The 57,671-nt window shown below is 45.6% G+C and carries 51 protein-coding genes (2 of these 51 cut by a window edge); 28 read left to right on the top strand and 23 right to left on the bottom strand.

Annotated elements, in window-relative coordinates:
• Positions 1–1,849, top strand: partial view of an alpha-galactosidase gene (locus AC6R16_RS04280; protein WP_500639394.1) — the 3' portion only. 266 nt of this gene lie to the left of the window's left edge; the window shows 1,849 of its 2,115 coding nt (coding positions 267–2,115); its start codon lies off the left edge, out of view; its stop codon occupies positions 1,847–1,849.
• Between the two features lie 37 nt (positions 1,850–1,886).
• On the opposite strand, the gene ygjK is transcribed toward AC6R16_RS04280, so the two are convergent.
• Entirely contained in the window at positions 1,887–4,268 is a 2,382-nt protein-coding gene (ygjK, locus tag AC6R16_RS04275) for an alpha-glucosidase (protein ID WP_500639395.1), read from the bottom strand.
• 241 nt (positions 4,269–4,509) lie between these two features.
• Here ygjK and AC6R16_RS04270 point away from each other — a divergent pair, with 241 nt between their 5' ends.
• A complete protein-coding gene (locus AC6R16_RS04270) occupies positions 4,510–5,223 on the top strand; it encodes a helix-turn-helix domain-containing protein (protein ID WP_500639396.1) in 714 nt (237 codons plus the stop codon).
• Here AC6R16_RS04270 and AC6R16_RS04265 read toward each other — a convergent pair.
• Complete coding sequence (locus AC6R16_RS04265) at positions 5,174–6,082, bottom strand: DMT family transporter (RefSeq protein WP_500639397.1); 909 nt, start codon at positions 6,080–6,082, stop codon at positions 5,174–5,176. The two genes, AC6R16_RS04270 and AC6R16_RS04265, sit on opposite strands and share 50 nt — an antisense overlap.
• 52 nt (positions 6,083–6,134) lie before the next feature.
• On the opposite strand from AC6R16_RS04265, the gene AC6R16_RS04260 reads away from it, so the two are divergent.
• Positions 6,135–6,290 (top strand): hypothetical protein, encoded by a 156-nt coding sequence (locus AC6R16_RS04260; protein ID WP_500639398.1) that lies wholly within the window; start codon positions 6,135–6,137, stop codon positions 6,288–6,290.
• Here AC6R16_RS04260 and AC6R16_RS04255 read toward each other — a convergent pair.
• Positions 6,268–6,606 carry a DUF5329 family protein gene (locus AC6R16_RS04255; protein WP_500639399.1) on the bottom strand — a complete coding sequence of 113 codons (339 nt, stop codon included), beginning with the start codon at positions 6,604–6,606 and terminating at the stop codon, positions 6,268–6,270. The two genes, AC6R16_RS04260 and AC6R16_RS04255, sit on opposite strands and share 23 nt — an antisense overlap.
• A 49-nt stretch (positions 6,607–6,655) precedes the next feature.
• Positions 6,656–7,672, bottom strand: a complete 1,017-nt coding sequence (locus tag AC6R16_RS04250; protein ID WP_500673696.1) for an MBL fold metallo-hydrolase — start codon at positions 7,670–7,672, stop codon at positions 6,656–6,658.
• A 149-nt stretch (positions 7,673–7,821) separates the two neighbouring features.
• Here AC6R16_RS04250 and AC6R16_RS04245 point away from each other — a divergent pair, with 149 nt between their 5' ends.
• The gene (locus AC6R16_RS04245; protein WP_500639401.1) at positions 7,822–8,433 is read left to right on the top strand and encodes a TetR/AcrR family transcriptional regulator; all 612 of its coding nucleotides are present in this window, start codon (positions 7,822–7,824) and stop codon (positions 8,431–8,433) included.
• 63 nt (positions 8,434–8,496) lie between these two features.
• Here AC6R16_RS04245 and AC6R16_RS04240 read toward each other — a convergent pair whose 3' ends face one another.
• From AC6R16_RS04240 to ebgR, 4 genes are all read right to left on the bottom strand, one after another.
• Positions 8,497–9,924 carry an amino acid permease gene (locus AC6R16_RS04240; RefSeq protein ID WP_500639402.1) on the bottom strand — a complete coding sequence of 476 codons (1,428 nt, stop codon included), beginning with the start codon at positions 9,922–9,924 and terminating at the stop codon, positions 8,497–8,499.
• Between the two features lie 195 nt (positions 9,925–10,119).
• Positions 10,120–10,572 (bottom strand): beta-galactosidase subunit beta, encoded by a 453-nt coding sequence (locus AC6R16_RS04235; RefSeq protein ID WP_500639403.1) that lies wholly within the window; start codon positions 10,570–10,572, stop codon positions 10,120–10,122.
• A 3-nt stretch (positions 10,573–10,575) separates the two neighbouring features.
• A complete protein-coding gene (gene ebgA / locus AC6R16_RS04230; protein ID WP_500639404.1) occupies positions 10,576–13,665 on the bottom strand; it encodes a beta-galactosidase subunit alpha in 3,090 nt (1,029 codons plus the stop codon).
• A gap of 303 nt (positions 13,666–13,968) precedes the next feature.
• A complete protein-coding gene (gene ebgR / locus AC6R16_RS04225; protein WP_500639405.1) occupies positions 13,969–14,955 on the bottom strand; it encodes a transcriptional regulator EbgR in 987 nt (328 codons plus the stop codon).
• Between the two features lie 351 nt (positions 14,956–15,306).
• Here ebgR and galE point away from each other — a divergent pair, with 351 nt between their 5' ends.
• From galE to galM, 4 genes are all read left to right on the top strand, one after another.
• Positions 15,307–16,326, top strand: coding sequence for a UDP-glucose 4-epimerase GalE (gene galE, locus AC6R16_RS04220; RefSeq protein ID WP_500639406.1), 1,020 nt, complete (start codon positions 15,307–15,309; stop codon positions 16,324–16,326).
• Between the two features lie 64 nt (positions 16,327–16,390).
• Positions 16,391–17,443 carry a UDP-glucose--hexose-1-phosphate uridylyltransferase gene (locus tag AC6R16_RS04215; RefSeq protein WP_500673695.1) on the top strand — a complete coding sequence of 351 codons (1,053 nt, stop codon included), beginning with the start codon at positions 16,391–16,393 and terminating at the stop codon, positions 17,441–17,443.
• 97 nt (positions 17,444–17,540) lie between these two features.
• The gene (gene galK, locus AC6R16_RS04210) at positions 17,541–18,695 is read left to right on the top strand and encodes a galactokinase (protein ID WP_500673694.1); all 1,155 of its coding nucleotides are present in this window, start codon (positions 17,541–17,543) and stop codon (positions 18,693–18,695) included.
• 8 nt (positions 18,696–18,703) lie between these two features.
• On the top strand, positions 18,704–19,762 hold the full coding sequence (gene galM / locus AC6R16_RS04205; RefSeq protein ID WP_500673702.1) for a galactose-1-epimerase: 1,059 nt from the start codon (positions 18,704–18,706) through the stop codon (positions 19,760–19,762).
• A 45-nt stretch (positions 19,763–19,807) separates the two neighbouring features.
• Here galM and AC6R16_RS04200 read toward each other — a convergent pair whose 3' ends face one another.
• Positions 19,808–20,152: a ribosome recycling factor family protein gene (locus AC6R16_RS04200; RefSeq protein WP_500639409.1), complete on the bottom strand. Its 345-nt coding sequence runs from the start codon at positions 20,150–20,152 to the stop codon at positions 19,808–19,810.
• A 229-nt stretch (positions 20,153–20,381) separates the two neighbouring features.
• Here AC6R16_RS04200 and ahpC point away from each other — a divergent pair, with 229 nt between their 5' ends.
• Together ahpC and ahpF are read left to right on the top strand one after the other, a co-directional pair.
• Positions 20,382–20,939, top strand: coding sequence for an alkyl hydroperoxide reductase subunit C (gene ahpC / locus AC6R16_RS04195; protein ID WP_004747884.1), 558 nt, complete (start codon positions 20,382–20,384; stop codon positions 20,937–20,939).
• A gap of 271 nt (positions 20,940–21,210) precedes the next feature.
• Positions 21,211–22,803 carry an alkyl hydroperoxide reductase subunit F gene (gene ahpF / locus AC6R16_RS04190; RefSeq protein WP_500639410.1) on the top strand — a complete coding sequence of 531 codons (1,593 nt, stop codon included), beginning with the start codon at positions 21,211–21,213 and terminating at the stop codon, positions 22,801–22,803.
• A 102-nt stretch (positions 22,804–22,905) separates the two neighbouring features.
• Here the strand turns inward: ahpF and AC6R16_RS04185 are convergent, their stop codons facing one another.
• Positions 22,906–23,796: a LysR family transcriptional regulator gene (locus AC6R16_RS04185; RefSeq protein ID WP_500639411.1), complete on the bottom strand. Its 891-nt coding sequence runs from the start codon at positions 23,794–23,796 to the stop codon at positions 22,906–22,908.
• Between the two features lie 206 nt (positions 23,797–24,002).
• Between AC6R16_RS04185 and AC6R16_RS04180 the strand changes: the two genes are divergently transcribed.
• Positions 24,003–24,884 (top strand): aldo/keto reductase, encoded by an 882-nt coding sequence (locus AC6R16_RS04180; protein ID WP_500639412.1) that lies wholly within the window; start codon positions 24,003–24,005, stop codon positions 24,882–24,884.
• Between the two features lie 52 nt (positions 24,885–24,936).
• On the opposite strand, the gene AC6R16_RS04175 is transcribed toward AC6R16_RS04180, so the two are convergent.
• A complete protein-coding gene (locus tag AC6R16_RS04175) occupies positions 24,937–25,938 on the bottom strand; it encodes a substrate-binding domain-containing protein (protein WP_171322159.1) in 1,002 nt (333 codons plus the stop codon).
• Positions 25,939–26,115: 177 nt separating this feature from the next.
• On the opposite strand from AC6R16_RS04175, the gene AC6R16_RS04170 reads away from it, so the two are divergent.
• The gene (locus AC6R16_RS04170; protein ID WP_004747893.1) at positions 26,116–26,448 is read left to right on the top strand and encodes a tRNA-binding protein; all 333 of its coding nucleotides are present in this window, start codon (positions 26,116–26,118) and stop codon (positions 26,446–26,448) included.
• A 28-nt stretch (positions 26,449–26,476) separates the two neighbouring features.
• Here the strand turns inward: AC6R16_RS04170 and AC6R16_RS04165 are convergent, their stop codons facing one another.
• The gene (locus AC6R16_RS04165) at positions 26,477–27,037 is read right to left on the bottom strand and encodes a gamma-glutamylcyclotransferase family protein (protein WP_500639413.1); all 561 of its coding nucleotides are present in this window, start codon (positions 27,035–27,037) and stop codon (positions 26,477–26,479) included.
• A gap of 242 nt (positions 27,038–27,279) precedes the next feature.
• On the opposite strand from AC6R16_RS04165, the gene AC6R16_RS04160 reads away from it, so the two are divergent.
• Positions 27,280–28,464 carry an NnrS family protein gene (locus tag AC6R16_RS04160; RefSeq protein WP_500639414.1) on the top strand — a complete coding sequence of 395 codons (1,185 nt, stop codon included), beginning with the start codon at positions 27,280–27,282 and terminating at the stop codon, positions 28,462–28,464.
• A 69-nt stretch (positions 28,465–28,533) separates the two neighbouring features.
• Here the strand turns inward: AC6R16_RS04160 and glpD are convergent, their stop codons facing one another.
• The 3 genes from glpD to glpK form a co-directional block, all read right to left on the bottom strand.
• Positions 28,534–30,087, bottom strand: a complete 1,554-nt coding sequence (gene glpD, locus AC6R16_RS04155) for a glycerol-3-phosphate dehydrogenase (RefSeq protein ID WP_500673693.1) — start codon at positions 30,085–30,087, stop codon at positions 28,534–28,536.
• Positions 30,088–30,266: 179 nt separating this feature from the next.
• On the bottom strand, positions 30,267–31,040 hold the full coding sequence (locus AC6R16_RS04150) for a DeoR/GlpR family transcriptional regulator (RefSeq protein ID WP_171322168.1): 774 nt from the start codon (positions 31,038–31,040) through the stop codon (positions 30,267–30,269).
• Between the two features lie 329 nt (positions 31,041–31,369).
• Positions 31,370–32,887: a glycerol kinase GlpK gene (gene glpK, locus AC6R16_RS04145; RefSeq protein WP_500673692.1), complete on the bottom strand. Its 1,518-nt coding sequence runs from the start codon at positions 32,885–32,887 to the stop codon at positions 31,370–31,372.
• A 609-nt stretch (positions 32,888–33,496) separates the two neighbouring features.
• Between glpK and glpT the strand changes: the two genes are divergently transcribed.
• Positions 33,497–34,861, top strand: a complete 1,365-nt coding sequence (glpT, locus tag AC6R16_RS04140) for a glycerol-3-phosphate transporter (protein ID WP_171322171.1) — start codon at positions 33,497–33,499, stop codon at positions 34,859–34,861.
• A gap of 152 nt (positions 34,862–35,013) precedes the next feature.
• On the opposite strand, the gene dapD is transcribed toward glpT, so the two are convergent.
• On the bottom strand, positions 35,014–36,045 hold the full coding sequence (gene dapD, locus AC6R16_RS04135) for a 2,3,4,5-tetrahydropyridine-2,6-dicarboxylate N-succinyltransferase (RefSeq protein ID WP_500673691.1): 1,032 nt from the start codon (positions 36,043–36,045) through the stop codon (positions 35,014–35,016).
• Between the two features lie 339 nt (positions 36,046–36,384).
• Positions 36,385–36,993, bottom strand: coding sequence for a peroxiredoxin (locus AC6R16_RS04130; RefSeq protein ID WP_019274128.1), 609 nt, complete (start codon positions 36,991–36,993; stop codon positions 36,385–36,387).
• Positions 36,994–37,192: 199 nt separating this feature from the next.
• Here AC6R16_RS04130 and AC6R16_RS04125 point away from each other — a divergent pair, with 199 nt between their 5' ends.
• The 3 genes from AC6R16_RS04125 to aceA all read left to right on the top strand — a co-directional run bounded on the left by AC6R16_RS04125 (position 37,193) and on the right by aceA (position 41,849).
• The gene (locus tag AC6R16_RS04125) at positions 37,193–38,098 is read left to right on the top strand and encodes a hydrogen peroxide-inducible genes activator (RefSeq protein WP_500673690.1); all 906 of its coding nucleotides are present in this window, start codon (positions 37,193–37,195) and stop codon (positions 38,096–38,098) included.
• 662 nt (positions 38,099–38,760) lie between these two features.
• Positions 38,761–40,407: a malate synthase A gene (gene aceB, locus AC6R16_RS04120; protein WP_500673689.1), complete on the top strand. Its 1,647-nt coding sequence runs from the start codon at positions 38,761–38,763 to the stop codon at positions 40,405–40,407.
• A gap of 128 nt (positions 40,408–40,535) precedes the next feature.
• Positions 40,536–41,849, top strand: a complete 1,314-nt coding sequence (gene aceA / locus AC6R16_RS04115) for an isocitrate lyase (RefSeq protein WP_494505763.1) — start codon at positions 40,536–40,538, stop codon at positions 41,847–41,849.
• A gap of 123 nt (positions 41,850–41,972) precedes the next feature.
• Here aceA and AC6R16_RS04110 read toward each other — a convergent pair whose 3' ends face one another.
• Positions 41,973–42,413, bottom strand: coding sequence for a CBS domain-containing protein (locus AC6R16_RS04110; RefSeq protein ID WP_004747910.1), 441 nt, complete (start codon positions 42,411–42,413; stop codon positions 41,973–41,975).
• Between the two features lie 411 nt (positions 42,414–42,824).
• Here AC6R16_RS04110 and queA point away from each other — a divergent pair, with 411 nt between their 5' ends.
• From queA to AC6R16_RS04080, 6 genes are all read left to right on the top strand, one after another.
• Complete coding sequence (gene queA, locus AC6R16_RS04105) at positions 42,825–43,877, top strand: tRNA preQ1(34) S-adenosylmethionine ribosyltransferase-isomerase QueA (protein WP_500673688.1); 1,053 nt, start codon at positions 42,825–42,827, stop codon at positions 43,875–43,877.
• A 253-nt stretch (positions 43,878–44,130) separates the two neighbouring features.
• Positions 44,131–45,267 (top strand): tRNA guanosine(34) transglycosylase Tgt, encoded by a 1,137-nt coding sequence (gene tgt / locus AC6R16_RS04100; RefSeq protein ID WP_500639419.1) that lies wholly within the window; start codon positions 44,131–44,133, stop codon positions 45,265–45,267.
• Positions 45,268–45,441: 174 nt separating this feature from the next.
• Entirely contained in the window at positions 45,442–45,771 is a 330-nt protein-coding gene (gene yajC, locus AC6R16_RS04095) for a preprotein translocase subunit YajC (protein WP_004747918.1), read from the top strand.
• Positions 45,772–45,792: 21 nt separating this feature from the next.
• Positions 45,793–47,649, top strand: coding sequence for a protein translocase subunit SecD (secD, locus tag AC6R16_RS04090; protein ID WP_004747919.1), 1,857 nt, complete (start codon positions 45,793–45,795; stop codon positions 47,647–47,649).
• 9 nt (positions 47,650–47,658) lie between these two features.
• On the top strand, positions 47,659–48,606 hold the full coding sequence (secF, locus tag AC6R16_RS04085) for a protein translocase subunit SecF (RefSeq protein WP_171322180.1): 948 nt from the start codon (positions 47,659–47,661) through the stop codon (positions 48,604–48,606).
• A 115-nt stretch (positions 48,607–48,721) separates the two neighbouring features.
• Positions 48,722–49,243, top strand: a complete 522-nt coding sequence (locus tag AC6R16_RS04080; RefSeq protein ID WP_500673687.1) for a hypothetical protein — start codon at positions 48,722–48,724, stop codon at positions 49,241–49,243.
• 35 nt (positions 49,244–49,278) lie between these two features.
• Here AC6R16_RS04080 and AC6R16_RS04075 read toward each other — a convergent pair whose 3' ends face one another.
• Positions 49,279–50,223: an ABC transporter substrate-binding protein gene (locus AC6R16_RS04075; RefSeq protein ID WP_500673686.1), complete on the bottom strand. Its 945-nt coding sequence runs from the start codon at positions 50,221–50,223 to the stop codon at positions 49,279–49,281.
• A gap of 195 nt (positions 50,224–50,418) precedes the next feature.
• Here AC6R16_RS04075 and AC6R16_RS04070 point away from each other — a divergent pair, with 195 nt between their 5' ends.
• Positions 50,419–50,751 (top strand): DUF1904 domain-containing protein, encoded by a 333-nt coding sequence (locus AC6R16_RS04070; RefSeq protein ID WP_171382638.1) that lies wholly within the window; start codon positions 50,419–50,421, stop codon positions 50,749–50,751.
• Between the two features lie 25 nt (positions 50,752–50,776).
• Complete coding sequence (mepA, locus tag AC6R16_RS04065) at positions 50,777–51,637, top strand: penicillin-insensitive murein endopeptidase (protein WP_500673685.1); 861 nt, start codon at positions 50,777–50,779, stop codon at positions 51,635–51,637.
• A 13-nt stretch (positions 51,638–51,650) separates the two neighbouring features.
• Here the strand turns inward: mepA and AC6R16_RS04060 are convergent, their stop codons facing one another.
• The 3 genes from AC6R16_RS04060 to rdgC all read right to left on the bottom strand — a co-directional run bounded on the left by AC6R16_RS04060 (position 51,651) and on the right by rdgC (position 54,381).
• Complete coding sequence (locus tag AC6R16_RS04060; RefSeq protein ID WP_004747928.1) at positions 51,651–51,905, bottom strand: YfhL family 4Fe-4S dicluster ferredoxin; 255 nt, start codon at positions 51,903–51,905, stop codon at positions 51,651–51,653.
• Between the two features lie 3 nt (positions 51,906–51,908).
• On the bottom strand, positions 51,909–53,306 hold the full coding sequence (trhP, locus tag AC6R16_RS04055; RefSeq protein ID WP_004747929.1) for a prephenate-dependent tRNA uridine(34) hydroxylase TrhP: 1,398 nt from the start codon (positions 53,304–53,306) through the stop codon (positions 51,909–51,911).
• Between the two features lie 160 nt (positions 53,307–53,466).
• Positions 53,467–54,381 (bottom strand): recombination-associated protein RdgC, encoded by a 915-nt coding sequence (gene rdgC, locus AC6R16_RS04050; RefSeq protein WP_004747930.1) that lies wholly within the window; start codon positions 54,379–54,381, stop codon positions 53,467–53,469.
• A 217-nt stretch (positions 54,382–54,598) separates the two neighbouring features.
• Between rdgC and phoB the strand changes: the two genes are divergently transcribed.
• Genes phoB through AC6R16_RS04035 form a run of 3 tightly spaced genes read left to right on the top strand, consistent with a single transcriptional unit; the run spans position 54,599 to position 57,574 of the window.
• Positions 54,599–55,288: a phosphate regulon transcriptional regulator PhoB gene (gene phoB / locus AC6R16_RS04045; RefSeq protein WP_004747931.1), complete on the top strand. Its 690-nt coding sequence runs from the start codon at positions 54,599–54,601 to the stop codon at positions 55,286–55,288.
• A gap of 25 nt (positions 55,289–55,313) precedes the next feature.
• The gene (gene phoR / locus AC6R16_RS04040) at positions 55,314–56,612 is read left to right on the top strand and encodes a phosphate regulon sensor histidine kinase PhoR (RefSeq protein ID WP_004747932.1); all 1,299 of its coding nucleotides are present in this window, start codon (positions 55,314–55,316) and stop codon (positions 56,610–56,612) included.
• On the top strand, positions 56,612–57,574 hold the full coding sequence (locus AC6R16_RS04035) for a PstS family phosphate ABC transporter substrate-binding protein (RefSeq protein WP_500673684.1): 963 nt from the start codon (positions 56,612–56,614) through the stop codon (positions 57,572–57,574). The genes phoR and AC6R16_RS04035 overlap by 1 nt, the downstream gene beginning before the upstream one ends.
• A 37-nt stretch (positions 57,575–57,611) precedes the next feature.
• Here AC6R16_RS04035 and ppx read toward each other — a convergent pair whose 3' ends face one another.
• Positions 57,612–57,671, bottom strand: partial view of an exopolyphosphatase gene (gene ppx, locus AC6R16_RS04030; protein WP_500673683.1) — the end only. 1,434 nt of this gene lie beyond the right edge of the window; only the last 60 of its 1,494 coding nucleotides appear in the window; the start codon falls outside the window, past its right edge — the gene reads right to left on this strand; its stop codon occupies positions 57,612–57,614.

Below are 57,671 nucleotides of genomic sequence, written 5' to 3'. Positions count from 1 at the left end.
GCTAGATTATGTCTCGCACACACAATCAGGTAGCCAAGTGGATATCGTGTGCCAAGACCAACAAACTCAACTCGCATTAGCGATACACCTTAAACTGGATAAATCCGGCGTCTTGAGTAAGCAATTAACACTCACCAATTTAGCTGCAGAAGATTACACCTTAAATAAACTGGCTTTGACACTTCCAGTTCCATACCGAGCGTCAGAGCTGGAAAGTTATCATGGTCGTTGGAGCCGTGAGTTTCAGGCGCAGCGCCAGTCAATAGCGCATGGTTCATGGGTGATCGAAAACCGTCGGGGCCGTACATCTCATGAGTACTTTCCAGGCTGTTTATTGGGGTCGTCGGGTTTTAGTGATCAAACAGGCGAAGTATGGGGCTTTCATCTTGCGTGGAGCGGAAACCATCAGTGGCGCGCCGATGTGAAAAGTGATGGCCGCCGATTGCTACAGGCAGGAGAGTGGCTAATTCCGGGTGAAGTGATTTTACCGCAAGGGGAGAGCTATACCACACCAGAGCTTTTGGCTACCTATAGTCCAAAAGGTATTAATGGTATTCGTAATGTGAGTCACCGCTATGTACGTGAGCAGGTAATATCGTTTGATCAGGCTAAGGTACGCCCTGTTCATCTCAATACTTGGGAAGGTATCTACTTTGACCATGACCCAGAGTATATTTGTGAAATGGCGACCCAAGCAGCGAGCATTGGTGTCGAACGATTTATTATTGATGATGGTTGGTTTAAAGGCCGCAATGATGATAAGTCGTCTCTGGGTGATTGGACGCTTGATGCGACAAAATACCCTAACGGTTTAACTCCTGTTATTGAACACGTTAACGCGCTTGGGATGGAGTTTGGCATTTGGGTTGAACCTGAAATGGTCAATCCTGATTCAGACCTGTTTCGTGCTCACCCAGAATGGTTGCTAGCCGCTGAGGGCTACGCGCAGCCGACAGGGCGTTATCAATATGTCCTAAACCTGCAAAACCAAGATTGCTTTGATTACCTGTTTAACTGTCTGGATGACTTGCTACGTGAGCACAATATTGGATACGTAAAGTGGGACATGAACCGAGAGCTAGTTCAAGCTACTCATCAAGGCAAAGGCGCGGTACACGGGCAAACTCAGGCTTTATACCGATTGATTGATAAGTTGGTCGCGGTGCATCCCGAGGTCGAAATTGAGTCATGTTCATCAGGTGGTGGGCGAATTGATTATGAGATCCTAAAGCGCACGTGCCGTTTCTGGACTTCAGACTGTAATGATGCGTTAGAGCGTCAAACTATCCAAAAGAACATGGGGATCTTTTTCCCTCCAGAAGTGATGGGCGCTCATATCGGGCCCTATCATAGTCACACGACAAGACGAACCCATGATATCAACCTACGTGGTTTAACGGCGTTGAGTGGTCATATGGGGGTGGAGCTCGACCCAGTTAAAGAAAGTGAACAAGAGAAGCAAGCTTTTGCTAAGTACATTGCTCTGCATAAACACTATCGCGAGTTGCTTCATAGTGGTGAGGCGTTCTATCTAGATAGTGCTGATGATACTCGTTTGGTCTATGGGGTGACAAAAGCTCAACAAACGTTAATCACTGTGTGCCAAAAAGCGATGCCGGACTATGCACTTCCAGAACCACTTATCTTGGAGCACCTTGATCGTGCACGAGATTACAAAGTCACGTTAGTCGACTATCCACAATTAAGCGCGCAATTGATGAAACCAAGTGATGGCTGGTGGGAAGGGGAACCTATAGTCGTGAGTGGCGATTGGTTAGCAACACTTGGACTCAGTTTACCTATCTTAGACCCAGAAGCTTGTTTACTGCTAAGTATTGAAGCCGTTTAGCGAAAGGGGTACCAAGTTGGCTTGGTACCCTTTAAGTTTACTGACTGTCAGTAAAGAAATCGTTGTAGAGCATATACAGGTGCGCTGCACTCCAAGAGAAATTTGGAGCACCCTGCTGAGCACCGGTTAGCGGGCTATAGTTTTCTCTGATTGGGCCATCTTCCACTAAGCCATCAGCGTGGCTAAAGAAGGCTTTCGCCATTTCAACCGCATCGTCGCGGTAGCCATACTTCTCCATCCCCTTAAGGCCAAAGTAGAACTGATCGACCCATACGCGGCCACGCCAATAAATATCTGGACCAAAAGCAGGGTTGGATAACGCTGCTGTTCCTAGTGGAACATAGGTGTTGAACTCATTGTTGTCTTTCATCACTTTGACCACGGCATCTGCGTGCTCTTGGGTTGCCGCGCCATTAAACAGTGGCGACCAGCCTTCTGGGCCTTTGCCACGTTCGACGATAGGTTTGCCCGCACATCCGTTGGTAAGTGGTTTGTTTTCAATGCGAATATCGTAGAAATAGCCAGTGCTTTCATCGAACATACAAGTGTTGATGTAGTTAGCTAGATGATCTGCTTTAGCGCGAAACTGTTTGGCTTCTTCCGCTTTACCAAGTATGTCTGCCATGCCAGCTAGGTATTGGTTATCGCTAAACATATAGCTAGCCTGATCGACGGATTCTTGCAGCAAAGAGTAGCCAAGTAAGGTGCCGTCTTTCGCTCGGTTTTGAGCAAACTGTACATCCCAGTCACCACGCTTACCCCCTTGGGCTACATACTTGTCTAGCTGCTCTTTATCAATAAAGCCAAATACTGCCGCATCGTCTCGGCCAGATTCCCATGAAGCAGCTGTTTGGGCTGGGATTTCAATATGGTCATATTGGCCATTGGCGATGATTGCTTGATATTGATCGAGCCCGGTAAAGGTTTGCTCTTTGTTACCACGAGTGACAGTAAACAGCATCTGACCGTCTGGGGTATTGTGGGCTTTATCACGGGCGGCGCCATATTCAGGTACGCCATTACCATTGTTATCACGATTACGTAGCCACCAATTGTGGTAAGCAACCAGTTTTGGATACATCTCTTCTAGCCAAGCTTTATCACCAGTCGTTTTGTACACTTCCATTACGGCCCATGCGGCTAAACTCGGCTTCGTGTTACGCTCATTCCAGTTACCACCGTCACCGCCGCGCTCTGGGCTTAAGTTGTAAGCTAGCAAATCTGGTACATAGCCTTCATCCCACGGTCGCACCGGATCGTCAGCTTGGATTTGATAAGCGAACATCGCGCGAATATTGTCTTTCGCCACATCTGGATTGAAATGCGCCATCGCATAGGCTTGTTTCCATGTGTCCCAAGGCCAAGTTTGATTACCGGAGAACCATCGGGCGGTAACCGACGGAGTGACAGAGTCAAACTTCATCGCACCAGCGACTCCACGCCAGTTACCATTCAACGTTTCCATTGCTTTGACCGCGACGCGCTCTTGTGCTGGTGTAGCATTTGGGTTGCTCAGACCTTTTTCTAAATAGTCTTCCCAACGTTGAGCCGAAGCCTGTAAATATTGCTGTGGGTGGGCGAATACATCTTGGATCTTGCTCTGTTCAGCCTGATTTTCTTTCTCAGTCAGTACATGTGTGTATGTGGTATAGAGTGTTGTCGACCCAGGAACCTGTGCTTTGGAAACAAACTTATGTCCGTAGATCTTTGTCTCCATTGGGATTGATTTATGGATTTGGTATTCAGATTCACCCGAAGTTAACAATGTCCATGTCTCACGAACTTTGCCAAAGGTTACCTTGAGGCCGTCATCGGTTTTTACGATCTGACGATCATATTCAGGATAAGCTTGATCGATGGTTTTGTCGGATTGCGCGATGCCTTGTTTGGCGTGGTATTTTTCAAGCAACTCTCCATCCCAAACCAGATCGAGTGGGCTGTCTGACGTGATTTTAGTTTCTAGCAACGAAGTGCGATTAGTCGCGAAGCGTAAAGTCATTTCAATTTGCACATCGTCAGATGAAAGCTTTTGGACGAGTGCGCCAGGAAGACTGTAAGCCTCCATGTTGAACTCAACTTTCTGGCCATTTTTGTACACAGTTAAACGGTCAAAATTATTGGCCATGAAATTGATGTATTCTTCGGTCAGCAATGCCGTGCCTGGAAAACCTCCCATCCCCTCTTGATGATCAGGAAGTAGATGACCATGCCAAGCGCCATTGTCAAAGAATGGATTGAATCGTTGGTGGTCGTCAAAGTCATAATCACGCATATACTCTGGAGAACCAGTGCGGTCGATGACATTTTTGAATTGAGCAGCTTGCAGATCTGCGTTGTTTGAATCGGATATAGAGCCGCAGCCAGAGAGAGCGACAGCAGAACCAACAGCAACAGCGATTAAAGTTTTTCGTAGGGTCATGTAATTATCCTCGGTCAGCGACCTGAAGTTTGTTTGAGGTGATTCTATCGACCCTATTGGTTGGGGTTAAATAATCTTTAGTTAATATGTGATCTTTATTTAGTAAAGTTTTACTTTATTTTGCATTTGTCCAGTTAGTTATTGGAATGACAACAGAAGGTAGCTATAGAATTTGCCATCGATTGATTCTTGATGAGTGTGATAGAGTGAGTATTCACTTGTTTAAATTCAGGAAGAAGCTTTGAGTGGTAAGATAACAGTGCGAGCTTATAGCCGCTCCTCGAATGGACATCGTCATAGCCATCATCAGGTGTTGCTGCCTTTACGCGGCTATATTGATTTGACGTTAGATGGGCAGGCGGCGACAGTCTCTTATGGTGATTGTGTGGTGATTTTATCCGGTTGCTACCATGAGTTTCGTGCTCGTGAGGACTTTCGCTTTTTGGTGATTGATGTCAATGAGCTACCAAGTCAATTACTAGGACTAGAGCATCCAATTCTGGCACTCGATGAAGCAACGCATCAGTATATTAGTTTTATTGAGAAGCAGCTTGAGCAAGACATTTCCGGTGAGTTGGAAGAGAACATGTTGTCGCTCCTGTTTGAACTATTAGCTCGCCAGTGTTCCAGTAGCAAAATGGATATGAGGATCAAAAACAGTATCCAGTACCTTCATCAAGACATCGCTAAGAATCACTCAATTGACGAGCTCGCTCAGGTTGCCTGCTTAAGTGCGACTCAGTTTAAACACCTATTTAGCAAAGAAGTACAGCTTTCCCCACTTAAGTATCTAGCTAAGTTACGTATGGAAAAAGCGCGTACTTTGCTGATCAACACCGATATGCCGATCAGCCGGATTGCTGAGGAAGTGGGCTTTAGTAATCCATCTTCCTTTACGCGTAGTTTTAGTGGTTATTTTGGTTTGCCACCGAAAGCTTATCGCGCCCACGATTGAGTCTCGGCTGACAACGATACAAAACAATGCAAATGGCGACGATAGCCATTCCTAGCATAGTCAAAAGCGTTAACACTGTACCGAACAGCAGGTGGTCAAACAGATAGGTCAGCATGGGGATTGCGTAAAACAGTACGCTGACTTTATCTGAGCTGTCCCGTTTTACCATGTACATCAGCAGTAAGAGTGCCCCGACGGAAACCACCAAACTCATCCATAACACTGAGAAAACAAGCTCTGGCTGCCAATCAATATAGCCTTCAGTGCCCATGCTAAGCGCGATAAACACAAGGCTCGATAAAACACATTGATACCACATGGCTTGAAATGAATTCATCGTCACCTTGGTTTGCTTGATAGTGCCTATTGTGAGGGAGAGGAGCGCTAAGACGGAAAACAGTATTCCAGCCCATTGAATGCTATCAAGGCTTTGCGCACCAGCAATCGCGATAGTGAGTCCTGCGAAACCAACACCCAGTAAGATAAATTTACGCGCCCCGATTTTTTGCTTGCCAAGTAAGGGGGTTATCAAAGGTTGGATACCTAAAACCAATGTTACTAAGCCAGGAGACATGCCTGTTGCTATCGCCAGAATATAGAAAGTGAGATAGAACACCTGTAACAACAAACCGACCGACAAGACGGTTTTCAACTCTTCCCTGCTAGGTTTATGAAATTGAGTATTGAACAGTGATTTAGCAAGCAAACAAATGACGCTGACACTGACAAAAGAGATCACCGCACGTATTGCCAGAAAGCTCCATTCGGAAGAGAACTGTAATCCAAGTTTTACAATAACCGCACCACTGCTCCACATCACTAGGAATAGGATTGGAGCGAGGGAATCTAATTTAATCATCAGATTTAACCTTATAAATTCAACTATAGAGAATGATGCGGTGGCCACCTACATGGATAGTTACTATAGCTTGGCTAAATCGGAACAACTGATCCCATCGGACGGTTTTCTGTTCCTAGAGGTCGAAGTTGGTGAGAGCAAGGAAAAGAAAAAGCACCGCATGGGTGCTTTTAGTGCTAATGATATTATTGAGTGGTGTCGCTTTTAGCGAGCTGAAGTAACCATTGCTGACTTGTAATTTGTTGTGTGCCACATTCGACCATATAAGGTTTACCTGTGAACCAGCTTTTAGAGGCAACTTCGTTAATGAAGGTCTCGATATCTTTGACCTCATCTTGGGCATAGTCCCATTTATTTTTAATGTGCTCAGCGGCTTCAGTCGGGGTATAGGCTTTGCCGTTTCGATAAAAAGTACAGGATGATTGCTCAATCTTGCTGATTAAACTGTCTACATCATTTTGAATGCTGGCAGCTGCAGAAGTAGCCGACATCGCTAACACTATGACGAGATACAACCGTTTCATCACTTCCCCTTAATCCGTATTTGGCCTCGATCACTTACCCTGTTCGTCCTTATAGGTTCCACCAAGGTTTGAGTTCTAGTGGCTCGTTGAGTTCAACACGTTGTCCAAATTCAGGACTGACCATGGTGACACCGCGCTTTTCACTAATCTCCATCGCTTGCTGCATTGGTTCGTTCCAATCGTGCATAGCGAGATCAAAGGTACCGTTGTGAATTGGCATCATCACCTTACCTTTAAGATCAATGTGCGCCTGAACACTTTGCTCAGGGAACATATGGATGTCCGCCCATAAGCTATTGTAAGCTCCAGTTTCTATCATGGTGAAATCAAATGGTCCGTATTTATCACCAATCTCTTTAAATCCTGAGAAGTAGCCAGAGTCACCACTAAAGAAGACTTTATTCTGCTGACCGTTAATCACCCAGCTTCCCCATAAAGTGCCGTCGCGATCAGTCAGTCCACGTCCGGAGAAGTGTTGGGTTGGAGTCAGCACATATTCCACGCCATTGTGCACATGGGACTCCCACCAATTAAGCTCAACTATCTTCTCTTCAGGAACATCCCATTCTCTCAAGGTTTGACCAATCTTCAGCGGCACAATAAATACCGTGACTTTTTCGGTCAGTGTTTTGACCGACGTTTTGTCGAGATGATCATAATGGTCATGACTGATCAGAACGGCGTCAATACTTGGTAGCTCTTGTAGCGATATAGGCGGCTGATGGAAGCGCTTTGGCCCAGCCCATTGTACGGGAGATGCTCGGTCACTAAACACAGGATCTGTCAGGATGAGCTGCTGATCGATCTTCATCGCGATACTTGAATGGCCTAAGCGATAGAGAACATCTTGCTGTTCATTGGCAAGTTGCTCCGTTGTCATCGCATGGACGGGCAAATCAAAGCTTGGCGTTGGGTTAAGGCGCTCAGTCGTGAAATAGGCTTTTGCGATCTTCAGGATGTCACCAAAGCCGCTTTTGTATTCAAGCTCAGTGTTGGCAAACTTCTCTGGGTATTGCTTACCCGCTGCTTTATCTGAACTAGAACAAGAGATGATAGAGGTGGTCATAATTATCGCTCCTACAGTAGCTAACAATGTGCGTTTCATAGTGACTATCCTAAAGTAAACTGTACGGTGTAGTTTACATACTTTGCTTTTAAAGTAAACTACTTGGTGTAAAATAGATCTCAGCAGAATGAGGTAGGATCGTTAACTCTATGAAAGTTAGAAAAAAAGGTCGTAGCGAAATCAAACGTGAGGCGATATTGGTTGCGGCAAAGCAGGCTTTTCAGGAATTTGGTGTGCAAAATACCAGTATGGATAAGCTATCTGCGATGGCTGAGGTTTCTAAGCGAACGGTTTACAACCACTTTGAATCTAAAGAAGCGATTGTCATGGAACTGCTGGCGGAGTTATGGCGCACTTCAATGGCTGAACATGAAATAGCGGGGCTTGCTGAACTGACATTAGAGCAGCAGCTTATCGCACTGCTTGAAAGCGAGATTAATGTTGTGACAGAACCTCACTATGTTGATCTAGCTAAAGTGGCTTTGAGCTACTTCTTCCATAAGCCGGATGAGCTTAAAGAGCAAGAAGCGAAGATGGCAAAGCAAGAGACTGCGCTGTTTCGTTGGCTAATTGAGCAGAAGGAGCAGAAGACGCTCATTATTGAGGACGTGGTTGTGGCGAGTACCCAGTTGCACAGCTTAGTTAAAGGCAGTGCCTTCTGGCCTCAGGTTCTGGGAATGAAACCTTCGCTGACCAAGCAAGAGGCGAGGGTATTGGCAGAGCAAAGCACCCGTTTGTTTATGAGTCAGTACCGCGCTTAGCGACATATTAAAAAGCCCTTACCATTATGGTAAGGACTTTAATTTTACAATGTTCAACAGACCCTAGGCTTGTTTAGCTGTGTGTAACTTTACCTCTTTGCTTGCCTGTTTTTTCTCGAATCGAGAGATCCACCACCATGCAAGGCCAGAGAATACCGCGGTCATAAAGACGTTGATGAAGAAGGCACGTACTAAATCAACGCCTGTCGGGAAGGCTGATGCAGTCATACTTACCACAAAGATGGTGATCAATACCGACACCACACCCATACCAAACTTGCGTGAGCCCATACGGAAATCACGTGGCGTATCATCATGTTTTAGGCGGAAGATGAAGTAAGCAGCCATGATAAAGATTGGCGGTAGCATCGCAGTACCAGCGGTCAAGTTGATTGCTTGGTTCATCATGTCTTGCACGGATTCTGAACCAAAGCCATTCACAACCAACATCACGACGACGAAGGCAAACTGCCACCAAGCTGCGCGAACTGGCACACCGTGCTCATTAAGCTCAGTGGTTTTCTCACCGTAGACGCCTTTTGGAATCTCCGAGAAGTGGATTTTCACTGGAGCCGCTGTCCACATCATCATAGAGCCAAACATTGCGATAAAGAGAATGATCCCAACAAAGCGGCCAACCACTAAGGTAGAAACCTCGAAGTACTGAGCCATACCGGTAAAGATTTCGACCATACCACCTGCGTAAGTGAGGTCTTCGCGAGGGACAAAAACGTTAACCAGTAGTGAGCCAAGCGCATACATAGCACCGATCAGAACACCTGCCATGATGATCACCTTGATAAAGGCTTTCTGACCACCTTTGACATCTTTGAGGTAAGCGGCTGCGGTTTCTGCACCACCGGCTGCTTGGAAGATCCAACACATAATGCCTAAGGTTGCCCAGTTAATTGTTGGGCTCATCGCTTCTAAGGTAATCGGTTCAGCTGGTGTGTATTCACCACCGCCTAACGCCATTAACGCGCCAAGGACGTAAATAGCGAACAGAGCAAAGACGCCGTATGCCACAATCTCTGAAATCTTACCCAGCCAGCTCGCACCTTTAGTTGAGATATGAGTCGCCGCAGCAAAGAGAACAATCGAAATAATCGATGTCACCATAGGTGAGAAGGTGTACTCATAGCCGAGCATAGCGTATGAGGCGTAAGCAATAACGTTGGGTAATAGGGAGACAAACCAGAACAGGTTTACAAACCAGTATAAGAAAGAACCTAAGTATGCGGCTTTAGTGCCTAACGGTTGTTTCAGCCAGTCATACATACCGGACTCTGAGTTCTTATTGGCCGAAACAAACTCGGCAATAATGAACACAAAAGGAATGAAGTAAACGATGGTTGCGAGTAAGAAAATAGGCGCTGAACTTAAGCCTAATTCAATGTTGTTGTTTACGATGTTACGGACGTTAAATACCGCCGCAAAGGTCATCGACAGCAGGGCAAACTTGCCAATGGTGCCACGCATAGATTCAGACATAGAGTCCTCCGATGAATCACGTCAATTCCTTTGGTACTAAAAGTCACACTGCTATTGAGCGTTCTATCATCCTGCGCGAATAGTAGGCTATGCCGCGTTAGAGTCCAGCGCTGTCACTGGCTTTTGTGACTTTAGTACCTCAGGGGTTGTAGTCGTTATTGTTTGGGTCAGTTGTGCTGACCCTGTAAGTTGTATTTATTTATTCAGGAAATAGCCGTCTTCGATGGTCACTTTAAGCACCACTTTTCGAACTCGGTTATTTCCGTGGAAACGGTAGGCATTGTTGTTGTCGAAGATGGCAACTTGGCCTTCTGTGAGTTCACGTGTCGCACCTTGACCATAGAAATATTCTCGATCCGTTTCATCACGGTACTTATCGGCGCGCTCAAGCTGAGATTTTTCAGCGAATTCGACGGTTTCTCTTCCTTCTATGTAGTAATGAACATCGAAGTAGCGTCGGTTACCTTCAAAGGTCTCGGTATGACGAGCAACGCCATCTTCAACCATGTAAACCAATGAATCTCCAATTGAATGCATGACGCCATCTTTGATATTGGCTATGTTTTCAATCGCTTCTATACAGCGGTTCCACTTGCGGCCATCGCGGTAAACGACTTTGAATTGCGCTAAGCTCTCTAACACGATCATGGGTTATGCCTCATTTGCTGTAGTTGAAGTAAAGAAACCTTGTTCAAAGCGGTGCTGTGCCATTGTCTGTGCACTGCAATCTCCCGTTTGTAGCGGAACGAGTGTCAGCCCGTAGCGGAACTCATCCATATATACTCGGTAAGAGTCGAGCACTTCGCTACCCCAAGAGTTTGAGCCAAGCCCCATCAATTTATGGTCTAAGTTGAGGGTGATATAACCGCTCTTTTCTAGCTCAATCGTGTGCTGTGCTTGATGTAGGTTTTGATTGGTGTAGAACCAAGCGCTGAAGTTGATCTCTTGCTCAGGTTTCACTAACAAACCGGTACCATTGCGGTTGGTTAACGCCGCCCAGCGAACCTGTTGGCGATTGCCGTTGTTCTGAGGGAATGGGTAGTTCTCAAACATGTCGGCAACTGTGCTGTGGTAAACATCAATCAGGTTTGCCTGCTTGCTATCTTGATAGTTTTCTTCAGGGCCACGACCGTAGTATTTCACTTGGTCAAACTCGCCGTTGATACCAAGATCTAGGCCGATAACTGGAATGACATGAGGGTAGTCGCCGTAACGTTCACCGCTCAGTTCTAGGTTTAATTGGCCGTCAGCACTCACTTGGTAGCGGTATTCGCAGCGCATACCAAAATCAAACACGGGCGGCGCAATGATGCTGGTGGCGGTGATCTCTACTTTTCCATCAAGATGCTCAAGGTGAAGGGTGCGGAAATGCTCTTGCATGATTTGCAGGTGAGCGGGTTCCCACAGACCTTCGTGCTCTTGTTTATGGTTATCGATCATCGGCTTAAAGAAGTTCAGTTTAGGTTCTGATTGAATCAGCTCTTCGCCATTGACAATCCAAGAGGTCAGCTTGCCATTCACTTTCGAGAAGTTAAGCGCAAAGTTATTACCTGAGATCAGGTAGTTAAGGCGGCTCTCTTCAACGTTAAGTGGTGTCGCATTTTGATTAATGAAGCTTGGTTCTATCGCCGTGCTTTGTTTGAGCTGGTATTGGTAAATAGCTATCTCATGGTTTGCGGCGCTGTACAGAGTGCGCGTATCTTTGCGTACCGTGAAGTTAATGAAGACTTCACGTTCATCAAGTTCAGGGATGGCGATATTAATTTCACGCGCTGAGTTCGCGCTAAGCTGTTCCACTTTGAACTGAACGCTGCGTAGTGTTTCACCTTCAGCGCGAATATCTGCGGTGATGGTGTAATCATTGAGGTCGCTAAACCAGAGTTTGTTTTCAACAATGAACTTGCCTGCTTGCTCATCCATAGCGCGGATTTTCACTGGCGCAATCACTTGCTTGTACTCTTTAAGCCCCGGACCAGGCGTTTGATCTGGATAAATCAAACCATCCATACAGAAGTTGTAATTGTTCGGGTAGTCACCGTAATCACCGCCGTATTTGTAGAAGGATTGGCCTTTTTCATCACGAGCTAAAATGCCGTGATCACACCATTCCCAAACGTAGTGGCCTTGAATGTGATCATGTTGGTAGAACACATTTTGGTACTCAGTTAAACCGCCTGGGCCATTCCCCATTGCGTGGGCGTATTCACAGATAATGCGTGGCTTCTCGTGAGGAAACTCACCAAAGTAGTTCATCAGTTGAGCACGGGAATACATGGTTGAAATCACGTCGACCACTTCAGCATCTCGGTCTTCTTCGTAATGCACTAGGCGAGTGTCATCAATCGCTTTGGTCGCCTCATACATCGAACGAATATTGCAGCCATAGCCAGACTCATTGCCTAGCGACCACATAATGATTGAAGGGTGGTTTTTTTGGGCATGAACATGACGTTCTGCTCGATCAACAAATACCGCTTCCCATGCTGCGTCGTTAGTGATTCGGCTGAGATCGCCAACGTTAGCAAAACCGTGGGTTTCTACATCCGTTTCTGCCATCACAAACAGGCCGTAAATATCACACAGTTCGTAGAAGCGTGGGTCGTTCGGGTAGTGAGCAGTACGTACAGAGTTGATGTTGTGCTGTTTCATCAAGACTAAGTCTTTTTCTACACGCTCCATTCCGACAGCGCGACCTTTCAGATGATCGTTGTCATGACGGTTAACGCCATGCAGCATCACATACTGGTTATTGATGTAGAACAGACCATCGCGCACCTTAATGTCACGAAAACCTACTCGTTGCGGAATGACTTCCACGGTTTTGCCTAGGTTGTCTTTTAAGATCAGAATCAGTTGGTAAAGATAAGGATTTTCTGCCGTCCAGTGGATTGGTGCATCCATTTCAATCTCAAAGCGAGCTTGTGTAGTGGTATCGATAGTCAGGTTTCTGCAAGAGCCTTGTGCGACAACCTGATCTTTATCCATTAGTGCATAGTCAAGCGCGTAGCCCGAAGTTTGGAGGGCAGATAAGTTTTCCAGTTCTACTTGGCAAGAAAGGGTTGCTGCGCGGTAATCTTCGGCGAAATCCGTGCGAACGGTGAAGTCCTGTACGTGAACTTGCTCTTTACCGACTAGGTAAACATCACGGAAGATCCCCGCAGTCCACCACATGTCTTGGTCTTCGATATAAGTAGAGTCTGCCCACTGCATAACGCGCACTGACAGTAGGTTTTCACCTTGCTGAACGAACTGAGAAATATCAAATTCAGCGGTTAAGCGGCTGCCTTTACTAAAGCCTGCATACTTACCGTTTACATACACTTCGAAGTAGGTTTCAACGCCGTCAAATTTAATGATCGTTTGCTTGTTATCCCAGCTCTCACCTAGGGTGAAGGTGCGTTGGTAAGCACCGGTTGGGTTATCGGTTGGCACGAACGGCACATCAATTGGGAACGGGAAACCTTCGTCGGTGTACTGAAGGTCGCCGTGGCCTTCCATTTGCCACATGTTCGGAACTGTAATTTGGCCCCATTGGGTCATCTTTTGTGAATAGAACTCTTCAGGAACCAACAGAGGGTTAGTGAAGAAGTTAAAGTTCCATTGACCGCTCAGAAGCATAAAGCGGCTGCTGAGTTCGCGTTGGAAGGTTTGAGCTGTTTTCACTGAGTCATAAGAGAAGAAGTAAGCACGTGGTGCCATACGGTTCTCATGCAGATGTAGGAAGTTTTCCCAGTTGTTCACGTTTACTCTCCCTCGGCTAAAACGATCGAATGATCATGCCGACGTTGTAATGAAATAATTGCTCATTGAGCATCTGGGAAAGATATTAGTAAAAGTTTTACTAAAATAAATTTGTGAAAACGTTTTACTTTAACTTGATCACGATTTATTGACTGAATTGTCTGAAAGCTGTGATCTGTTTAAAAGAGTGAATATTGAACAGTAAATGTGTAGAAGCTAACCACTAAGCGCTGGGGTAGAGAAAGGGAGGTAATAAAAAAGCGCTGAAAATCAGCGCTTTATGTGAGTAATTAGCAGTGGGAACTACTTCTTGGTAGTGTCTCGCAGCTTGAGTTTACTTGGGACGTAAACTTGCAAAGGGAGCGCTCGTCCATCGCGCGCTTTTTCGATCAGCAAGTTAACTCCCTGAATTCCCATCATTTCAGAGTGAATTCTTACTGTTGAAAGAGAGGGGAAGGTGAACTTTGCGGTTGGAATATCGTTAACACTAATCAGTGAAATGTCTTGTGGGATATTAAGGCCGTGTTCATGAATCGCACGCAATACACCAATCGCAATTGAATCAGATGCAATAAAAAGTGCGTTAGGGTAGTCCGGTTTAGCGAGCATTTCCTTAGCTAAATCATATCCTGACGAACTGGTAAAATCGCCGCGGTAGATATCATCTAGAGAGACAACACCTTTTAACTGCCCATATTCTGCAAAGGCAATTTCACGAATATCGGCACTATTCGGTTCGTCTTGACCGCCGATGAAACCGATACGTTGATAGTCTTGAGCGATGAAAAAGTCGGTGATTTCTTTGCTAATGCGCACGAGGTCGATGTCTACCGAATCATATTCACAGTTCGCGTCACTGAAATCGACATAACAGATATTATCGGTGAGTTTTTGGACTTCAGATAAAACATTTGGATGACTGCGACCAACTAAAAGGACACCAGTAACCTTATTGCCTTCAAGATAGATTTCATTGTTATAACAGTTAGTTAGCTCGATGCCTAATTTGTCACATTGGGTCTCAATACCATGGCGAATCGACAGATAATAAGGGTCATTCACTTCTGCTTCTTGCTTGTAGTTGTAGACAGCAAGAAAGTGGTGATTGTGCTTTTTCCCCAGTCCAGCACGTTTTGAGCTACTGGTTTTGTATTCTAACTTTTCTGCAATTTCCAGAATGCGGTGCTTGGTTTCTTCTTTCACACTGAGTGTCGGATCATCGTTTAAGACTCGCGAAACCGTCGCTAAAGAAACGCCTGCCTCAGTTGCAATATCTTTTAGTGTTGCCATGTGTTCTTACATCCCTTTTTGAGCGGGCAATCTAACTATTGGTCTCTATTGTAAACAAACACACTGATGAAGTACTAATTTTTAGTAAAAATTGTTGTCAGCTTTGCCCTGAGTGTAAAGCTGCAGAGATGGTTAGCTAGAAAACCAATAAAAACAGGGGTTAAAAGGGATTTTAAGCCCAGCGTTAAAATCATTTTCTGCCTAATATCTTCCCTCTTCTAATGAATGATTTTGTGGAAACGTTTACACAATGCGAATTTGATCACGGATCTGTATGCGGTTTGATTGGTAGACTTTTTCCAACATCAAGTATTGAGTATTTAGTGCTCAAGATTATCTGGAGAGCAAACAGTGAAAGTTCTAGTCACAGGTGGGATGGGATACATCGGCAGTCATACCTGCGTTCAAATGATTGAAGCAGGGATGGAACCAATTATCGTAGACAATCTAGCTAACTCAAAACAACAAGTGTTGAGCCGCGTTGAAGGGTTAACGGGTAAACAGCCAAAGTTTCATATGGGCGATATCCGAGACGAGGCGTTTCTAGACACTGTGTTTGCGCAGCATGACATCGACGCCGTTATTCATTTCGCTGGACTTAAAGCGGTCGGTGAATCGGTGACAAAACCACTTGAGTACTACGATAACAATGTTAACGGCACCTTGGTCTTGGCGCGTTGTATGCGTAAAGCTGGCGTGAAAAGCATTGTGTTCAGCTCTTCAGCAACCGTGTATGGCGACCCGCAAACTGTGCCAATTACTGAAGACTCTCCAACAGGGGCCACAACCAACCCCTATGGTCGCAGCAAATATATGGTCGAGCAGTGTTTGAGTGATCTCTTCAATGCAGAGAGTGATTGGAGCATCACGCTACTACGCTATTTCAATCCGGTGGGGGCCCATCCATCAGGCACCATGGGTGAAGACCCGCAAGGTATTCCAAACAATTTAATGCCTTTCATTGCTCAAGTTGCAGTGGGACGACGCGAATCTTTAGCGGTATTTGGGGATGACTACCCAACACCAGATGGCACTGGAGTTCGTGACTATATTCATGTGATGGACTTGGCCGATGGTCATATTGCAGCGCTAAAATCTGTTGGGGATAAAGCGGGCTTACATGTTTACAACCTAGGTACGGGTAAAGGTTCCAGTGTGCTTGAGATGGTGAATGCATTTGGTGCAGCTTGTGGTGCGCCTATTCCTTACGAAATCTGTCCACGTCGCCTAGGGGATATTGCTGAATGTTGGGCGAGTACAGATAAAGCGCAGCGAGATTTAGCTTGGAAAGCCACTCGCAGTGTCGATGAAATGACGGCTGATACATGGCGCTGGCAATCAGAAAACCCAAACGGCTATTCCCCTGCGTAACAAGGTTGCACTCCAATTTCATTGGCGAATGCACAAAGGTATTTTTAAAAGTTGAGTAAGTAATATGTCGAGTATTGAGTTTAACCCAGTTGATCATCCACACCGCCGCTACAACCCGCTGACAGGGCAGTGGATTTTAGTTTCACCGCATCGCGCTAAACGTCCATGGAGTGGGGCGGATGAAACTCCTGCTACTGCTGATTTGCCAAGCTATGACGGTAAGTGTTTTTTATGCCCGACGAATGAGCGTATTTCTGGTGATGTGAACCCTGATTACCAAGGCACTTATGTATTTAACAATGATTTTGCTGCTTTGATGACTGACTCACCAGAGGCGCCCGAATCAGAAAATCCATTGTTTAAAACTCAGGGTGTAACAGGGTTGAGCCGGGTTATCTGTTTCTCTCCAGATCACAGCAAAACTTTACCTGAGCTTGCCGTTGAAAAAATTCGTGGCGTGATCGATACCTGGAACGAACAAATTGAAGAACTAGGTAAAGACTATGTATGGGTGCAAGCGTTTGAGAACAAGGGCGAAGCCATGGGCTGCTCTCAGCCGCATCCGCATGGTCAGATTTGGGTGAACAGTTTTCTACCCAATGAAATTGAGCGCAAAGAGCAAAATCTAAAAGCTTACTATCAAGAAAAGGGCACCAATTTACTGGTCGATTATGTTCAAGCTGAATTGAAAGATGGCGAGCGTATTGTAGTGGAGACCGAACACTGGGTAGCACTAGTCCCCTACTGGGCGGCTTGGCCATTTGAGACCATGCTACTACCGAAAACGCATATTCGCCGTATGAGTGAGCTGACAGAAAACCAGCGTGATGATTTGGCTGTGGCAATCAAAAAACTCACCAGTCGTTATGACAACTTATTCCAATGCTCTTTCCCTTACTCAATGGGTTGGCACTACGCACCTTTCTTTGAACAGGGTACGGATATTGAACATTGGCAACTACACGCACTCTTCTATCCGCCACTGCTGCGCAGCGCAACGGTTCGTAAATTTATGGTGGGATACGAAATGCTGGCAGAAAGTCAGCGTGATTTAACCGCAGAGCAAGCCGCGCAGCGTCTGCGTGATTTGAGCGATATTCACTACAAAGAACAGTAGCCTCTGTCTTATTTAAGTTGCAGGTATTTAAGAGGCGTCATAATCGTGGTTTTAGATTGAGCCGCTATTAGAGAATTAAACAGTTTGAGAATTTACTATGTCTGATCTAATCCAAAACGTAAAAACTTCTTTTCAACAAGCGCTAGGCTATGCACCAAGCCACATTGTCCAAGCACCGGGGCGCGTTAATTTGATCGGTGAGCATACCGACTACAATGATGGTTTTGTTCTGCCATGTGCCATTGATTACCAAACTGTCGTTGCAGCAGCTAAGCGTGACGACAACATAGTCCGTGTCGTCTCGGTTGATTATGGCAATGAGCTTGATGAGTTTGATATCAGCCAAGAGATCACCTTTCAGCAAGACAAAATGTGGTCGAACTACATCCGTGGTGTAGTGAAGTACCTTATCGCACGCGGTTATGAGTTTAGTGGCGCGGATATTTCTGTCAGCGGTAACGTTCCTCAAGGCGCAGGGCTAAGCTCATCAGCAGCGCTTGAAGTGGTGATTGGTCAGACATTTAAGGTGCTTTATAACCTAGAAATATCTCAGGCTGAGATCGCTCTTAATGGTCAGCAAGCTGAGAACGAATTTGTCGGATGTAACTGCGGCATTATGGACCAGATGATTTCTGCTGAAGGTAAAGAGAACCACGCAATGCTGCTTGATTGTCGTAGCCTAGAAACGCAGGCGGTTTCAATGCCTGAAAACATGTCAGTGGTGATCATTAACTCGAACAAAAAGCGTGGATTGGTCGATAGCGAATACAACACTCGCCGTGAGCAATGTGAAGAAGCGGCTCGCATCTTTGGTGTAAAAGCGTTGCGTGATGTCACTATTGAGCAGTTCATTGCTAAGGCGTCTGAATTAGATGAGTTAGTAGCAAAGCGAGCGCGCCATGTGATCAGCGAGAACGACAGAACGGTCGAAGCGGCTGATGCGTTGCGTAATCACGACATGAAGCGCATCGGAGAGTTGATGGCACAGTCCCATGCCTCTATGCGTGACGACTTTGAAATCACAGTCAAAGAGATCGACACCTTAGTTGAGATCGTTAAACAAGTGATCGGTGAGCAAGGTGGCGTTCGTATGACAGGAGGCGGTTTTGGTGGTTGTATTGTTGCGGTTATGCCACCTGAACTTGTCGAGCCAGTAAAAGCGGCGGTTGCAGCACAATATCAAGCTGCGACTGGACTTAAAGAGTCTATCTACGTGTGCCAAGCTAAACATGGCGCGGGTGTGGTGGAGTAACTTAAATGATGACTCATCCTCTTTTTGAGAGTATGACTAAGCAGTCTGCCTATGATGGGCATCCTGCTCAGTTAATTGAATTGACCAATGCTAGAGGGGTTAGCATTGTGTTGATGGACATCGGAGCTACGTGGCTCAGTTGTCGTTTACCTTTGGCGTGCGGGGAGCAGCGCGAAGTCTTGCTTGGTGTAGGGGCTATGGCTGACTTTGAGTGCCAACAAAGTTACATGGGGGTAACGGTTGGTCGCTATGCAAACCGCATTGCCAATGGTCTTTTTGATCTCGAAGGTCAGCAAGTTCAATTGGTGACGAATCAAGCGGGCAATTGCTTACATGGTGGCGTCACTGGCTTTGATAAGCTGCGCTGGGAAATTGTCGAGCAAAGCGCTCAAAGGTTGACTTTTAGTCTCCAATCTCCAGATGGTGACCAAGGCTTCCCCGGTAATCTAAGTGTCTCTGTCACTTATCAGCTCGATAACGACGGCAGCGTCTCGATTGAATACTTTGCTCACACCGACAAAGCAACGCCAGTCAATCTGACGAATCATGCCTACTTTAATCTCAATGGAGCGGGCAGCGAGTTAGACGCGCGCCATCATACTTTGAATGTTTGTTCGGATTACTATTTGCCAACCAGCGATGTGGGGATTCCACTCGGTGAGCTGGAAAGTGTGAGTGGCACTGGATTCGACTTTCGCGTGGCAAAAAGCATCACGCAAGACTTGCTGCAAGACAAACAACAGCAAGCGGCGAAAGGCTATGATCACAGCTATTGGTTTGAGCCAAATCGCGACCTAACATTACCTGTTGCCAGCCTAGTTAGTGAAGACAGCTTAGTGACTATGCGAGTGTTAACCGATAAGCCCGCAATGCAGCTTTATACTGGTAATTGGTTAGCAGGAACCCCAGCGCGCGATGGGGAAGAATATGCAGACTACGCAGGCGTAGCATTGGAAACCCAATTTTTACCTGATTCGCCTAACCACCCAGAATGGCAGCAACCAAGTTGTATTCTCTACCCAGAACAGGAATACAGGTATAAAACCACCTATCAATTTGCTTTCTAATTTAGCTTCGAACAGACCCTAGTAACGCCAGTCTGACAACTGGCGTTAAAACCCTTCAAATTCGTCAATCGCGGCTCTTGCTTCAGAGAGAGAACACCCCGACTGAGTAACGAGCTGATTGATTGTGATATTTGGTGACTCAGCAATGATGGCTGACAGATCAACAACGGGAGTGGGCAAAGCTTTATCGATCGCTTTCACAATCCACAATGTATCTTCCGTAACCAAGTATTGTTTGAGTTCTCTTAACGCTTGTTCCTCTCCACTCAGCAACCAATGTCGAGAGCGTCGGATACGCTTTACTTGGCAGCCATAAGCAACAATCGCGCTGATAACCTGCGCTTTATCGTTAACGCGGTGAACAAAACTGTTTAACGGAACGGAAATCATGGTGAGTCAATTAAGGGGGTTAATAGATGTCACTTTATCGCAACACACCTCAATTCGCCACGCTCTCTATTTCCATGTGGAGTTGATAGATTTTCTCTATCTCGATTGATAGCGATTCCCTATCAGAGCAATAGAAACGTTCAAATTTACCTATCAACCTGGTCAGGGCAATATAACTCCATCGACGCAAGGCAGCGTTCAAACACTAGATTAGAAAGAGAGTAAAATCATGATCAACACACAAATCAAACCATTCTCAGCAACAGCATTTAAAAACGGCGAGTTCGTAGATATCACAGAGCAAGACGTGAAAGGCAAATGGGCAGTATTCTTCTTCTACCCAGCTGATTTTACTTTCGTATGTCCAACTGAGCTTGTAGACCTACAAGAGAAGTACGCTGAACTTCAATCACGTGGTGTAGAAGTTTACTCAGTATCAACGGATACTCACTTCTCACACAAAGCGTGGCACGATACTTCTGACAAGATCGGTACTATCGAATACTTCATGGTAGGTGACCAAACTGGCACTATTACTAACAACTTCAACGTGATGCGTGAAGGTCAAGGTCTTGCTGACCGTGCTACTTTCCTAATCGACCCAGAAGGTACTATCCAAGCAATGGAAATCACTGCTGAAGGTATCGGTCGTGACGCAGAAGACTTACTACGTAAAGTTAAAGCAGCACAGTACGTTGCAGCAAACCCAGGTGAAGTTTGCCCAGCGAAATGGAAAGAAGGTGAAGAGACTCTAGCGCCATCTCTAGACCTAGTAGGTAAAATCTAACCTCATTACCAGGTTTGTACAGGTATGCCTTGCTCTGCTCCTATTGAGCTTGGCATACCGCCCTTACTGATAAAGCCATACCCGAATAGGGTGTGGCTTTTTGCGTTTGATTTTTTGCAGAAAAGAATTCTGATGGCGTGGAGTTTTCGATAGGTTTTACCTACCAAACTAATAGAAACGTTCAAATTTACCTATCTACGACCGCAGGGCAATATAGCTTCATCAGCGCAGTAGAGCGCATCTGAATCACAAATGAATAGTAGGTAATATCATGTTAGACCAAGCGATGAAGCAGCAGCTTAAAGCATACCTAGAAAACTTAAAAACAGACGTTCAGCTTGTATTGAGCCTTGATGAAAGCGAAACAGCAAGCAAGCTCCAAGCACTGGCGGATGATATCGCTTCACTGACAGACAAAATCCAAGTAACGCGTGACGACAACGCAAGCTCACGCAAACCAATTATGCAGGTTGTGAACCGAGCACAAGGTACAGCAATTGGTTTTGCAGGCTTGCCAATGGGTCACGAGTTTACTTCTCTGGTTCTCGCTCTTCTTCACAGCGGTGGCCACCCAATCAAGCTAGAAGCGGAAGTGATTGAGCAGATCAAGCAGCTAGACCAAGCATTAAACGTGGAAATCTTTATTTCACTATCATGCCAAAACTGTCCTGAAGTAGTTCAGGCGTTCAACATGATGTCTGCGATTAACCCTCTAATCAAAACAACCATGATTGATGGTGCTGCATTCCAAGATGAAGTGAAATCACGCGATATCATGGCGGTGCCTAGTGTCTTCATCAACGGTGAGCTGTTTGGTCAAGGCCGTATGTCATTGGCTGAGATTCTTAACAAAGTTGATTCCGGTGCAGCAGCGAAAAAAGCAGCCAGCCTAAACGAACAAGCACCATTTGATGTTTTGGTTGTTGGTGGTGGTCCTGCGGGTTCTTCAGCGGCAATCTACGCAGCACGTAAAGGTATTCGCACAGGTGTCGTCGCTGAGCGCTTCGGTGGTCAGGTGATGGATACGATGGCGATTGAGAACTTTATCTCAGTCAAAGCGACAACCGGTCCTAAGTTAGTTGCGAGTCTAGAAGAGCACGTTAAAGAATACGGCGTGGAAGTAATGACTGAGCAACGCGCAGCCAACATTATCGATGCAGAGCAGACTGAAGATGGTTACATCCATGTTGAGCTTGAAAGCGGCGCAGTACTAAAAGCTCGTACAGTGATTACCAGTACAGGTGCACGCTGGCGTGAAATGAATGTTCCTGGTGAGCAAGAGTACCGTAACAAAGGGGTTGCTTACTGCCCACACTGTGATGGTCCATTATTTAAAGGCAAGAAAACAGCGGTAATCGGTGGTGGTAACTCAGGTATTGAAGCGGCGATTGACCTAGCCGGTATTGTTGAACATGTTACCGTTCTAGAGTTTGCAGACACCCTACGTGCTGACCAAGTTCTGATCGATAAAGCCAATGCGACAGCTAATATTGAAATCATCAAGATGGCGCAAACCACACAAGTGCTAGGCGACGGCAACCGTGTTACTGGCTTGGAATATCAAGATCGCAACACAGGTGAGATTAAGAAAATCGAATTAGCCGGTATCTTTGTTCAAATTGGTCTTATGCCAAACAGCGAATGGTTGAAAGGTACTAAGGTTGAGCTTTCACCACGCGGTGAAATTGAAATCGATGCGCACGGTGCAACTACGATGAGCGGTGTCTTTGCTGCGGGTGATGTAACTACGGTTCCGTACAAGCAAATCATCATCGCTATGGGTGAGGGGGCAAAAGCAAGCTTAGGCGCGTTCGACTACCTAATTCGCACACCTGCTCCAGCAGAGGTTGCTGAAACGGCGTAAAGCGCTTATCCCTGTCCATATTCATTTGCAAACATTTTGTCGGTAATTTCGACGCCACTTCCAAGCGATTGGAAGTGGCTTTTTTTTGTATGTGTGCTGCGACTACTTACCCTCAAACCATTTCTGAGTGAAGTCGATAAAAGCGGCAAGCTTGCTGCTGCTGCGCAGTTGCGGTGGGTAGATGAGATAAATATTGCTTCTGGCAATAAAGTAATTCGGTAGTAGTTGTATTAACTGCCCACTATCTAATGAAGGCTGCACCAAGTAGCTTGGCATTTTTATGATCCCCTTGCCTTGTTGCGCGGCCGTCAGAAGCAGTAAGTTGTCGTTGATCAGCATATCGCCATTAGTTTCTACCTCAATGCTCTTAGTATTATCGATAAACTGCCAGCGACGTAAGTTGGGATCGGACAAACAGTTGTGATGGACCAGTTCGTCTGGGTGACTGGGTACGCCATGTTTCTCTAGATATTCTGGAGACGCACAGCAGATGTGTTGATAAGGAATTAGCTTCTTTGCCACCATGTTGTCGGGTGGATTGTTGGTGGCTCTAATTGCTAAGTCGAAATGACTTTTGGTCAGATCTTCGCGGTTATAACCGACATCGAGATCAAACTCGATTTCAGGGTATTGCTGCTGAAATTGATGACAAATATCGATCAAGAAGCGATGGCTAAAAATGGTGGGTGCAGTAATTCGAAGTAGGCCACTGACATCGCTTTTGGTGTGGTCGAGCTCTTTTTCTAACTCGACGATCGATGTATTAATAAACTGCATCTTAGCGAGAATTTTTTCTCCCGCTGCAGTTAGGCGCACATTGCGTGTCGAACGAATCAGTAGACTTGTATCTAATTCTTGCTCTAGCTGATTGATTTGTGAAGAAAGGTAGCTGCGTGAAATGCCTAAATTTTCCGCGGCCTTAGAAAAGCTGAGCTGCTTTGCGACTTCACTAAACAACGCATATCGTTCAAAGCGTTTGTGCATCTTCTGCATATCTGACTCACCTGAGTTCTTGAATCTGTCGTTAATTATATCGTTCTATATAGGAAATTAAATCTCATCTATTGTGCTGTATATCGAATTATCTTTTCTTGTTAGCTAGTTTAATCCCTAGCTTTAGTACCAGTATACTGAGTACAGAACAGATTAAACTCACTGCAATATTGCAATGGTGAGGTCTATAAATCAGGGGGATAGAGATGAATAAGACACATCCGGTGTTTTCACCAATGATCCAAGGTTACTGGCGTATGGCTGAGTGGGGAATGAATACCCAACAGCAGCTGTCGTTTGTTAAGCAGCACCTAGAGCTAGGCATTACGACGGTAGACCACGCGCCTGTTTACGGCCCAGACTCTGCATGTGAGCGTATGTTTGGAGAAGTCTTAGCGCTAGATAGCAGTTTGCGTGATCAAATTGAGATTGTTTCAAAATGCGGAATTTATCGCGGTGAAGATCCTCAGGTTAATCACTATAACAGTGGTAAAGCCGCCATTGTTGAATCCGTTGATCAATCGTTAACTCGTTTGAATACCGATCATTTAGACGTGTTACTCCTACATCGTCCTGACTTACTCATGGATGCAGATGAAGCGGCTGAAGCGTTCGCTCAGTTAAAAGCTGCGGGGAAAGTAAAGCATTTTGGTGTGTCTAACTTCACGCCTGCTCAGTTTGCTTTATTGCAATCAAGAGTTGAACAGCCGTTGATCACTAACCAAGTCGAGATCAATCCAGTGAACTTGCAAGTGACGGAAGATGGCACGCTTGAACAGCTTCAGCAGCATCGCGTACAGCCAATGGCTTGGTCTTGTCTTGCTGGTGGTCGTATTTTCGGCGAAGAGAGCGAACAGATGTGCCGTTTACGTCATACCTTGGCAGAAGTGGCGCAAGAAGTCGGTGCAAGCTCGATCGACCAAGTCATCTTTGCATGGGTATTGCGTCTACCGTCTAACCCAATCCCAATCTTGGGCAGTGGTAACATTGAGCGTGTTCACTCTGCGGTCGGCGCGCTTGAACTGTCATTGACCAATGAACAGTGGTACCGAATTTGGGTTGCATCGAAAGGTCATGGTGTGGCTTAGAAGCCTAAAACAACAAAGGCGTTACTCAGGTAACGCCTTTGTTTTATTACGTTTAGGTCACTTTCTCAACTGAGTTGCGGCGTACTAAGGTCGGCGTGAACATTAGTGCCTCATCGTTTGAGCTTTGTTCTTTGGCTAGATTCAGCGCTAAACGCGCCGCTCGTTCTGCCATCATCGCGATTGGATAACGAATCGTTGTCAGGCGAGGGCTGACATAGCGAGCGATCAGGCCATCATCAAAGCCAAGCATTGAAATTTGATCCGGCACCTTGATACCATTTTCGTCTAGCACCGACAGCGCACCCGCGGCCATGTAGTCGTTGTAGGCTACAACGCCAGTGATGTCTAAAGATTTAGTCAGCAGATTCGTCATGGCAACTTCACCGCCATCGTTGTTCGGCTCACCATATTCAATATAGCTTTGAGGAAGTTCGATATTGTTGTCTCGTAGTGCTTGCAAGTAACCATCAACACGTTGATCCGAGTCTTCAATACGATGCGCTGAAGCGACGCAAGCTATCTTAGTATGACCATGGCGAATAAGGTATTCCGTGGCGAGGTAGGCGCCTCGGCGGTTATCCAGTGCAATGCAGCGCTCGGCCATTTCTGGAATGTGGCGATTGATAAAAACCAGGCCTTTGACTTCTTTGGCATAGCCGATCAATTCTTCATCTGATAAACCTTTCGAGTGAATAACCAAGGCATCGCAACGGTTGTTGATCAATAGTTCAATCGCCTTTCGCTCTTCTTCCGGGCTGTGGTAGCCGTTACCGATCAAGATATGTTTACCGTGTTCATGGGCAACATTGTCGACTGCTTTGACCAAAGTGCCAAAAAAAGGATCAGATACATCGCCAACTAATACTCCAACCGTATTGCTGCTTTGGCTTACCAAAGCTTTCGCGGCGGCATTTGGTCGATAACCGAGTTTGGCCATCGCCTGTGTCACTGAAGCAATCGATGCTTTGCTCGCTTTTGGTGATTTGTTAATGACCCGAGAAACAGTCGCGATGGATACGCCCGCTTCTTTGGCGACATCTTTAATAGTTGCCATGTGTGACCTCGAAAAATACTCCTAGGGTTATTTAACCCTTTGAATGTAAATAAGGCAAATTGTATAGCATTCAGTTTCTTGAAATGCGATCTTTACCACTTGCAATATAAGCGGTTGCTGATAGTGTAAACGTTGTCTTTTAGTAAAATTTTACCAGCTTTAAGTTCGAGGTTAATCATGGAAACGATCGCATACACCGACTTCGCAAAATTAGAAATGCGTACAGGAAAAATCATCGAAGTCGCTCGCCACGAAAATGCAGACAAACTCTACATCGTTCAAATTGATGTTGGAGAAAAGACGCTGCAAACCGTCACTAGCTTAGTGCCTTATTACACCGAGCAGGAGTTGATGGGAAAAGAAGTAGTGGTGTTGTGTAACTTGGCGAAAGCCAAAATGCGTGGAGAAACCTCGGAATGTATGTTGCTTTGCGCTGAGACTGACGATGAATCACAAAGTGTTCTGTTAACCCCAGAGCGTTCTATGCCTGCTGGGGTTCGTATTGTATAGAGTTCTCTTTTCGGCTGAGGGTTTTTAGTTAGGCTCTTGCTTCAGCCACCAGGGCATCAATTGTGTTGTGGTGCTCTGGTTTTACTCCTGCCAAATTGCCATATTTGGGCTGATGGCGATCATTCTCCAATGGAAAATTCCAGCCAATGGTATGTTCTACAAACTGCTGGGCAAACTGCTCGGAGATTTCTAGGCACCCCGCGAGTACAGTATCAACGTAAGTCTGCATGATAGGGCTTAATGAACAAGGTGGTTCAGGGTTGTCTTTGATGTAGACCCACACGTGATCATTGGTCGATAATGCTAGTTCAGCATCAAGTTTATCCGCTGAGATTAAAACTCGCTGATACCCTCGTTCGCGAATGTCGAATTCTTGCAGTCCGTCACCGCTCACTTCCAACAAAACCCCATTGACTTGTCCCTGTCCTTTGTCTACCACCAATGGTGATAGAATATAGCTATCATCGACTTTGCCCCAGTAACGCCTGAAGCCATGTGCGGTAGCGGGAATCGCTGCGGAAGTTTGGCCAGTCAGTTGTCGTGAGGCAGAGTTCATCAGACTGCCGTAGCCAAAGATATAGTTTGCCATTCTGCTCTCCTTATTGATTGGCATGATCAGCAAAGTTCTAAACTAGCGACTTTTCGAGACAAAAGGAAGTGATACAAATTGTTTTAGTAGGGTCATAATGACATGTATTTACTGTGTCATTATGACTTTAAATGGAGTGGTTAGAGCGCTGAAAGCAAGAGTCTATAACGCTTTAACAAACTGGAACACTTCTTGCGATAGTGCAAAAAGTTAGAGATTTAAATTTGTTTAGGAGTATTTCAGTGCTCAATATTACCGACAAAAAGGTCGAAGAAGCCATTCCACCCGTTTTGCGTCTTGGGTTTCGACCTTTCTTTCTTCTTGGTTCTATTTATGCCGTTATTGCGATAGCGGTTTGGGTATGGATGTTTCAATCCGGCCAGCCAACAACATTGCAAGTGCCTGCGCTGTGGTGGCACGTACATGAAATGATATTTGGCTTTGCGATGGCGATTGTTGTCGGCTTTGTGTTAACTGCAGTGCAAAACTGGACGGGCATTAACGGCACTAAACATCACCGTTTAGCCATCTTGGTTGGGTTGTGGTTGGCGCCTCGCGTACTGTTATGGACGCCAACGCCGTTGTGGCTCATCTCTTCTATTGAAGCTCTGTTTTTAGCTATGACAGCATTTGAAGTCGGGACGCGCGTGGTCAAAGCAAAAGGGTGGCGTAACCTGTTTTTCGTTCCCTTGTTTGTTCTGGCAATCGTGGCTAACTTTGCCAGTTACGCAACGGTGAAGGGGATGCCACCGTTTCCTTCATCGGCGGTGTGGCAAGCTATGCTGTGGTGGTTCACCTTGTTGCTTTCTGTTATGGGGAGCAGAGTGATCCCATTCTTTACGGCTCGTCGGTTTAATTTCGAAAAGCCTCAACCTATCGTCTGGTTAGATTGGGTGGCGAACTTGCCATTGGTAGGGCTGTTTATTCTCAGCTTCTTCCCGATGACGTTTGCACAGTTAGGTCAACCGCTAATGGTAATTTCAGGGTTAGCGCATTTGATTAGAGTGATGAGGTGGCAGCCGTGGCGAACTCTCAGTGAGCCTCTAGTCTGGTCGTTGCACGCAACCTACTTATGTATTCCAATGAGTTTGTTGCTGCGTGGTTTACTCGACAACCCATTTGCCAGCCACAATATGCTGCACATGTTTGCTATTGGCGCCATTGGTGGTGTGATCTTAGCGATGATCGCACGTGTGACTATGGGGCACACCGGGCGCGCGATTTACCAAGGTCCAAACATGAGTGTTGCTTTCGCAGCGATTATATTGGCTGCTTTGGTTCGTAGCTTGGGCGTTGCGTTTTTCCCTCAATACCTGATTGAATCGGTCAACATCAGCGCCGCATTGTGGATACTCGCATTCGCTATGTATGTGGGAATGTTTGGCAAGATGCTGATCACGCCAAGAGTCGATGGGCACCCTGGTTAAAGTGAATTAAATCAAAAGAAAAGGCTTGGCGAGTGCCAAGCCTTTTGCATTGCGATAGGAAAGTGGGGGCTAACCTACCTCAGAAAACGGGACCACTGTGGCAGGTTGCTTACTCTTTAGATAGTCACTTAGCGCCTGTTGCTCTTGGCTGTCTAGGTACAAGCCAAGTTTGGTACGACGCCACAATATATCCTCTTCGGTGACTGACATTTCATGTTCAATGAGATAGTCGATTTCACGTTGGAAAACACCTTGGGCTGCGTCCGAGAACTTAATCCCCAGCGCATCGATGTTTTCCATTCCTTCCAGTAGCTTCCATGTATAGGTGCCAAATTGCGTTACGTAGCGCAGCAATAATGCTTCGGGTAACCAAGGGTAAGCGTTGTGAAGCGTTGCGGCTAGCTGTTCACGTGAGCAACTGAAGTTACCGCCAGGAAGCGCATGGTTTGCTGTCCAAGGTGTACCCATATTAGGTAGGTAAGGCTTGAGTTTTTCTAACGCCGCTTCACCTAACTTACGGTAGGTAGTTAGCTTGCCACCAAATACGGAAAGCAGTGGTGCTTGGTCGTATTCCGCTTCCAGTTCAAGAGTATAGTCGCGCGTTATCGCTTGTGGTGAGTCTGATTCGTCATCACATAAAGGTCGCACGCCGCTGTATGTCCAAACCACGTCCTCACGTTTAAGTTGCTGGACGAAGTGTTGGTTGACGATGTCGATGAGGTAATCGACTTCATCATCAGAGATGGCAACTTCACGCGGGTCACCTTTGTATTCCACATCGGTGGTACCAATGATCGAGAACTTATCTAAATAAGGAATCATGAACACGATTCGGTGATCTTGGTTTTGAAGAATGTAAGCTTGAGGCTCATCATGAATACGAGGAACGACAATATGCGATCCTTTGATCAAGCGAATATTGCGAGGAGAAGCTTGCTCTAAACCATCATCAAAGAACTGTTTGACCCACGGCCCTGCCGCGTTGACTAAGGCTTTCGCCTTGCGTTCTATTGCTTGGCCTGTAAGTTCATCACGAATAGTCACGCTCCACAGTTCACCTTCACGTCGAGCGCTTTCTACACGGCTGTAGTTACGGATCTCTGCATTGTTCTCCTGAGCAGCAAGGACATTGAGCAGCACTAAGCGCGCGTCGTCTACCCAGCAGTCTGAATACTCAAAGCCTTTTTTCATTTCAGGCTTAAGTATGCCGGACTTGGCTAAATCAATCCCTTTACTTGCAGGTAGTGTGGTGCGTTTACCTAGGTTGTCGTAAAGGAATAGTCCACAACGGATCATCCAAGCTGGGCGGAGAAATGGTCGATGAGGTAAGCGAAAACGCATAGGTTGAGCAACATGGGGCGCTTTCTGGAGTAATACTTCACGTTCAGCGAGCGCTTCCGAAACTAAACGAAACTCATAATGCTCTAGATAGCGTAAGCCACCGTGGATCAGTTTAGAACTGGCCGACGAAGTGGCTGACGCGAAATCTTGTGCTTCGTATAGACCGACTGATAGTCCACGACCTGCCGCATCTGCAGCAATACCTGCGCCATTGATACCACCACCAATAACGATCAAATCTAAAACTTTTTGCGAATTAGCCGAATTCTGGTTGTTACTCATGAATATGACCTTGTGTTGAGCGAACGAGCATTTTTGAACATAATTGAATCCTAGCTCAGCTTTCGTTTTTGATCACTATTTATTTTCGTTTACGCTCGTTTGTGTGATTTATGCACAAAAAAACCTTTATCTCGCGATAAAGGTTTCAATAAGGTTAAATTCAAATGAAGAAATGTTGATTATTCTTCTTTGTTTACCACTTCTAAAGGAATGGAGTGTTCTTTAAGGATTGAAAGAATTTCTTTTGGTGGCTGCTTATCGGTAAACAGCATGTGGAGTTGAGAGATATTGCCTAGTTTGACCATTGCATTACGACCAAACTTGGAGTGATCAACGGCTAAGAACACACTACGGCTGTTCTCAATAATCGCTTGTTTCACTCTGACTTCATGGTAGTCAAAGTCGAGTAGAGAGCCATCAAAATCAATGCCACTAATCCCCAGAATACCGAAGTCTAGTCTGAACTGTTTGACGAAATCGAGTGTCGCTTCGCCGACAATACCGCCGTCTCGATTGCGCACCTCTCCGCCTGCGAGAATCACTTTAAATTCTGGATTCGGAAGCAAGATAGTCGCGACATTGATGTTATTGGTGACAACACGTAATTGCTTGTGATTTTTACTCAGTGCACGAGCGATGGCCTCTGGGGTGGTACCGATGTCGATAAATAGCGTCGCGCCATCTGGAATGTGTTTGACCACTTCGTCAGCGATCACATCCTTTTCATTGAAGTTCATGCTCTTACGATCGGTATAAGAGGTGTTTTCTGAACTTAATGGGATCGTAGCACCGCCGTGATATCGGCGAATTTTGTTTTCGTCCGCTAACTCATTCAGATCTCGTCTGATGGTTTGTGGACTGACATTAAACTTTTCAACTAACTCATCAGTACTCACATAGCCCTGCTTTTGTACAAGAGCAATGATTTGCTGATGTCTTGGTATTTGCTTCACTCGCCGCTCCCTGTGTTCGAGCTTAATTCGAAAATAATAACTCGCGCTATTGTGCGCGAATTCTTTCGTTCTGAGAAGAGAAGCGTGTACGGAATAGGGGACAAGGCGCAAAAAAGGGCGCCTCAATACCAAGCGGCACAAATATCTGGTCATTCTTGCTGGTTAAAATCGCTTATAGCGTCGTTATAGATTTTGTAGTTAGGTCAACTAGCTAGCTGCAATCTATGCCTTGCTCTAAGCGATTTTTCCTGCGCAACTTTCTGAACATCTATTTATCCCGATTGGTATAAGACGCCCCACTTTCGTTAATCGAATGCCAGGTTTAGGTACTAGTCTTCTTCATTATGCATTTCAGCCCATACCTGAGCACACTTCACGGCGCGCTTCCATCCTTTGTAGCGGCGATTGCGTTTCTCTTCGTCATGATGAGGCTCAAAGGTGCGATCGAGTTCGGCTTTGTTTTGCAGCTCATCAATGCTATTCCAATATCCAACAGCAAGGCCTGCAAGGTAAGCCGCTCCCAATGCGGTGACTTCGGTTACTTTAGGGCGGTGAACTTCAGTATCTAAAACATCTGATTGGAACTGCATAAGGAAATTATTGGCAACTGCACCGCCATCAACACGTAAGTTGGCCAGTTTAATGCCCGAGTCCGCCTGCATCGCATCAAGAACATCTCTGGTTTGATAGGCGATACCTTCTAGCGTCGCTCTTATGATGTGGTTAGAGCTGACACCACGAGTTAGACCAACAATAGTGCCACGCGCCCAAGCATCCCAATACGGAGCACCAAGGCCGGTAAAAGCAGGGACGACATACACCCCATTGGATGAGTCGACTTTGGTGGCGAAGTATTCAGAATCTTTTGCGTCAGCAAGCAGTTTCATCTCATCACGTAACCATTGGATAGAAGCGCCACCCATGAATACCGCGCCTTCTAGTGCATAAGCAGGCTCCCCTGAAGGTCCACAAGCCAATGTAGTGAGCAAACCATGGGTAGAGTTGACCTTCTCTTGTCCGGTGTTCATCAGTAGGAAACAACCTGTTCCATAGGTGTTTTTAGCTTGACCAGCTTCGACACACATTTGGCCGTAGAGTGCGGCTTGCTGGTCTCCAGCGATACCGGCAATAGGAATCCTTGTACCGCCTTTACCACCAATATTGGTTTGTCCATATATCTCAGAAGAGCGTTTAACCTCTGGCATCATTGAAGCCGGAATTCCTAGCTCATCAAGTAGCTTTTGATCCCAGCACAGGTCGTTGATGTTAAACAGCATTGTGCGAGATGCGTTGGTATAGTCAGTGACATGAACACGGCCTTGAGTCATTTTCCAAACTAACCAAGTATCAACGGTGCCGAACAAGAGCTTGCCCGCTTCGGCATCTTCTCTTGCTCCTTCAACGTTGTCGAGTATCCATTTTACTTTAGTTCCCGAGAAATAAGGATCGAGAACTAACCCCGTATTCTCTCTGACGTACTCTTCCAATCCTCGTTCTTTGAGCTGCTCACAAATTTCTGCAGTTCGGCGGCATTGCCATACGATCGCATTGTAAACAGGTTTTCCCGTCTCTTTATTCCAAACGATGGTGGTTTCACGTTGGTTAGTGATGCCAATACCTGCGAGCTGATCACTGCTTATGCCAGACTTAGCCAGAGTTTCAATCAAGGTTGAACTTTGGGTCGCCCAGATTTCGAGAGGGTCATGTTCCACCCATCCTGACTGAGGATAGATTTGTGTGAATTCACGTTGCGAGATACTAACGATGTTTGCATCGTGATCCAAAATCACCGCGCGTGAGCTTGTTGTGCCTTGGTCTAGGGCAACAATGTACTTTTGCTCAGTCATGGTAAGAGTCCTTTTGTTTCGTTATTACTATTTTAGCTAATCTTGGTCTGCTTATCTTTGCCGTGCGAGTCGAGACAGAGCGGTTTGAGCAGTAAAGATTGGTGTAGTTTCCCTGTTTATGCACATTAATTTTGCACATATCACGGCAATCGAAAACAAACGAGCATAAAAAATGAGCGTTTAAGCATGTAAATGTTAAGTAAACGCGCTTTGTTTGTTAATCATCTCTGTCTGTTTGCTATCTATGGGTAGTTGTCGAAAGCCCTAAAAAATCGATGTTAGCCCCTTAATGAGCGTGCCTTTCAGTCACTCTGTTATCGAGAGTATCACCGTTGTGAATAGCTTTATTTGAGATTTTGTACGGTAGGGGAGTTGGTGTTTTGTTAAATATGGTCATTCGAACAGTAACTAAATATGTGAAAAGTGGAAGCGCGCGCTAATTATTCTCTCTTAATACACTGTATTTACTCAGTTTTAATTCTTATGCAACATTTGTCACAGAAATAAATTGAATTTCTAATAGAATGCGCAGGCTTTCGAACGAAACTTTATTTTGCTCGTTCGAGTTTTTGAAGACCCTACTATCGCTCAAATTATAATGAGGCCCCTATGTTTGGAATATTTAAACCTAAGGCGCACATCGATCGCTTACCCACAGATAAGATTGATGGCGCTTATTCCCGTTTACGTTGGCAGCTCTTTATCGGCATCTTTGTCGGTTATGCAGGCTACTATCTAGTACGTAAAAACTTCAGTCTGGCTATGCCATACCTAATTGAACAAGGCTTTAGTCGTGGTGATCTTGGCGTTGCGCTTGCCGCGGTCTCTATTGCTTATGGTCTGTCCAAATTCTTAATGGGCAGTGTGTCGGATCGCTCTAACCCACGTTATTTCCTAAGTGGCGGTTTGTTGATGTCCGCCTTAGTGATGTTCTGTTTTGGCTTTATGCCTTGGGCTACTGGAAGCATCGCAGCCATGTTCATTCTGTTGTTCTTGAACGGCTGGTTTCAAGGAATGGGTTGGCCTGCCTGTGGACGAACTATGGTTCACTGGTGGTCGCGTAAGGAACGGGGTGAAATTGTTTCGGTTTGGAACGTGGCACACAACGTTGGCGGCGGCTTAATTGGTCCTCTGTTTATTCTCGGATTATGGGCATTCAACGATGATTGGCGAACTGCTTTCTATGTTCCCGCTTTCTTTGCCACTCTCGTTGCGATTTTTATCTGGTTTACTGTTCGAGATACACCTCAGTCTTGTGGCTTGCCTCCGATTGAAGAGTACAAAGAAGATTACCCAGATGACTACGACAAGTCACATGAGAAAGAGATGACCGCAAAAGAGATCTTCTTTAAATATGTTTTCTCTAACAAGCTGTTGTGGTCGATTGCGATTGCGAATGCGTTTGTCTACCTGATTCGTTACGGAGTATTGGACTGGGCACCTGTGTACCTCAAAGAAGCGAAAGATTTTTCAGTCGACAAATCCTCATGGGCTTACTTCTTATATGAGTGGGCGGGGATCCCTGGCACTCTGCTTTGTGGTTGGATTTCCGATAAGTTGTTTAAAGGTCGTCGAGCGCCTGCAGGTATCTTGTTTATGGTTCTCGTTACCGTCGCAGTTCTGGTTTACTGGTTTAACCCAGCCGGTAACCCTACGGTTGATATGATGGCTCTAGTAGCGATCGGCTTCTTAATTTACGGTCCAGTAATGTTAATCGGTCTCTATGCATTAGAACTGGCACCGAAGAAGGCGGCGGGAACAGCAGCAGGACTGACGGGCTTGTTTGGTTACTTAGGTGGCGCTGTGGCAGCGAATGCGATTCTCGGCTATACGGTTGACCACTTTGGCTGGGATGGCGGATTCATCATCTTGGTTGGTTCTTGTATTACATCTATCGTTTGTTTGACCTATGCCTTCTTAGGTGAACGCGCACACCACGAACAAAAAGCACGCGAGAAAGAAGCGCTAGCCTGATCGCAGGTTGTTGCTTCTTAAGTAAAAACTATAAAAACAACGTCAGTGACTATAAAGCTTACTATTACTAATAGATAGGCGAAAAAATCCCCCAGCAGGCATCTGCTGGGGGATTTTATTATTAACAAGCGCTAACTTTGTCTACAGTGCTATTAGTTGTTGCTGTGAAGCTCAGAGTTCAGTTCTACAGCCGTCTTGTTAGCAAGACATTCAATTTGGCCTGTTACTGAGTTACGACGGAAGAGTAGGTCAGATACGCCAGCAAGATCACGAGCTTTAACCACTTCTACTTCATTGCCATCTGAATCAAGCATACGCACTTTAGAGCCCGCAGTTACATAAAGGCCAGATTCAACAGTACAACGATCGCCTAGTGGGAAACCAAGACCTGCGTTAGCACCAAGCAGTGAATTTTCACCGATAGATACGACAACAGTACCACCGCCAGATAGCGTACCCATGATAGATGCACCGCCACCGATATCTGAACCGTCACCAACAACCACGCCAGCAGAAATACGGCCTTCAACCATGCTTACACCTGTTGTGCCCGCATTAAAGTTAATGAAGCCTTCGTGCATAACCGTAGTGCCTTCGCCCACGTGCGCACCAAGACGTACGCGAGATGTGTCAGCGATACGAACGCCTGCAGGAACCACGTAATCAACCATCTTAGGAAACTTATCGACACAATCTACAGATAGTGCGCGACCTGCTAGACGAGCTTCAATTTGACGCTCAGCCAGTTCTGGTAGATCGATAGGACCTTCGTTAGTCCAAGCAATGTTGTGCAATAGACCGAAGATACCATCAAGCACAGTACCGTGAGGTTGAACTAGGCGGTTAGAGATCAGTTGTAGCTTAAGGAAGCCTTCTGCTACTGACGCTGGTTTCTCGTCCGATGCTAGAACAACCAGTACTAGTGGCTGAGAAGATTCCGCTGCTTTTGCCGCGAATGATGCGTTTGCTGCGTCGCCATTTGCTTCAAATGCGCCAACAAGCTCAGCACTTTGAGCCGCAGAGATTTCGATAGCTTGGTTACCTTGCTCATAACCTGCCACTTTTGCTACCGCTTCAACTAGAGCATCAGCTGGGTTAAGAACTGGGTTTGGGAAAAATGCTTCGATGATTTTTCCATCACGGTTTTTGGTTGCCGTACCAAAGGCTAGAGAAAAGTAAGCCATGTTTCATCTCCATGTAGATATCGTTTCGACAGGGCGTTGTTGCTCTGTCTTAAATTAAGTTAGATTCATCATAAAGAGACGATTTAAGAGTTTAAAGACCTGAAATGGAGAAAGTCTGTAAGCCGATATTTTTTGTCTCTTTAGCGATATGTTGTCTTTTTGCCTATATTGGCGATTTTGCTACCCGCAATAAAAAGAGCCCGAAGCAGTGCTTCGGGCTCTTTAGTAAGACTTTACTTATAACTGATTGGCGCTGCGCTTTTTGCGCTTATTACTGTTTATATAGCTTTATACTACCAACCGTTCATACCCGTGAGCTTGGGTATGTGAAGCAAGTAATTACTTGCTTAGGTCTTCTGCGTGCTCAGATAGGAACGCTGCAACACCTTTTGGAGATGCGTCCATACCTGCTTTACCTTCTTCCCACTGTGCAGGACATACTTCACCGTTCTTCTGGTGGAAGTTTAGAGCGTCAACCATGCGTAGCATTTCGTCGATGTTACGGCCTAGTGGTAGGTCGTTAACTACTTGGTGACGTACAACGCCTTCTTCGTCGATTAGGAAAGAACCACGGAAAGCTACGCCTGCTTCTGGGTGCTCAACGTCGTATGCTTTACAGATTTCGTGCTTAACGTCAGCAACTAGTGGGTACTTAACTTGACCGATACCGCCATCTTCGATAGCAGTGTTACGCCATGCGTTGTGAGAGAACTGAGAATCGATAGAAACACCGATTACTTCAACACCTTTAGCTTGGAAATCAGCTAGGCGGTTGTCGAAAGCGATTAGCTCAGATGGGCAAACGAAAGTGAAATCTAGTGGGTAGAAGAAAACAACGGCTTTCTTACCTTTAGTGAACTCTGCAAAGTTGAAGTTATCAACGATTTCACCGTTACCTAGAACAGCTGCAGCAGTAAAATCTGGGGCTTGACGACCTACTAGTACCATTTTTTTGCTCCTAAAATATATGGTTAGTTCCAAACCAAGATAAGTGTTTTTGGTTTGGTCCGTGTTTGTACGCGACAAACTATAGTACACATTGTAGTATGTAAAAAAGCGAATTAAATAGATTAAGTTAATCGAAAAAAGCGATAAATTAGTTTTTATTAACTTGGTCAATATCTAGTCAGAAGTAATAAACAAATCTATGAATAAGTGGCCTAGCCTCAAGCAGTTACACTATCTAATCACTTTGTATGAAACACGTCATTTTAGCGATGCTGCTGAAAAGTGTTTTGTTAGCCAGTCAACCTTAAGTAAAGGTATCCAAAATCTCGAAGAGCTGATTGGTTGTCCTCTCTATGAAAAGAAAGATAAGAAGAGCCCACTGGTTTTTACTCAGGCAGGAGAACTCGTTGTCCAGCAAGGGCGAGAGCTACTGGCTAAAGGGCAAGACTTAGTTGAACTCGGGCGTCTGTGCCAAGGGGATGAAATGGAAGGTCAACTTCGAGTTGGCTGTATTCCAACGATTGCTCCTTTCTTATTGTGCGATTTAGTTCAGGAAGTGAACCAGCGCTTCCCGCAACTCAACCTTCTATTAAGAGAAGACACCACCACTAATTTATTAGATGCGCTTCGTCACGGTGAGCTTGATGTGCTGATTTTGGCCTTACCGGTCGAGATTGCCGGAATGGACAGCCGAATTGTCGGAAATGACCCTTTCCGGATGATCATCAGTCAAAACCAAGCCGATGCGATCCAGACACCGATTAAATATGCTGACTTGCCAAATGAGTTCGTCTTTCTATTAGAGAAAGAGCACTGTTTAACCGAGCATGCGGTATCGGCTTGTCAGTTAACCGATAAAGAAAAGATCAATCCGTTTTCTGCCACTAGCTTGCACACGCTAGTTCAAATGGTGGCAAACGGCATGGGCACGACGTTTATTCCGCAAATGGCGATTGATCATGGCTTGATTGAAAACCAGAATTTGGTCGTCGTCGACGCGCCTGGGCAACAGGCTCATCGCCATATCGGGCTCGTATGGCGACCAAGTTCGTCACGTGTGAATACTTTTAATCAATTAGCAGATGTCGTGTCAGAGCTACTTTAGCGATAAGTAGTAGCCATTAACTCTCAATATTCCGTAAAAAGCGCACTAGTTTTAGTGCGCTTTTTAGCATTTTATTCTGTTGGTGAACTTTAACTTGTAAAATTTCACAAAGAAATCTTGATGAAGCTTTCATTAAATTGTGAAATTTCACACTGTGAATTTTACAACTGGTCAAATTTCCTCTGTTTGATCTCTTCGTTGCATATCCTCTAAAAGCCCAGTTATCGCTAGGTTTCCTTTCTATTACTAATAATCAAACGTCCGTTTGAAACGGTTTTACAGGTGTAATTTTACTGTAATTAAATTACGTAACTACTTACATTTTGGTGATCGAAATCAATAGCTTGGAGCTGACCGAATAAAACTTTGAATTTAACGATTTGTTTACTTTAGGACTTTTACTCTAACGGATGTTGGTATAGTTTAAATGCAGGTCTTGTAAGACTTATGTCTAGATTGAAAAGCAAGTTAGGCTCAGTCAATCTAACAACCAACGAAACAAAAAAATCAATCAAGTGATGGTCAATGTGGATGTTTGATTGTTGTTTGATAGTTACAAATGTAACTTTATATAGACCAAGCAATACCCGAGTGACAGAAACAGATTAAAGGTGAGTGAACAGCACCCAGTTTCAACACTCTGGATAGTTAAGGAAGAAATTATGCTTGCCAACACACCAGATAGAGAAAAAACAACAGTAGAAGCCCAAGAAACCCTACTAACCGAAGGCATGCTTGATGTCACTGGTACCCTTTCACCAGAGCATCAGGCGATTTTCCCTGTTGAAGCCCAAACCTTTTTGTCTCTGCTGTGTGACAAGTTTGCTGGCCGAGTTGATGAGCTACTGGCTACTCGTGAAGAGAAGCAAGCGCGCATTGACGCTGGCGAATTGCCGGATTTCCTTGAAGATACGCTAGATATCAGAGAAGGAAGCTGGAAGATCCAAGGGATTCCAAAAGATCTGCAAGATCGCCGTGTTGAAATCACAGGTCCAACTGACCGCAAAATGGTGATTAATGCACTGAATGCTAACGTAAAAGTGTTCATGGCAGATTTTGAAGACTCTTTGGCTCCCGCTTGGGATAAGGTACTTGATGGTCAAATTAACCTGCGCGATGCGGTAAATGGCGACATCAGTTACACCAATCCGGTTAATGGTAAGCACTATGAGCTGGAACAAGATCCAGCCGTTTTAATCTGCCGTGTACGTGGTCTACATCTAAAAGAAAAACACGTGACATTTAACGGTCAGATTATCCCGGGGGCGCTGTTTGACTTTGCGCTTTACTTTTACAACAACTACACCAGCTTGTTGAAAAAAGGCAGCGGCCCATATTTTTATCTTCCTAAGTTGCAGTCTCATCACGAAGCGAAATGGTGGAGCGACGTATTCCACTTTACTGAGGACTACTTTGGTTTAGACACTGGCACTATCAAAGCAACGGTATTGATAGAAACGCTCCCTGCGGTATTTGAGATGGATGAAATTTTGTTCTCTCTTAAAGAGCATATCGTAGGTCTAAACTGTGGCCGCTGGGACTACATCTTTAGCTACATTAAAACCCTAAAAAGACACCCCGATCGCGTGCTGCCGGATCGTCAGGTGGTGACCATGGACAAGCCGTTCCTAAATGCATACTCGCGTTTACTTGTTCGAACGTGTCACAAGCGTGGTGCTTTCGCTATGGGAGGGATGGCCGCCTTTATCCCAGCGAAAGACCCACAAACCAATCAGCAAGTGCTCGATAAGGTTTATAACGATAAGTCACTGGAAGCGAGCAATGGCCATGATGGCACTTGGGTTGCGCACCCGGGCCTTGCCGACACAGCGCTGGTGGTGTTTGACCAAGCTCTAGGAGAGCGTACTAACCAGCTCAATGTCTCTCGAAACCAAGATGCCCCCGTTACGGCAGAAGATCTGCTGGCACCGTGTGACGGAGCGATTACTGAGCAAGGCATGCGTCACAATATCCGTGTTGCGCTGCAATACATTGAAGCTTGGATATCTGGTAACGGCTGTGTGCCTATCTATGGCTTGATGGAAGATGCCGCGACAGCAGAAATCTCTCGCGCTTCTATCTGGCAATGGATTCAACACGGTAAATCACTTGATAACGGGCAAACCGTGACCAAACCACTATTCGAGCAGTACCTAACAGAAGAGATAGAAGTGGTGAAAAGTGAGATTGGCCAAGAGCGTTATGACTCAGGTCGATTTGAACAAGCCGCCGAGCTAATGGCTAAGCTTACCACCAGTGATGAACTGACCAATTTCTTAACCGTCCCAGGATATGACTTCTTGGACTAAGTAAACCAATAACAACTCAACAATAACGTGAATGTTCTAAGGCAGAGATGGATGTACTGCCAAGGATAAAAGAAACATAGCGCCCATTTACCCATATAAGAAGCGCTCATCAAAAGAGGGATAGACCGATGACTAACTTAACTCGCCGCCAACAAATCGAAGCTTTGGAAAAAGACTGGGCTACTAATCCACGCTGGAAAAATGTTAAACGCCCTTACACAGCTGAAGAAGTCGTAGAACTACGTGGTTCAATGGTGCCTGCCAACACTATCGCTCAACGTGGTGCAGACAAGCTATGGTCACTGGTCAACGGTGACGCGAAAAAAGGTTACGTAAACTGTTTAGGTGCTCTAACCGGTGGTCAAGCGGTGCAGCAAGCAAAAGCGGGTATCGAGGCAATTTATCTATCAGGTTGGCAGGTAGCGGCAGATAACAACACTGCATCTACCATGTACCCTGACCAATCTCTATACCCAGTGGATTCTGTCCCTTCAGTGGTTAAGCGTATTAACAACTCATTCCGTCGCGCTGACCAAATCCAATGGTCTAACGGTAAATCGCCAGCGGATGAAGGGGGTATTGACTACTTCCTACCAATCGTAGCGGATGCAGAAGCAGGCTTTGGTGGTGTACTTAACGCATACGAGCTGATGAAGTCGATGATCGATGCGGGCGCGGCAGGCGTACACTTTGAAGATCAGCTAGCATCAGTGAAAAAATGTGGCCATATGGGTGGTAAAGTTCTTGTACCAACTCAAGAAGCGGTACAAAAACTAGTAGCAGCGCGTCTAGCGGCAGACGTATCAGGCACAACAACACTCGTGATTGCGCGTACAGATGCGAACGCTGCAGACCTAATCACTTCAGACTGCGATCCATACGATGCAGATTTCATTCAAGGTGAGCGTACTCAAGAAGGTTTCTACCGAGTTCGTGCAGGTATTGACCAAGCAATCGCTCGCGGCCTAGCTTACGCACCATACGCAGACCTTATCTGGTGTGAAACGGCAACACCTTGTCTGGAAGAAGCACGTAAGTTTGCCGAAGCGATTCATGCTGAATACCCTGATCAGCTATTGGCATACAACTGTTCTCCTTCATTTAACTGGGAGAAGAACCTAGATGCTGAAACCATCGCGAAGTTCCAACAAGAGCTGTCAGATATGGGCTACAAGTACCAGTTCATTACGCTAGCGGGTATCCACAACATGTGGTTCAACATGTTTGAACTAGCGCACGACTACGCGCAAGGTGAAGGTATGCGCCACTACGTTGAGAAAGTACAGCGTCCTGAGTTCCAAGCGGCTGAAAAAGGTTACACCTTCGTAGCTCACCAACAAGAAGTAGGTACAGGTTACTTTGATAAGATGACCAACACCATTCAAGGTGGTAACTCTTCAGTGACGGCTCTGACAGGTTCTACCGAAGAAGACCAATTTTAATCCCTAGCCACTATTCCTAACTAGCGAGTTAAAAATGCAGGCTTTAACTCGCTAAATTTGGGAATTGGTATTCTGTTAAGCATAAACTTTGACATGCTTTGAGCGGTGCAGACCGCTCTTTTTTTATTCTACTTCTTCTGGTTCAACTTCTTCTTGAAGCTCAAGTAAGTTGATAGCGATAGCAACAAAATCGCTGTCAGTGATAATTCCGACTAAGTGGCCTTTTTCTACTACGGGTAAGCAGCCTACCTTATGTTTCTGCATGTAGATCGCACTCTCTTTTAATCCTGCTTGTGGAGAAACGGTCATGACACCCGTTTTCATGACTTCATATAGCGGTGTATCGAGAGTGAAAGATTGATTTTCTGGAATTTTTTGCAAGCTCGATTCTTGAGCGGCCAATACGTCACGTTGAGAAACCACGCCAAGCAAACACTTGTTCGCGTCGACGATAGGAACATGGCGAATATCTAGTGCTTCCATGGTGTGTTTTGCATCGGCAAGGTTATGTGAGCGTAGCAAGGTATGCGGATTACGCGTCATCATGTCTTCGATTTTAATCATGGCTGCCTCCTGAGTTATTGTTGTTTATAACTAAGTAACCTTTGCTTTGGCAGTACCTCTAATCTTTGTCATCTACCCACTGTCGATATCGACGAAAGCTACTTAGGTATACCTTTAATATAGTAACTTTTGCGACTGGATATTGAGAGCTAGTTGGGTTTTTATTCCGATTTTTAGAAAAAGCTGTAGCGAAATATGAACAGCTTCCAGCAACGGCTCAGAAGCATTGCCTACAAAGCGTTTTCATTCGCACGAAATTCGAATCTGATTACAATAATTCACATCTCTTTCCTTGCTATTGCGCGTGCGCAGAATATACTAGTCGGCTGCGAAAAACTCGTCGTCTGTTTGTGACAGAATCAGTTCGACTTCCATCACGACAAGATAAACCACGACAAAAGATTTAGTAACATGCAAGTATCTGATTTCCACTTTGACTTACCTGATGAGCTGATTGCTCGTTACCCTCAGCCTGAACGTACTGCTAGCCGTCTGCTTCAACTTGATGGAAATAGCGGTGAGCTTAATGATGGCACCTTCACCGACGTACTGGATCAAGTACAAGCGGGTGACCTAGTGGTTTTCAATAACACGCGCGTGATTCCAGCACGACTGTTTGGTCGTAAAGAATCCGGCGGTAAGCTTGAGGTGCTTGTTGAGCGAGTGCTGGATGAAAAGAGCATTCTGGCCCACGTGCGCTGTTCTAAATCTCCTAAGCCGGGTTCAACCATTTTTATTGGTGAGAACGACGAGTATTCGGCACAAATGGTGGCACGCCATGATGCACTGTTTGAACTGAAATTTAATTCTGACCAGAACGTGTTGACGGTATTGGAAGAGATTGGTCATATGCCTCTTCCACCATATATTGACCGCCCTGACGAAGATTCAGATAAAGAGCGTTACCAAACGGTTTACAATGAAAAACCGGGTGCTGTTGCGGCGCCAACAGCAGGTTTGCACTTTGATGAGCCTTTAATCGAAAAAATCAAAGCAAAAGGTGCAGAGCTCGCTTACGTGACACTTCACGTTGGCGCGGGTACGTTCCAGCCAGTAAAAGTCGATAACATCAACGATCACCATATGCATGCGGAATATGTTGAAGTACCGCAACAGGTGGTAGAGGCGATCAACGCTGCCAAAGCGCGTGGCGGTCGCATCATCGCGGTAGGCACCACATCCGTTCGCTCGCTAGAAAGTGCTGCGCAAGATGCAATCAAGAAAGGCACTGAGCTCGTTCCTTTCTTTGATGACACTGAAATCTTTATCTATCCAGGTTATGAGTACCAGTTAGTCGATTGTTTAATCACTAACTTCCACTTGCCAGAGTCGACACTGATTATGTTGGTGAGTGCATTTGCTGGTTATGAAAATACGATGAACGCTTATAAACATGCTGTAGAGAATAACTACCGTTTCTTCTCATATGGCGATTCAATGTTCATCAAGAAAAAAACTGACTAGCTGTATCTTACGCTTCAATAGCAGCGTCAAAAGTGCTCACTTACATCCGTAAGCTCCGCGCTTTTTTCTTGCTCTTAAAGCGTAATATTTTGCTAGTAAGCTTTTTTATAATTTATTGTTTACGAGTGCTAGCAGTAGGCTAGGACGCATACCAAAAAATTGGTTTGTATCTCGCATGGAAAGCGACCGCTCCTCATAGAGCTTAAAGCTCTGAACTTAATGTCAGACTGTTTCTCTGACAACCGGAGGCTTCGTGAAGTTAAAATTCGATCTTAAGAAAAAAGACGGTGTTGCACGTCGTGGTCAACTGACCTTCGAACGTGGCACAGTTCAAACCCCTGCATTTATGCCAGTAGGTACGTACGGTACTGTGAAAGGCATGACGCCAGAAGAAGTAAAAGGCACGGGTGCTGAAATTCTTCTTGGTAACACTTTCCACCTATGGTTACGCCCGGGTCAAGAAGTGATGAAAATGCACGGTGACCTGCACGATTTTATGAACTGGCACGGTCCTATTCTTACCGATTCAGGCGGTTTCCAGGTATTCAGTCTAGGTAAAATGCGTACCATCACAGAGCAAGGCGTACATTTCCGTAACCCTGTAAACGGTGACAAGATTTTCATGGACGCTGAAAAGTCGATGGAAATCCAAAAAGACCTAGGTTCAGACATCGTGATGATTTTCGACGAGTGTACGCCATACCCAGCGACACACGAAGAAGCGAAAAAATCGATGGAGATGTCACTGCGTTGGGCACAACGTTCACGCGACCACTTCGATAAGCTAGAAAACCCGAACAACCTATTTGGTATCGTTCAGGGCGGTGTTTATGAAGACTTGCGTGATGTATCGGTTAAAGGTCTAACGGATATCGGTTTTGACGGTTATGCGGTTGGCGGCCTTGCAGTCGGTGAGCCTAAAGAAGACATGCACCGCATTCTTGAGCACACTTGTCCACAACTTCCGGAAGACAAACCTCGTTACCTAATGGGTGTTGGCAAACCAGAAGATTTAGTAGAAGGTGTACGTCGCGGTATCGACATGTTTGACTGTGTAATGCCAACGCGTAACGCACGTAACGGCCACCTATTTGTGACTGGTGGTGTGATCAAGATCCGTAATGCGAAACATAAAACAGATACAACGCCATTAGATCCACACTGTGACTGTTACACTTGTCAGAACTACAGCAAGTCGTACCTTCACCACTTAGAGCGTTGTAACGAAATTTTAGGTGCTCGCCTAAACACGATTCACAACCTGCGCTACTACCAGCGTCTAATGGAAAGTATTCGTAAAGCGATTGATGAAGATCGTTTCGATGAGTTTGTTACTGAGTTCTATGAGCGTCGTGGTCGTGAAGTACCACCACTAGCAAAAGAGCAGTAATTGACCGATTTAAAAAATTAAAGCCTTTGGCATTGTGCCAGAGGCTTTTGCTAATAAAGTAGGCGAACGCAGGTTATTTTTGAGAGAGCGATCTCTATTAGTCACTCTCAGACTTGAAACTAAAATGCGAAAGCCCAACTTGGATATTAATAAAAAATAATAGAGGACTTTTTAATGTTTATTTCTCAAGCTCACGCAGCAGCAGAAGGCGCTCCAGCAGGCGGCGGTTTTGAAATGCTAATCATGCTAGGTATGTTCGCGGTGATCTTCTACTTCATGATCTACCGTCCACAAGCTAAGCGTGTAAAAGAGCACAAGAGCCTAATGTCTTCGATGGGCAAAGGTGATGAAGTTCTAACAAGCGGTGGTCTAGTAGGTAAAATTACTAAAATCGCAGAAGACAACGACTACATCTCTATCGAGCTGAACACAAATAACGAAGTTGTGATCAAGAAAGATTTCGTTACTGCAGTGCTACCAAAAGGTACGCTTAAGTCTCTATAAAACAGCTAGAGGATCCTCGCTGTGCTAAACCGCTATCCTATGTGGAAGTACCTAATGGTGGTGTTTGCCATCGCCATTGCTGCATTGTATGCACTTCCAAATATCTACGGTGAAGATCCGGCTATTCAAGTTACAGGGGCGCGTGGCGCCTCTGTAGATATGTCAACGCTGGATTCTGTCACTAAAGCTCTTGATGAACAGGGCTTATCTCATAAATCCATTGCTCTCGAAAATGGATCTATTCTCGTACGTTTTAACGACACTGACACGCAAATCAGTGCTCGCGATATTATCAACGAAGCGCTTGGCAGCGATAAAATTGTTGCTCTTAACCTTGCTCCTGCAACACCAGACTGGCTAGAGTCTATTGGTGCTGCACCAATGAAGCTTGGTCTTGACCTGCGTGGTGGTGTTCACTTCTTGATGGAAGTGGATATGGACGCTGCAATGGAAAAGCTAGTTGGTCAGCAAGAAGAAGCTTTCCGCAGCGAACTTCGTGAAGAGAAAATTCGTTACCGTGCTATTCGCCCTTCAGGTAAAGATGCCGTTGAAGTACTGCTTCGTAACGAAGAACAGTTAGCGGATGCTGAGCGCATTCTAAAGCAAAACCACCCAGATATGATCTTCACTGAATCAGACTCTGATGGCCGCTACGCGTTAACCGCAACCTTTACTGAGCAACGCCTAACTGAAATTCGTAACTACGCTGTTGAGCAGAACATCACCATCCTACGTAATCGTGTAAACGAACTAGGTGTTGCTGAGCCGCTTGTACAACGCCAAGGCGCAAGCCGCATTGTTGTTGAGCTTCCGGGTGTGCAAGACACTGCGCGCGCTAAAGAAATTCTTGGTGCGACAGCGACGCTTGAGTTCCGTGAAGTGGATTCGAAAGCGGATCTAGCAGCTGCAGCAAATGGCCGTGCGCCAGCAGGCAGTGAGATCAAGCAAGACCGTGATGGTCGCCCAGTTGTGCTTAAAAAGCGCGTCATTCTAGGTGGTTCAAGCATTACGGATGCAAGCTCAAGTGTTGATGAATATGGTCGTCCGCAAGTTAACATCTCGCTAGATAGCGAAGGTGGTAACAAGATGTCTGCGTTCTCGAAAAAGAACATTGGTAAGCTAATGGCTACCGTGTTTGCAGAGTACAAAGATAGCGGCCGTAAAACGCCTGATGGTCGAGTGATTCTGACTAAGCATGAAGAAGTGATCAACCAAGCAACGATTCAATCTGCTCTTGGTCGTAACTTCCGTATCACAGGTATTGATTCAGCTTCAGAAGCACATAACCTCGCGCTTCTACTACGCGCAGGTGCTCTGATTGCACCTATCTCTATCGTTGAAGAGCGTACTATTGGTCCTTCTATGGGTCAGCAGAACATCGATATGGGTATTCAAGCGTGTATCTTTGGTCTGGTTGCGGTGATGCTTTTCTGTCTAGTTTACTACCGTAAGTTTGGTATTTTTGCTAACTGTGCCTTGATTGCCAACATCGTACTTATCATCGGTATCATGTCGATGATCCCTGGTGCGACGATGACGCTACCCGGTATTGCCGGTATCGTTCTAACGGTGGGTATGGCGGTTGATGCCAACGTACTTATCTTTGAGCGTATTCGTGAAGAGCTGCGTGAAGGTCGTAATCCTCAACAAGCGATTCACCAAGGTTACGCGAATGCGTTTAGTACCATTGCTGATGCGAACATCACTACGCTTATCACTGCGATTATTCTATTTGCAGTGGGTACAGGTGCGATTAAAGGCTTCGCAGTGACGCTATCTATCGGTATCTTGACCTCAATGTTTACAGCCATTATTGGTACACGTTGTATCGTGAACCTATTGTACGGCGGTAAACGAATCAACAAATTGTCGATCTAGGGAAGTATTATGTTTCAGTTATTGAAAACAGACAAAACGATCGACTTTATGCGTTGGTCAAAGCTGGCATTTGTTTTCTCAATCCTAATGATTGGTGCGTCAATCTTTACTCTATCGACTAAATGGTTGAACTGGGGTCTAGACTTTACTGGCGGTACCTTGATCGAAGTCGGTTTTGAGCAACCAGCTAACCTTGAAGATATTCGTAGTGCTTTAGAAGCGAAAGGCTTCGGTGATGCGACAGTACAGAACTTTGGTAGTGCTCGTGACGTTATGGTGCGTCTGCGTCCACGTGAAGATGTTGCCGGTGAAACACTGGGCAACCAGATCCTAGATGCTATCAAAGATGGTACAGGTGAAAGCGTTGAGATGCGTCGTATTGAGTTCGTTGGTCCGAACGTCGGTGATGAGCTAACAGAAGCGGGTGGTCTTGCGATCCTTGTTTCTCTTATCTGTATCTTGATCTACGTATCGGTGCGATTTGAGTGGCGTTTGGCAGCGGGTGCGGTAATGGCTCTGACTCATGACGTTATCATTACGCTAGGAATCTTCTCACTGCTACAAATCGAAGTTGACCTGACGATCGTCGCGGCGCTATTAACCGTTGTTGGTTACTCGCTCAACGATACCATCGTTGTATTCGACCGCATCCGTGAAAACTTCCGTAAGATGCGTAAAGGCGAGCCTGCTGAGATCATGAACAACTCAATTACACAAACATTGAGTCGTACATTGATTACTTCGGGTACAACCTTGTTCGTAGTTATCGCTCTGTTTACCCAGGGTGGTGCTATGATTCACGGCTTCGCGACCGCACTTCTATTGGGTATTACGGTAGGTACTTACTCATCAATCTACGTGGCTTCGGCGCTAGCATTGAAACTGGGTATTACCAAAGAACACCTAATGCCACCTCAAGTAGAAAAAGAAGGTGCAGAGTTCGACGAGATGCCATAAGGCACATCAAACTCGCTATACGAAAGCCGCTGAATCTCAGCGGCTTTATTGTTTTAATACAAACCAGAATAACTATCTGATCACCTCTTTCATCCGATTGGTATAAGGAAAACCAATGAACCGTTGTTTTGCTTTTTTAATCTCTGCGCTGCTGAGTTCAACACTATGGGCGAACACCTTAGTCATATCAGAGGATACGGGCGATGAGTTGAAAGCGACGATTCAATCATCGTGGATGCACTGTGAGGAGCAACGTTGGTGTGCTGATGAGGTGTATTACTATCGAGAGAGCTTTATTGCCGAAGCGCAAGTTACCGAGCAGAGCTTTACTGTGGAGTTGTTTGCTGAATACTCACCTCACTTACTTTCTCAATTACAACTGCACCTGCGCCAAGATGGCTTTGAACTGCTTAGAGTAAAGATTGAAGGCGTAGAGTTTGATGTTGCCTCAGCGGTAAAAGAGTCGTCGCTTGCTGAAGCGGACAAGGCTCTAATTCTGTTTCTTAATCGCTACCCCTCTAGCGCTGAACGAACACTTGATTGGCAAAGTCGAGTTTGGCATACCCAGCTAAAAAGTGACGGTGAGTTAGTCTCGTTGACACTTACTCAGCGTCGCATTCAACCAAGTGAAAACTGATTTGCAAAGCTGGAGTTGTCTTAACAACCGTTTTCTTATCGGTACTTCATTAACAGTGCTTTACGTACCTTAGGTTGGTCCATATTCGCTTGAGTGGCGAAGATACTATCTGTCGGAATGTTTTTAGGAAAAGGATTACCGAGAAAAGTCTGATACAAAGCGTAAACACCTCGATAGCCCATCTCATAGGGTTGTTGTATTACGAGTCCATAAATTCGACCATCCGATAGGGCCTCTACAAGAATTTTGTTTGAGTCGAAGCCAATGTGAACTAAATCTGTCGGTGTTTTGAGTGATCCTAAAGCGATTAATACAGCGACAGTTGTAGATTCATTCGGTGTGAAGATACCATCAAGTTGTTGGATTTTGCCGGCAAGGATTTCTTTGGCATTTTTGCGCGCGTCACCAATCTTTAGTCCTAAGTAACGGTCTTCAACAATCATTAACCCAGACGATGTCGCGCCATCTTCAAAGCCTTGCTCACGGTCGTCTGTTGATACCACGCCTTTTTCCATTCTTAACAGAGCGACCTTGCCTTGATTGCCAAGTCTTTTTGCCATTTTTTTCCCGGCTAGAAAACCGGCGTGGTAGTTATCCGTTGCTATAACACTAATGACATCTGAAACCCCTGCATCTCTGTCTATATAGACGGTTGGAATGTTGAGTTGTTTGAGCCGTGCAACGTCGTCGGCTCTGTCTGCAGAGTTGGGAGCGAGCAATAGACCGATACATCTATTTTTTACCACTTGGTCAATGATCATACGCTGAGCATCAATGTCGGACTCGTCCTTTGGACCGCGAAAATAAATGGCTAACCCTAGCTCTTGCGCTGCTTTTTCACTGCCTGCTTTGACTGACATCCAAAAGTCATGAACTGAGCCAGCAGGAACCACACCAATACAATCTTGAGATGAGCTATGAGAACTGAAACTGAAACTGATCAAGCACAGTACCATTAATCGACGTAATCCTCTGACCATCAAGAAATTCTCCCTTAAAAACTGAAGACACGGTGTTTTCTATCTTCTATCAGTAAGCATAGTGCTAATGGACAACTAAGTAGTAATTGCACTATTGAAGAGAAATACGAGACTGAAACATAGGGTGATCATTTAGAGAGACATTAATGAATAACTTGTTATGATGAATAAAAATAAAATAATAGGAAGCAAGTAATGCCACATTTACGTTTTAGAGCAGTAGAGCCGCAAACGGTCCAGACACTATCAAAATCGCTGATCGATGAGCTACAGCCACATATGGACTGTCCGCGTGAGGATTTTACTTTTGAGTACATCTACAGCACTTTTTATCATGAAGGTGAAGTCAACCAAGCGTATCCGTTTGTCGAAGTATTGTGGTTCAACCGTGGGCAAGAGACACAAGATGAAGTGGCTAAGATCATTACGCATCAAGTACGTGGCATGATCGGTGAAGATGTCGATGTCGCGGTAATCTTCACAGCACTGGATGCAAGTGGCTACTATGATAATGGTCAGCACTATTAAAAGAGCATAAATGAGTGAGGTAAGGATGAGAAACACAATCGCGATGACGATAGCGGCGTTCTTATCCTTACTAGGCTTGATCCCAGCGACCGCTCATGCGACTCCCTGGGAGCAGATTCAAACCCCTTCACAGCAAGCTCCTCAAGCCATTGGCAGCTATGCTAACGGCTGTTTAGCGGGTGCTGCGGCTTTACCGCTCGAAGGGAAGGGCTACCAAGTTATCCGCAGCCAAAGAGCGCGCTACTATGGTCACCCTAATGCAGTGAGTTTCATTCAGAGACTGGCTAGCCTGACCAAAGATAAGCTCAATACCAGGCTACTGATTGGTGATATGTCTTTGCCACAAGGTGGGCGTTTTTCTAGCGGTCATTCTAGTCATCAAACTGGCCTTGATATTGATATTTGGCTGCGCTTGGCTGACTCTCCGCTGTCGCCAACAGATCTAGAACAGCCAACGCCTGTTAGTGTGGTGAATCTAAAACAGTATCAATTGTTAAAGAAAAGCTGGGACAGTCGCCATTTTCAGCTGATCAAAATGGCGGCCAGTGATGAACAGGTAGCACGGATATTTGTTCACCCTGTGATTAAAGAAAAGTTGTGTTCTAGTGAAGGTGAAAGTGATAGAGAGTGGCTGCGTAAGGTTCGCCCTTGGTGGGGGCATCACTATCATATGCACGTACGATTGCAGTGCCCCGAAGGAAGTGCCAATTGTAAGCCTCAAGCTTCGCCGCCCTTTGGGGATGGGTGTGGTGCTGAGTTAGCGAGTTGGAAACCTCAACCTAAACCCGCCGTTCCCAAAGTTTCGAATAGCAAACCGAAAAAGAAACCAGCTAAAGTGATGCACCAACAATGTCAGCAACTACTCAACAAAAACGCCGCTCGATGAGCGGCGTTTTCAATTAAGCTAAACCTTGAATAATGACGAACTTTTCGAGCAGTTCTTCATCGGTTTCAACGTGGTTTGGATCTGTGATGATGCATTTAGTTATTGGACACACAGACTGACATGTTGGCTTTTCATAGTGACCTTTACACTCAGTGCAGAGATCTGGATCGATCTCAAAGATAGTATCACCCATAGTAATTGCGCCGTTTGGGCACTCTGGGTCACACATATCGCAGTTGATGCACTTGTCGGTAATCAGTAACGCCATTGCTTATTTACCAGTTGGGTTACGGGTATCCTGACCTGAGTTTAGGTTACGCATTAATAGGCCGTATTCTAGGTCCATATCTTCTGGAACTGGAATGAATACGAAGTGGCCGTTTCCTTTTGCGTCCTCAATCTTCTCTGACTTGCGGTTTTCCATCGCTTCAAGTGTGAAGATCACGTTGCCTTTTGGTGTCATTAGCTCAAGGCTATCACCAACAACGAATTTGTTTTTCACTTCAACTTCAGCAAGGTCACCACGGCGTTTGCCTGTGAATTCACCGACAAATTGCTGAGCGTCAGAAACTGAGTAACCGTAGTCGTAGTTTTGGTAAGCGTCATGAGTGTGACGGCGTAGGAAGCCTTCTGTGTAGCCACGGTGAGCTAGGCTTTCTAGAGTGGTCATCAGGCTCTCATCAAATGGCTTGCCTGCTACCGCATCATCGATCGCTTTACGGTAAACTTGCGCTGTACGAGCACAGTAGTAGAAAGACTTAGTACGGCCTTCAATCTTGAGTGAGTGAACACCCATCTTAGTCAAGCGCTCAACGTGTTGGATTGCACGCAAGTCTTTTGAGTTCATGATGTAAGTGCCGTGCTCATCTTCGTAAGCTGCCATCTTCTCTTCTGGACGGTGTGCTTCAGAAAGCAGAACTACTTCATCAGTTGGCTTACCACGACCAATCGTTGTTTCAGGACGCTCGTCTTGAACTTCAACTGCTTGCGCTTGTGCTGGGTCGAACTTCTCAACGATGTCGCCAGTGTCGTTTTCTTTGCCTTCTTCAACCTTGTATTCCCAACGACATGCATTGGTACATGTACCTTGGTTAGGGTCACGTTTGTTGATGTAGCCAGAAAGTAGGCAACGACCAGAGTAAGCCATACATAGAGCACCGTGAACGAACACTTCGAGTTCAGTTTCAGGACAGTGCTCGCGAATTTCTTCGATCTCTTCCAGAGAAAGCTCACGAGAAACAATCACGCGCTCAACGCCGTTTGCCGCCCAGAATTTCACTGTTGCCCAGTTTACCGCGTTCGCCTGTACCGACAGGTGAATTGGCATTTCAGGGAAGGCTTCACGAACCATCATGATTAAACCAGGATCAGACATGATTAGTGCGTCTGGGCCCATTTCAACCACAGGTTTAAGGTCGCGGATGAAGGTTTTTAGCTTAGAGTTGTGCGGTTGGATGTTACAAACCACGTAAAGCTTCTTGCCAAGGGCATGAGCTTCGTCGATACCAATCTTTAGGTTTTCGTGGTTGAACTCGTTGTTACGTACGCGAAGGCTGTAACGAGGTTGGCCTGCGTATACCGCGTCTGCGCCGTAGGCAAATGCGTAACGCATGTTTTTCAGGCTACCTGCTGGTGACAGTAGCTCAGGTACGAATGCTTTCTCAGTCATGTGTAATTCTCTTAATCTGATCTCAAGTCAGGCCGATTCCACCAGATGGGATCGGGGGCGCAAATTTTACGCCAAAATGTGACCTGTGACTAGGAAAAAGTCCATAACTAAGTTGGGGAAATGCAAAAGGTGCCCGAATAGGTCGAGCACCTAGGAGGTATTAAGCGTTAGGGTGAGGTAAACCACCTAAGCATTCGTACAGGTTAGGTAGGAATGCGCTTAGCTCGCCACACAGTAGAGAGAAATCAGCGTCAAAGCGCGCTGCTTGATCTTCACGTGGAATATCATCATTTTGGTCTTTAAGCTCATCAGAGAACTTCAAGCGTTTGATGCTACCATCTTCAGCTAAGATGAACTCAATACGCTCTTGCCACCATAAGGCCAGTTTTGTCACGACTTTATCAGCATCAATATGGCTGCGGATCTCGTCTGCTGTCAGCTCTTGCTTCTTACAGCGAATCACACCGCCTTCTTCAAGCACTGATTTTAGCTCGGCTTCATCAAGCATTTGAATGCCAACTGGCGTCTCACCCGTTTTCACCCACTCAGTAAGGGTTGTTTCTACCGCTTTCTCTGGGATAGCAGGAACCACAGGTAAGCTGCCCATCGTCTTACGTAGTAGGGCTAAAACATCTTCCGCTTTTTTGAAGCTGCTCGCATCGACTAAGATAAAACCTTCTTTAGGCAGGATAAGCACATAAGTGTGGTTGCTACGGCTAAAGGCGCGCGGAAGCAAATCCATCACAATATCTTCTTTGAGGTTATCTTTTTCTTTCTTTTTAAGAGGGCGACCTTCTTGCGCTTCAAGAGCCTCTACCTTGGCATTCAAAGAATCTTTAATGACTGACGCAGGTAGCATTTTTTCTTCTTTCTTAGCGCAGATAAGGATGCGGTTTTCAGAGACGTGAGTCATCATGTCACCATGCTTGCCCATGGCGGTAACCCAGCCAAATTTCTGCTTATCTTGGCTGCCACACGGGGTAAAACGAAACTCAGCTAATTGTTTCTCAAGCTGATCTGCGTTGAACTCGATTTCACGGTTAAAACGATATACCAGACAGTTTTTAAACCACATACTCTTTCTCTATACCTTTAAATTAGCAGCCAATCATAAAGACTTTTGTCGCGCTTGTCTTACTGCAAACACACAATAGTGGGATGAAAGTTATATGAAAATTTGTTTTCAAAGGTCACAAAAGTGTCATAATTGCTAGTAATAATGCCTATGCATCAAGAGGCGGCAGAACTGCCTTAATCATGAGAAAACTCAATTAACATAAGGTTATGCGATTATGTCTAGAAGGATTCTGGTTGTTGAAGACGAAGCACCAATTCGCGAAATGCTTTGCTTTGTTCTTGAACAGAAAGGTTACCAAGCGGTGGAAGCGGAAGATTACGACAGTGCGGTAACTAAACTGGCTGAACCCTTCCCAGATCTAGTGCTACTAGATTGGATGCTACCTGGTGGCAGCGGTATCAATTTTATTAAACATATGAAGCGTGAAGAGCTGACACGCAACATTCCTGTTGTGATGTTAACAGCGCGTGGTGAAGAAGAAGACAAAGTCCGTGGACTTGAAGTCGGCGCTGACGACTACATTACCAAGCCATTCTCACCTAAAGAGCTTGTGGCTCGCTTAAAAGCTGTGATTCGTCGTGTGACACCAACCGCGCTAGAAGACGTGATTGACGTTCAAGGCCTTAAACTAGACCCAGTTTCACACCGTGTTACGGCTAACGATGAAGCGTTAGATATGGGCCCAACTGAGTTCAAAATGCTGCACTTCTTTATGACGCATCAAGAGCGCGTATATAGCCGTGAGCAACTGCTGAACAATGTTTGGGGAACCAACGTTTATGTTGAAGACCGCACAGTGGATGTACATATTCGTCGCTTGCGTAAAGCGCTAGAGGCAGCAGGGCATGACAAACTGATTCAGACAGTTCGTGGTGCAGGCTACCGATTCTCGACGAAAGCGTAACAAGCAATACCATTTGGAGAGGTAAGTGGTAGAACGGTTAACTTGGAAAAAGCTAGCCTGGGAGCTAGCTTTTTTTTACACCCCTTGGGTGATTGTAGGCTGGATTTTCGGATATATGCCGTGGTTGCTATTAGCTGCCACGGTTTTGCAGCTTGTATGGCATTTACATAACCAGATGCGCTTATCTGCATGGTTGTGGGATGAAAAGCGTCTTACGCCACCTTCGGGTAGTGGTAACTGGGAATCGTTGTTTAATGGTATTTACCGTTTGCAGCAACGCCAACGTAAAAAACGCAAAGAGTTAACCAACCTAATTCGCCGATTCCGTAATGGTGCGGAATCCTTACCTGATGCCGTGGTCGTGTTTCGCGGTGAGGGCAATATTGTCTGGTGTAACAAACTTGCCCAGCACCTGCTTGGTTTCAAATGGCCCGATGATTCTGGTCAGCCAATTTCGAATCTGATTCGTACGCCGGATTTTATTAAGTACCTCAACAAGCAAGACTTTTCTGAACCCCTTGAGATGCGCTCTCCGCTGAATGTTGAACGTATGCTTGAGCTGCGTATCGTACCCTACACAGAAGGTGAGCACTTGATGGTAGTGCGTGACGTATCTCAGCTCAAACAGCTGGAAGGGATGCGTCGTAACTTCTTCGCCAATGTCTCTCATGAGCTAAGAACGCCAATGACGGTGCTGCAAGGTTATCTTGAAATGACTGAAGACCCAGATATGGTGGTTGGCCCAATGTGGACTAAAGCTCATGGCGTAATGACTGAGCAGCTCAATCGCATGAATAGCTTGGTTAATCAGTTGCTGACGCTATCTAAGATTGAAGCGGCGCCGATGCATGAGCTTGAAGAGGTCGTCAATGTTCCCGCGATGCTTGAAGTGCTAGAGAAAGAAGCGGCAAGTCTAAGCGGTGAGCTCGAACATAAATTGTCATTCGATGTCGATAGCAGCCTGCGTGTATTAGGCGATGACGACCAGCTACGCAGTGCAATATCGAACTTGGTATACAACGCAGTGAAATATACTCCGGCAGGGGCAGATATTCGAGTTCGTTGGTATCAGTCTGCACAAGGTGCGCACTTAGAAGTGGAAGACAGTGGTGACGGTATTGAGCCGCAACACTTACATCGACTGACTGAAAGATTCTATCGCGTTGATAAAGCTCGCTCTCGCGATACAGGCGGCAGTGGCTTAGGTTTAGCTATTGTAAAACATGCGCTTAGTCATCATGACTCACACCTTGAAATTCAAAGTGAGGTCAATGTTGGCAGTAAGTTCTCGTTTATTCTGCCACCGCGATTAGTGGTGAGTTAATGAGAATAGCCATAACGTCAACGTTACTTAGCGTCTGCATTTCTGCTTCTGTTTTTGCGGTAGATGAACTGCCAAGCTACAAAAAAAAGTCTGGGATTACAGGCAGCTTAACCAGTGTCGGCTCTGATACTTTGGCAGGTATGACGACCTTGTGGGTTGAGGAATTTAAAGAGCTATACCCGAGCGTTAATGGTCAGGTACAGGCTTCAGGTTCTTCGACTGCGCCACCTGCGCTGACTGAACGCACCGCTCAGTTTGGACCGATGAGTCGCCCAATGCGAAATCGTGAGATTGAGGCATTTGAAAGAGAGCATGGTTACAAGCCGACTGAACTGAGAATTGCCATTGATGCTATTGGGATTTTTGTTCATCGAGATAATCCAATCAAGGGGCTGAACTTTTCTCAGCTCGACAGCATTTTCTCGGCAACACTACGTTGCGGCTCTACGCAGCATATCAATACTTGGTCAGAGCTGGGGTTAGACTATCAGTGGGCTAAAAGAGGTATGCAGTTGTTCGGCCGAAATTCCGTTTCTGGTACCTACGGCTATTTTAAGAAAAATGCACTTTGTGGCGGTGATTTTAAAAATAGTGTCAATGAGCAGCCAGGTTCGGCGTCTGTTGTTCAATCCGTCAGCTCTGCAATCAACACCATTGGCTACTCCGGTGTTGGCTATCAGGTTTCTGGAGTGAAGCTGTTACCGATAGCGAAACAAGGTGAGGATTACGTACAAGCGAGTCAGGAAAATATTCTGTCAGGTAAGTACCCACTATCGCGTTACTTGTACGTCTATGTGAATAAGAACCCTGTTAAACCGCTAAGTCCAATTGAGCAAGAGTTCATTCGCTTTATCTATTCAAAGCAAGGGCAGGCCTTGGTGGCAAAAGATGGTTATATTCCCATTTCTACGCAAATCGCTCGACGAGAGCTAGCGAAAGTCGGTATTTCGGAACAACAGTAACTTTACTAGAGCCTCATTTAAGAGGCTCTATGTACATCTAGAAGCTCAACTCCCAGCCAGCAGCCAGCCAATATTCTTGCTCACTGGTTAGGTCCGC

The sequence above is a fragment of the Vibrio sp. R10-SG3-ISO10 genome, assembly GCF_059834185.1.
This window is presented reverse-complemented; position numbering and strand designations above follow the sequence as displayed.

Excerpts from the sequence above, each read along its gene's own strand:
- AC6R16_RS04235 (WP_500639403.1), bottom strand. The coding sequence starts at position 10,572 with ATGATCGTGTTAGAGAGCTTAGCGCAATTCAAAGTCGTTTACCGCGAT.
- ebgR (WP_500639405.1), bottom strand. The coding sequence starts at position 14,955 with ATGGCAACACTAAAAGATATTGCAACTGAGGCAGGCGTTTCTTTAGCG.
- AC6R16_RS04125 (WP_500673690.1), top strand. The coding sequence starts at position 37,193 with ATGAATAAGTGGCCTAGCCTCAAGCAGTTACACTATCTAATCACTTTG.
- rdgC (WP_004747930.1), bottom strand. The coding sequence starts at position 54,381 with ATGTGGTTTAAAAACTGTCTGGTATATCGTTTTAACCGTGAAATCGAG.
- AC6R16_RS04175 (WP_171322159.1), bottom strand. The coding sequence starts at position 25,938 with ATGGCAACTATTAAAGATGTCGCCAAAGAAGCGGGCGTATCCATCGCG.
- aceB (WP_500673689.1), top strand. The coding sequence starts at position 38,761 with ATGCTTGCCAACACACCAGATAGAGAAAAAACAACAGTAGAAGCCCAA.
- AC6R16_RS04130 (WP_019274128.1), bottom strand. The coding sequence starts at position 36,993 with ATGGTACTAGTAGGTCGTCAAGCCCCAGATTTTACTGCTGCAGCTGTT.
- AC6R16_RS04250 (WP_500673696.1), bottom strand. The coding sequence starts at position 7,672 with ATGACCACCTCTATCATCTCTTGTTCTAGTTCAGATAAAGCAGCGGGT.
- AC6R16_RS04255 (WP_500639399.1), bottom strand. The coding sequence starts at position 6,606 with ATGAAACGGTTGTATCTCGTCATAGTGTTAGCGATGTCGGCTACTTCT.
- AC6R16_RS04185 (WP_500639411.1), bottom strand. The coding sequence starts at position 23,796 with ATGCAGAAGATGCACAAACGCTTTGAACGATATGCGTTGTTTAGTGAA.
- AC6R16_RS04110 (WP_004747910.1), bottom strand. The coding sequence starts at position 42,413 with ATGATTAAAATCGAAGACATGATGACGCGTAATCCGCATACCTTGCTA.
- AC6R16_RS04260 (WP_500639398.1), top strand. The coding sequence starts at position 6,135 with ATGGATAGTTACTATAGCTTGGCTAAATCGGAACAACTGATCCCATCG.
- galK (WP_500673694.1), top strand. The coding sequence starts at position 17,541 with ATGTCTGATCTAATCCAAAACGTAAAAACTTCTTTTCAACAAGCGCTA.
- galM (WP_500673702.1), top strand. The coding sequence starts at position 18,704 with ATGACTCATCCTCTTTTTGAGAGTATGACTAAGCAGTCTGCCTATGAT.
- AC6R16_RS04070 (WP_171382638.1), top strand. The coding sequence starts at position 50,419 with ATGCCACATTTACGTTTTAGAGCAGTAGAGCCGCAAACGGTCCAGACA.
- trhP (WP_004747929.1), bottom strand. The coding sequence starts at position 53,306 with ATGACTGAGAAAGCATTCGTACCTGAGCTACTGTCACCAGCAGGTAGC.
- ahpC (WP_004747884.1), top strand. The coding sequence starts at position 20,382 with ATGATCAACACACAAATCAAACCATTCTCAGCAACAGCATTTAAAAAC.
- AC6R16_RS04200 (WP_500639409.1), bottom strand. The coding sequence starts at position 20,152 with ATGATTTCCGTTCCGTTAAACAGTTTTGTTCACCGCGTTAACGATAAA.
- queA (WP_500673688.1), top strand. The coding sequence starts at position 42,825 with ATGCAAGTATCTGATTTCCACTTTGACTTACCTGATGAGCTGATTGCT.
- mepA (WP_500673685.1), top strand. The coding sequence starts at position 50,777 with ATGAGAAACACAATCGCGATGACGATAGCGGCGTTCTTATCCTTACTA.
- glpD (WP_500673693.1), bottom strand. The coding sequence starts at position 30,087 with ATGAGTAACAACCAGAATTCGGCTAATTCGCAAAAAGTTTTAGATTTG.
- AC6R16_RS04075 (WP_500673686.1), bottom strand. The coding sequence starts at position 50,223 with ATGGTCAGAGGATTACGTCGATTAATGGTACTGTGCTTGATCAGTTTC.
- ahpF (WP_500639410.1), top strand. The coding sequence starts at position 21,211 with ATGTTAGACCAAGCGATGAAGCAGCAGCTTAAAGCATACCTAGAAAAC.
- AC6R16_RS04060 (WP_004747928.1), bottom strand. The coding sequence starts at position 51,905 with ATGGCGTTACTGATTACCGACAAGTGCATCAACTGCGATATGTGTGAC.
- ygjK (WP_500639395.1), bottom strand. The coding sequence starts at position 4,268 with ATGACCCTACGAAAAACTTTAATCGCTGTTGCTGTTGGTTCTGCTGTC.
- secF (WP_171322180.1), top strand. The coding sequence starts at position 47,659 with ATGTTTCAGTTATTGAAAACAGACAAAACGATCGACTTTATGCGTTGG.
- AC6R16_RS04180 (WP_500639412.1), top strand. The coding sequence starts at position 24,003 with ATGAATAAGACACATCCGGTGTTTTCACCAATGATCCAAGGTTACTGG.
- AC6R16_RS04170 (WP_004747893.1), top strand. The coding sequence starts at position 26,116 with ATGGAAACGATCGCATACACCGACTTCGCAAAATTAGAAATGCGTACA.
- aceA (WP_494505763.1), top strand. The coding sequence starts at position 40,536 with ATGACTAACTTAACTCGCCGCCAACAAATCGAAGCTTTGGAAAAAGAC.
- AC6R16_RS04035 (WP_500673684.1), top strand. The coding sequence starts at position 56,612 with ATGAGAATAGCCATAACGTCAACGTTACTTAGCGTCTGCATTTCTGCT.
- glpK (WP_500673692.1), bottom strand. The coding sequence starts at position 32,887 with ATGACTGAGCAAAAGTACATTGTTGCCCTAGACCAAGGCACAACAAGC.
- AC6R16_RS04265 (WP_500639397.1), bottom strand. The coding sequence starts at position 6,082 with ATGATTAAATTAGATTCCCTCGCTCCAATCCTATTCCTAGTGATGTGG.
- AC6R16_RS04215 (WP_500673695.1), top strand. The coding sequence starts at position 16,391 with ATGTCGAGTATTGAGTTTAACCCAGTTGATCATCCACACCGCCGCTAC.
- AC6R16_RS04245 (WP_500639401.1), top strand. The coding sequence starts at position 7,822 with ATGAAAGTTAGAAAAAAAGGTCGTAGCGAAATCAAACGTGAGGCGATA.
- AC6R16_RS04080 (WP_500673687.1), top strand. The coding sequence starts at position 48,722 with ATGAACCGTTGTTTTGCTTTTTTAATCTCTGCGCTGCTGAGTTCAACA.
- yajC (WP_004747918.1), top strand. The coding sequence starts at position 45,442 with ATGTTTATTTCTCAAGCTCACGCAGCAGCAGAAGGCGCTCCAGCAGGC.
- AC6R16_RS04240 (WP_500639402.1), bottom strand. The coding sequence starts at position 9,924 with ATGTCTGAATCTATGCGTGGCACCATTGGCAAGTTTGCCCTGCTGTCG.
- glpT (WP_171322171.1), top strand. The coding sequence starts at position 33,497 with ATGTTTGGAATATTTAAACCTAAGGCGCACATCGATCGCTTACCCACA.
- phoB (WP_004747931.1), top strand. The coding sequence starts at position 54,599 with ATGTCTAGAAGGATTCTGGTTGTTGAAGACGAAGCACCAATTCGCGAA.
- AC6R16_RS04165 (WP_500639413.1), bottom strand. The coding sequence starts at position 27,037 with ATGGCAAACTATATCTTTGGCTACGGCAGTCTGATGAACTCTGCCTCA.
- dapD (WP_500673691.1), bottom strand. The coding sequence starts at position 36,045 with ATGGCTTACTTTTCTCTAGCCTTTGGTACGGCAACCAAAAACCGTGAT.